The sequence below is a fragment of the Aeromicrobium alkaliterrae genome (assembly GCF_039529015.1).
Classification (GTDB): domain Bacteria; phylum Actinomycetota; class Actinomycetes; order Propionibacteriales; family Nocardioidaceae; genus Aeromicrobium; species Aeromicrobium alkaliterrae.
Genome location: NZ_BAAAME010000002.1, coordinates 264,823 through 312,091 on the forward strand (window position 1 = coordinate 264,823; position 47,269 = coordinate 312,091).

Here is a 47,269-nt window from a genome sequence, read left to right on the forward strand (position 1 = left end):
GCCACGTGTGCGGCGAGCCGGTCCTGTCGCAGGATCCCGCAGAAGCGGCCGGCCGCGTCCGTGCATGCCCAGGGTGCGTCGCGCTGCTGCGGTGGGCGCTGGCGGGCGCGCGCGAGCGCCTGTTCCGGCCTCGTGTCGATGTTGATCATGGACGGCTGACTGTTCTCCCACCGATCACCGCTGCGCGTCAGCAGCGAGACAGGTCGGCCCCGGTCGTCCACGACGACGATCAGGTCGTACCCGGTGCGCTCGGCCTCCTCGGTCGTCGGTGCGGTCTCGTGCGCGACGATCCCGCGCTGCACCAGCTCTCGCAACGTGGGGCCGGACGGTCGAGAGGTCTCGCGATCGCTCAGGGCCCGGTGCGCTGCGCGCGACACCAGGGGCCAGCGGCCGTCGGGCGCGCCGACGAACGATCCCTGGGCCAGCGGCACGCCCAGGTCGGCCAGGGCCGCCAGCTCGCCCGCCGTCTCGACGTCGTCGGCCAGCACCCAGGCGTCCAGGTCGGACGTCAGCCGGCCGGTGGCCTCGACGGCGTCGCGCCTGCCGGCGTGGAGGTCGAGGTCGCGCACCCACGCTCGCCCGAGGCGAACGATGGCGGGTCTCAGCTCGGCGATCGCCTGGAGCGCGGGTTGCCCGTCGTCGCTGCTGCCGATCGACAGCAGGGCCCCCGCCTCGCGTGCGGCCTCGAGGTGATGCAGGGCGGTCGTCGTCAGTCGCTCGTGCCGGTCGACGTGCAGCACGAGGCCGTGGCACGCCCCGGACCGCAGGAGCGCGGTGATCCACGCGGTCTCGGCGAGGTGCGCTGCGGCGACGGGGATGGTCAGGAACGTGTTGGGCGGCAGGGTCGTGCGCGTGTCGAGCGTGGCAGTGAGGAGTCGCGTCGGGTCCACGTCCTGGGCGACGCCGTCGACGACCGCCTCGAAGCCTGCGGCGGTGCGCCGCGCGACGTCGAGCACGGGTCGGAGCGCGACGAGCGTCTCCGGCCGGACGGCGACGAGGAGCCCTGCGGCCCCGACGACACCCGGCGTCACGGTCACGCGACGTCGCGGATCTGGCTCCGTACCGCCGCGACGAGCTCGGCAGGTACCTCGACCAGACCGTGATCGGCCCCAGCGTGCATCGCGACCGCGTGGAGGACGTCGTCCTCGGTGTCGCACACCCAGTGGGCGTCGCAGTCGGGGACGACGTCCCCGCAGGCGAACGACTTCATGATGTCTCTCTCCCTCGACGGCTCTCCCGTGCCGTTCCCGCACTCGGGACCGGACGACCGTCCCCTCCAGGCTAGGGCCGCAGTACCCGCTCTGCCCTGGCCCATGGGAATCAAAAAACCCATGACTTTGGTCCCGCCCGGCGGACTGCCCTGCCGGGCTGGACCATCGCCCCTAGGCTGGTCGGCATGACCACCGCACACGATTTCAGCGCCACCGGCATCGACGGTGCCGAGCGCCAGCTGGCCGACTACCGGGGCAAGGTGCTCCTCGTCGTCAACACCGCCACCGCCTGCGGGTTCACGCCGCAGCTCAAGGGGCTCGAGGAGCTGTACAAGACCTACGTCGACCGCGGCCTGGTCGTGCTCGGCTTCCCGTGCGACCAGTTCGGGCACCAGAACCCCGAGGGCGACGACGAGACCGCCGCGTTCTGCGAGAAGAACTACGGCGTGAGCTTCCCGCTGTTCTCGCAGATCGAGGTCAACGGTGACGGCGCGCACCCGCTCTACCAGTGGCTGAAGAAGGAGAAGGGCGGCGTCGGCCCGTCGAAGATCAAGTGGAACTTCACCAAGTTCCTCGTCGATCCCGAGGGCAACGTCATCAAGCGCTACGGCTCGACGACGGCCCCGGCCAAGATCGCCGGCGACATCGAGAAGCTGCTCCCCGCCTGACCCAGGGTGGGGCGGTCGTGGGGCGGGCCGAACTTGGTTTCGGCCTGGCCGAGTGGCAGAATGGACAGTCGGTCCTGGTTCACGAGAGCGATCACGCCCTCGACCCAGCGGCCTCGAGAGGACACCCCATGAAGAGCGACATCCACCCCACGTACGTCGAGACCCAGGTCACCTGCACCTGCGGCAACTCGTTCACCACGAAGAGCACCGCGACCGAGGGCGTCCTGCGCGCCGACGTCTGCTCGGCCTGCCACCCGTTCTACACGGGCAAGCAGAAGATCCTCGACACCGGCGGCCGCGTCGCGAAGTTCGAGAAGCGCTACGGCAAGAAGTAGCTGCTCCGAGGCGCCGGTCACTCCCCGCGAGGGGGTGGCCGGCGTCGTCGTCTGTCTGCACCCGTCTGACGAAGGAGCCCCATGTTCGACGCCGTCACCCCGCTGCTCGACGAGTACGCCGATCTCGAGGTGCGCCTGGCCGACCCCGCGGTCCACGCCGATCCGGCGACGGCCAAGCGCGTGGGTCAGCGGTACGCCGAGCTGGGGGGCATCGTGCGCACGTACCGGTCCTGGGTCGAGGCGAACGACGACCTGGAGGCGGCCCGTGAGCTCGAGCTGACCGACGAGGTCGCCGAGCTCGAGCAGCAGACCGCCGACCTCGAGGGACGGCTCCAGCGGCTGCTCGTCCCGCGCGACCCGGCCGACGGCAAGGACGTCATCGTCGAGATCAAGGGTGGTGAGGGCGGCGACGAGTCGGCGCTGTTCGCCGCCGACCTGCTGCGGATGTACTCGCGCTTCGCCGAGACCCGCGGCTGGAAGGTCGAGCTGCTCGACAGCACCGAGACCGCGCTCGGCGGGTACAAGTCGGTCACCGCGTCGGTCAAGTCCGGCAAGGCCACCGACCCCAGCGAGGCGCCCTTCGCGCTGCTGAAGTTCGAGGGCGGCGTGCACCGCGTGCAGCGCGTGCCCGTGACCGAGTCGCAGGGGCGCATCCACACCTCGGCGGCCGGCGTGCTGGTGCTGCCGGAGGCGGAGGACGTCGACGTGCAGATCAACGACGCCGACCTGCGGATCGACGTCTTCCGCTCGTCCGGCCCGGGTGGCCAGAGCGTCAACACGACCGACTCGGCCGTGCGCATCACCCACCTGCCGACCGGCATCGTCGTGAGCTGCCAGAACGAGAAGAGCCAGCTGCAGAACAAGGACCAGGCGATGCGCATCCTGCGCTCGCGCCTGCTCGAGGCCGCCCAGGCCGCTGCTGACGCGGAGGCCTCGCAAGCCCGGCGCTCGCAGGTCCGCACGGTCGACCGCTCCGAGCGCGTCCGCACGTACAACTTCCCGGAGAACCGCATCTCCGACCACCGCACGGGCTTCAAGGCGTACAACCTCGACGCGGTCATGGACGGCGCGCTGGGCGACGTCATCGCGTCGCTGGTCGATGCCGACCTGGCCGAGCGGCTCGACGCGCTCGCCGACGGCGGGGCGTCGTGACGGTGCGCTCGCAGGCCGAGCGCCTGCTGGAGCAGGCCGTCGCCACGCTCACGGCGGGCGGCGTCGCGTCGCCGCAGAACGACGCCGAGCTGCTGCTGTCGCACGTCACGGGCAGCCCCCGCGCCCTGGTGCGCCGCGCGTCGGTCTCGGAGATGGCGCGGCGCACCTTCCTGGAGATGATCGACGCCCGTGCGCGCCGCGTGCCGCTGCAGCACCTGACGGGCTCGACGTCCTTCCGCTACGTCGACCTCGAGGTCGGACCGGGCGTCTTCGTCCCGCGTCCGGAGACCGAGGTCATGACCGGGTGGGTCATCGACCAGGTCGCGCACCTCGAGGCTCCTGTCGTGGTCGAGCTGTGCGCCGGTTCGGGGGCGATCGCCCTCAGCGTCGTGCACGAGGTGCCCCGCGCGCGGGTGCACGCCGTCGAGCTCGACGAGGTCGCCTACGAGTGGGCCGTCCGCAACCTCGCGGGCACCGGGGTCGACCTGCGCCAGGGCGACATGGCCGACGCGTTCGGCGACCTCGACGGCACGGTCGACGCGGTCGTCGCGAACCCGCCGTACATCCCGCTCGACGCGTGGGAGAGCGTGGCGCCCGAGGTGCGCGACCACGACCCGTCGCTCGCGCTGTGGTCGGGGGAGGACGGCCTCGACGCGATGCGCGTCGTCGAGCAGGTCGCCCGTCGTCTCCTGCGCGGCGGGGGAGTCGTCGCCGCCGAGCACGCCGACGCCCAGGGCGAGTCGGCCCCGGCCGTGTTCCTCGGTCAGGAGTGGGTCGACGTGCGCGACCGGACGGACCTGGCCGGACGTCCCCGATTCGTCACGGCGCGTCGCCCCTGAGTGGTACGTTCGTCCAAATTTTGTGACGAAAGTCGCGCTCGGTCGTTGTGACGTGAGTCACTCCCGTTTACAGTGACTCACGCGCAGGGACGACGCAAAGGGGCCGCATGACGTTGCAGGAGGGCGCGCGCCGTCGGGGCATGCCCGCGCGCACGGTCGGAGCAGGCCGTGCACTGCGGGGCAAGTTCCTCGACGGGGTCGACACGTTCGGGGAGATGGTGCTCCTCGGCCTCGGCGCGCTGCGTTACCTGGCGACCGACGTCGTCGCTCGCCGCTTCTCCTGGCGGGAGTTCTTCGACCAGGCCTGGTTCATGACCCGCGTCGCCTTCCTGCCGACCGTGCTCGTGGCGATCCCCTTCGGCATCATCATCGCGATCCAGGTCGGCGCGGTCGCCCAGCAGATCGGCGCCGTCTCCTTCACGGGAGCCGTCAACGGCATCGGCATCCTGCGCCAGGCCGCACCCCTGGTCACCTCGCTGCTGATGGCCGGTGCCGTCGGCTCGGCGATCTGCGCGCAGCTCGGCGCGCAGACGGTGCGCGAGGAGGTCGACGCGATGAAGGTCATGGGCCTCAACCCGGTGCAGCGCATCGTCGCCCCGCGGGTCGCGGCCGCGATGGCGGTCGGCTTCCTGCTCAACATCGTCGTGGCGGCCACCGCGATGCTCACGGGCTACGTCATCAACGTCGGCGGCGGGCACGTGAGCTCGGGCGCCTACCTCGCGTCGTTCATCTCCTTCGCGCAGCCGACCGACCTGGTCCTGGCCGAGGGCAAGGCCGTGATCTTCGGCTTCCTCGCGACCGTCATCGCCGCGCACAAGGGCCTCCACGCCAAGGGCGGGCCCAAGGGCGTGGCCGACGCGGTGAACCAGTGCGTCGTGATCGCCGTGATCGTGCTCGCGGTCGTCAACGTCGCGATCACGCAGGGCTACTCGATGCTCGTGCCGGCGAGGATCGCATGAGCGCCATGAGCGCCGGGGTCGGCGCCGCGCGCGACCGGGGCACGGCGGGCCTGGCCACGATCGGCACGTTCACGACGTTCCTCCTGCGAGCCGTCGCCGCGATCCCGATGACGCTGCGCCACTACCGCGCCGAGACCTTCCGCATCCTGCTCGACATCAGCTGGGGCACGGGCGCGATCCTGGTCGGCGGCGGCACCGTCGGCGTCATGGTGCTGCTGGCCCTCTCGGCCGGCACCTCGCTCGGCATCGAGGGCTTCAACGGCCTCGAGACGATCGGTCTGGCGCCGCTGACGGGCTTCGTGTCGGCGGTCGTGAACACCCGTGAGCTCGCGCCGCTCGTCGCCGCGCTGGCGCTGGCCGCCCAGGTGGGCTGCCGCTTCACGGCACAGCTCGGCTCGATGCGCACCAGCGAGGAGATCGACGCGCTCGGCGTCATGGCGGTGCCCGCGATCCCGTACCTCGTGACGACCCGCATCATCGCCACGATGCTCGCGATCATGCCGCTGTACATGATCGGCCTGGCCGGCTCCTACCTCGCGTCACAGATGGCCGTGACGGTGCTGTTCGGTCAGCCGTCGGGCACGTACGAGCACTACTTCGGCACCTTCATCGCGACCTCCGACGTGATCCTGTCGGTCGTGAAGATCGTCGTGTTCGCCTTCGCGGTCGCGGTGATCCACTGCTGGTACGGCTTCATGGCGACCGGCGGTGCCGAGGGCGTCGGCGAGGCCACGGGCCGGGCGATCCGCGCCAGCATCGTCGTCGTCGTGGTCCTGAACATGCTGATGACGCTGCTCTTCTGGGGCGGCGACCCGGGCGTCAGGATCTCGGGGTGACGTCATGACTGCGGCCTACATCTCCCGCGACCTGGAGCAGCGCCAGGGGACGCTTGTGCGGCGTGGCCTGGCGACCGTGGTCGTCCTCGCGCTGCTGGTGGCGGGGTTCCTGGCGGTGCAGAGCGGGACGTTCAGCAGCCGGGTCGACGTCGCGGCGCAGGTCGACGACGTCGGCGGTGCCCTCGCGGTCGGCAACGACGTCAAGCTGCGCGGCGCGATCATCGGCCGCGTCACCTCGATCCGCGCGAACGACGGGGGCGTGCGCCTGCAGCTGCGTCTCGACCCCGACGAGGCCGGCCGCCTGCCCGCGGGCGTCACGGCCCGCATCCTGCCGGCCACGGTGTTCGGCACGTCCTTCGTCGACCTCGTCCCGCCGGAGCGGATCTCCGGGACGTTGCGCTCCGACGCCGTGATCGCGCAGGATCCCTCCAGCCGCACCCGCGAGCTGCAGGACGCGCTCGACGCCAGCTTCGAGATCCTCACCGCGGTCGAGCCGGCTCGTCTGTCCACGACCCTCGGCGCGTTCGCGCAGGCGCTCGACGGCCGCGGCGAGTCGCTCGGCGCCTCGCTCGTGACGCTCGACAGCTACCTCACCCGCCTGGAGCCCCAGCTGCCCCAGGTCGGGGAGGACCTGCGCCTGCTGGCCACGAACCTCGCCACGGTGGCCGAGATCGCGCCGGACCTGCTCGACGCGCTGGAGAGCTCGTTCGTCACGACCCAGACCGTCGTCGACCACCAGGCCGACCTGGCCTCGGTGCTGACGGGCGGCGACGACCTGGTCGACGAGGCCCACGTGCTGATCTCCGACACGCAGCCGGCGTTCGTCAAGGCCGTCACGCAGTCCGCGCCGCTCGTCGAGACGATGTTCGACCGTCGCGAGGGCTTCGCGCAGACCTTCGACTCGCTGGTCCAGCTGGCCACGATCGGCGCCACCTCCTTCACCGACCCCGACGCCGGGGCGACGTCCGGCGGGTACCTGGAGACCACGGTCGAGATCGTCGTGAACACCGACGCGCCGTACACGGCGGCCGACTGCGCGGTGTTCGGCCCGCCAGCCTACCGCGCGGCCGCCGCGAGCTGTGGGGGCGCGACCTCGTCCCCGGCGTCGTCGCCCGCCGACGACGCCGCGCTGGTCGCGGAGATCCAGGGCCTGCTGACGCAGCTGGAGTCGGTCGCCGACTCCGACCCGAACGGCATCGGCGACCTGCTGACGCGCGGCTTCGTGGACGGCGGTGGTGGCGCGTGAACTACGGCGTCCGCATCAAGTTCCTGCTCTTCGCCGCGGTGGCGCTCGCGATCATGCTCGTCATCTACAACACGATGATGAACCGGGTCGCGGGGGAGTCGACCACCTACCGCGCCGACTTCACGTCGGTCTCGGGCCTGCGGCCGGGCGACGACGTCCGTGCCGCCGGGGTGCGGGTGGGTCGCGTCGAGAGCATCGGGCTCACCGACGACAACGCGGCCCGGGTCGAGTTCACGCTCGGTGCGGGGCAGGAGATCACGGGCACCACGACGATCTCGGTGCGCTACCAGAACCTGCTCGGTCAGCGGTACCTGGCGCTCCAGCCCGGTGACGAGCCGGGGGAGGTCCTGGACGCCGCCGAGGTCATCGACGCGGCGCAGACCGATCCCGGGTTCGACCTCACGGCGCTGCTCAACGGCTTCGAGCCGCTCTTCGACACGCTGGAGCCGCAGGCGGTCAACCAGCTGGCCACGTCGCTCGTGGCCGTGCTGCAGGGCGAGGGTGGCACGGTCGAGGCGCTGCTGCAGCAGACCGCCACGCTCACGCAGGACCTGGCGGCGAAGGACGAGATCATCGGCAGCGTCCTGACCAACCTCACGCCCGTGCTGACCGACTTCACGGCCCAGCAGGCCGAGTTCACGACCACGGTCGACCGGCTCTCGGAGCTCATGACCGGCCTCGCCGCCGAGCGCGACACGCTCACCGGCTCGATCGACGGGATGTCGGAGCTGGCGCAGGCGGCTGCCTCGCTGACCCAGCAGATCCGTCCCGACCTCGACACGACGATCGCGTCGCTGCGCGGCGTCGCCGACGTGCTCGTGGGCCACCAGGCCTCGCTCGACCAGCTCTTCGCGGTCGCACCGGCCGGCTTCGACTCGTTCACGCGTCCCACCAACACCGGCACCTGGCTCAACATGTACATCTGCATGATCTCGATCGAGCTCACCCCGGGCACGGTCATCGACCTCGGAAACCCTGCGGGCCCCTACTCGGCGGTGTGCTCATGAGCGGGCGGATCAAGGAGCGGCTGTCGCAGCCCCGGACGGTCGGGCTGCTCGGGGTCGTCGGGGTCGCCCTGCTGGGGCTGGTCGTCCTGGGGCTCAGCAACGCCAGCCTCGGCAAGCACCACGCCACGGCGATCATCGAGCACACCGCGGGCCTGCGGGTCGGCGAGGAGGTGCAGGTCTCGGGCGTCGGCGTCGGCGAGGTGACGCAGATCCGGCTCACGAAGGACGCCGTCGCCGTGGAGTTCACGATCGACGCGGACATCGACCTCGGCTCGACCAGCTCGGCGGCGGTCAAGGTCGCGACACTGCTCGGCACGCACTACCTCGAGGTCACCCCGTCCGGCTCCGGGACCCTGGCCGACGACACGATCCCGCTCGAGCGCACCCGCGTGCCGTACAACCTCCAGGACGTCATCGACGGGGCGCAGGGGCAGCTCTCCGAGCTCGACGAGGAGGGCCTCGCCGAGGCGATGTCGGTCGTCGCCGACGTGCTCGGTCGCACGCCCGAGGAGGCCCAGGCGGCCTTCGCCGGGGTCGAGGCGCTGTCGGCCGTCGCGGTGCAGCGGACCGACGAGATGGCCGCCCTGCTGGACGCCTCGGCGTCGTTCACGGGGATGCTCGTCGACCAGCAGGACGAGATCCTCACGCTGCTCGACCAGTCGTCCCTCGTGCTCGAGGCACTGACCTCGCGCCAGGCCGCCATCGACGCCCTCCTGGTCGACGCGCAGGACCTGGCCGACCAGGTCTCGGGCGTGCTCGCCGACACCGCCGACGACCTGGACCCGTTGATGACCAACCTGACGGCCTCGCTCGACCACCTGTACGCCGTGCGCGACTCGATCACCTCGACCCTCACGAGCCTGTCGACCATGACGGTCTACCTCGCGAACGCCTCGGGCAACGGGCCGTGGATCGACCTGCACGTGCCGTCGGCGATCCCCGACAACCTGGCCTGCCTCAGCCCGTCCCGGGAGTGCTCATGACCAGCTCGTGGATCGCCCGCGTCGTCGGGCTCGTCGTCCTGCTGCCGCTGCTCGGCGGCTGCCTGGGCGTGGGGGAGCAGGACACGCGGCTGACGATCCAGTTCTCCGACGCGACCGGGCTGTTCCGGGGCAACGACGTCGGGATCCGCGGGGTCTCGGTCGGCCACGTCGAGTCGATCACGCCGGCCGGTGCGTACGTCGACGTCGAGGTCGTCGTCGACGCCGGCGTGGACATCCCGAGCGACGTCGGCGCCGTGATCGTGTCGAGGTCCGTCGCCACCGACCGCTACGTCGAGCTGACGCCCGCCTACACCTCGGGCCCCCGCATCGAGAGCGGAGCGGTGATCGCGGTCGACCGCACCCGCACGCCCGTCGAGTTCGAGCAGCTGCTGGGCTCGCTCGAGGACATCTCCACGGCGCTCGGGAGCGTCGACGGCACCGACGGTCCGCTGCACGCGCTGCTGTCGTCGACCGCGGCGACGCTGCAGGGACAGGGCCAGACGATCGCGAACGGGCTCGAGGACCTCGCCGTCGTGCTCTCGACCGTCTCGGGCTCGCTCCCGTCGGTCGAGGCCAACCTCACCAACCTCGACACCCTGACGCAGACGCTCGCCGCCAACGACGCCCTCGTGCGCAGCTTCGTCACGCAGGTCACCGACGCCACCGTGATGCTCGACGGGCAGACCGCACAGATCGAGTCGACCTTCGACGCGATCACCGCGATGCTGCAGGGCCTGGCCGACTTCTCGGCGAGCCACCGCGACCAGATCGGTGCGCAGATGGAGGACTTCGTGGCGCTCTCGAACGAGCTCGTCGCGCACGAGCAGGAGCTCACCCAGCTGCTGCAGAACGGGCCGCTCGTGACCCAGAACCTGCCGCGGGCGATCGACGAGCGTGGACGACTGCGGTTCCTGACCCGGCCGGGCGACCTGCTGCCAGGACGCTCCACGCTCCAGGAGGTCTGCCACTCGATCGAGATCCTGTGCGACGAGCTCGACCTCGACCAGTCCACCCTGTTCGACCTGCTCGCTCTCGTGGCAGGTGAGGCATGAACCGGCGCGCCAGCCCCCGAGCGGCACTCGCCGTCGTCGTGACGGCGGTGCTCGCGGTCCTCACCGGCTGCGGGACGACCGCCGCCGACCTCCCCCTGCCGGGCAGCTCGATGCCGGGCGACACGTATCGCGTCACCGCGACGTTCGACGACGCGCTGAACCTCGCGCAGGGCGCCCCGGTCAAGGTCGACGGCGTCGCGATCGGACGCGTCGAGTCGATCTCGGTCGCGGACCTCAAGGCCGTCGTCGTGATGGAGATCGTCGAGGACACCCGGATCGGCACGACCGCGGACTTCCGGCTGCGCAGCACGACGGCCCTGGGCGAGCTCTTCGTCGACGTCGTCGACGACCCGGCCGCCCCGGCCGACGGCGCCGTGCTGGCCGACGGCGACACGGTCGATCCCGAGCTGGCGTCGGCGGCACCGACGGTGGAGGACACGCTCTCGGCGGCGTCGTTGTTCATCAACGGCGGCGGTGTCGGACAGATCCAGACGATCGTCGACGAGACCAACCTGATGATCGGTGGTCGCGAGGACACGCTCCGCGACGTCCTCCACCGCATCACCAGCACGGCCGGCACCGTCACCGACATGAGCGGAGACATCGACGACGCCCTCACCGCGATCGCGAACGCCTCGCAGGTCCTGGCGGACCGCCAGACCACGATCGACCGGGCCCTGACCGAGATCGCCCCGGCCGCTGAGGTGCTCGAGGCCAACACGGCCTCGCTCGTGGACCTGCTGGCCTCGATCGACGGCCTCGGGGCGGTCGTCGTGCCCACGATCCAGCAGACCCGCGACGACATCGCGGCGATCGTCGCCCAGTCCGGTCCCGTGTTCGCGCAGGTCGCCTCGATCGAGCCGCGCATCGAGGACGGCGTCTCGCAGATCCTGGCCTTCGTCTCCGGGCTGCAGACGGGCGTGCCGGGGTCGTTCCTCAACACGCACCTGGTGTTCCAGGGCTCGCTCAGCATCGGTGACCTCACGCTGGTCGCTCCCAGCCCCGACGGGGCGAGCACCCCCGAGGTCGCCCCGAACGCGGTGCAGAACCTCACCCAGCTGCCGCTCATCGAGAACCTCACCGGGCTCGTGCCCACGACGCCGGGTGCGCCGGCCGCGGGTGGCACGGGGCTGCAGGACCTGCTCGGGCTGCTGACGGGAGGTGCCTCGTGAAGAAGCTCCCGCTGCGCCTCATGGCGCCCGCGTTCGGTCTGCTCGTGGTCTTCCTGCTGACCACGGTGTACGTCTACCAGACCTTCCTGGGTGGCTCGATCGCCCAGCGACCCACGACCGTGACGGTCCAGCTCGAGCAGACCGGTGGCCTGTTCGAGCGGTCCTCGGTCACCTACCGGGGCGTGAAGGTCGGGCGGGTCGTCGAGATCCGCACGACCGAGAACGGCGTGGAGGCCGAGATCGCGATCGACGCGGGTGTCGAGGTGCCGGCGTCCTCCCGGGCCGTCGTGCGCAACCTCTCGCCGGCCGGCGAGCAGTTCCTCGACCTGCAGCCCGAGGACGACCAGGGGGCCGTGCTGGCCGACGGCGACGTCATCGCGAGCGACCGCACCGAGACACCCACGACCGTGGCGGAGTCGCTGCAGGCGATCGACACGCTGATGTCGCAGGTCGACCCCGACGACCTGCGCGTGACGCTCGACGAGCTCAGCGTCGCGTTCGCCGATCCCGACGACCTCGCGACCGTGGTCGACGCGGGGCAGGACATCCTGGCCTCCCTCGAGGCCTACTGGCCCGAGACCGAGCGGATCATCCAGAACTCCGGAACCGTGCTGCAGACGGGGGTCGAGCTCGGCCCGGAGCTGCGCACGTTCGCCCCGGCGGCCAACCGCTTCACGGCCTGGCTCGCGGCCTACGACCCGAAGCTCCGCGCGATGCTGGAGCAGACCCCCGGACAGGTCACCGAGCTGCGCGAGCTCACGTCGACCGTGGCCCTGCACCTGCCGTCGGTCCTGACCGAGATGGGGGAGTTCACCGACATGACGCTCCCGTACCGGCCGCACCTCTGGCAGTTCCTGGCGGACGTGCCACAGGGGTTCTCCGACTTCGCGACGACCATCAACGGGGGCCGGCTGAACGCGGTCATGCTGGTCGACACCCGTCCGGGCGCCCCGGCGGTGTGCCGGTACGTGCCGGACGGCTCGGCCACGGACCCCGCGCCGGTCGCGGTCGACCCGACCCGGTCGTGCACGTCCGACTTCCCGCTGCAGCAGCGCGGCTCGGCGAACGCACCCGGTCCCGTCGCGGGCGGAGCGCCGTGACCCGCGCTCCCGCCTCCGTGGCCTCCGACGTCGCCCGACGCCTGCGCCAGCGCGACCGCTCGCCCTGGGTCGTCGGGCTGGCCGTGGCCCTCGTGGTGGCCCTGGTCGCCCTGGCCGTCGTGACCTGGCAGTGGCGTGCGGACGTGCGCACGCACCAGGCCGAGACCGACGCGCGCACGACCGCGGAGGAGCGCACGACGCAGCTCCTCACCTGGACCGCCTCGACCCTCGACGCCGACGCGGCCTGGGCCGACGACGGCGCGACGGCCGACTTCCGGACCGACTACGACGTGATCCTCGACGGCCTGCGTGACACCTACGGCGCGCTGGGTGCGTCCTCGACCGGCACGGTGCTGGCCTCCTCGCCTCGTGCGACGTCCGCCGACCAGGTCGAGGTGACCCTGTTCGCGCGGCAGAGCGTCGCGCGCGCGAGCGCCGAGGCGCCCACCTGCGTGCTCTCGTCGATCGTGCTGACGATGGTCCGCGACGACGGTGCCTGGCTCGTCGACCACCTCGAGGCACCGGGCGATCCCGTCCAGGTGCCGTGCTGAGCACCCGCCGACCCTGCCGATAACGTTCCGCCCATGGGAGACCTCGCGCTCGTCGCGACGGCGTTCGCCTTCGGGGTGGGCTCGTCGCTGCTGCCGATGTTCCTCAACGCGGAGGCGTACGTCATCGCGCTGGGTGCCCTGACCGAGAACCCGGTCTTCCTGTTCTGGCTCATCATGTCGCTCAGCGTGGGCACCGTGCTCGGCAAGATGTTCGTGTTCGACCTCGCCCGCAAGGGCCGCCGCAGGCTGAGCCAGCGCGACCGCGAGCGCGAGGGGCGTCGGGACGCGACGGTGCCGCGCGGCCGGTTCCGCACAGGGCTGCGACGCTTCTCGAACTGGATGCTCGGCCTGCTCGACCGTCCCTACCTCGGTGCCACGACCGTGTTCGCGTCCTCGGCGCTCATGGTGCCGCCGCTCGCGATCGTCACGATCCTCGCCGGTGCCTCCCGGCAGCCGCTGTGGCTGTTCTCGCTCATGGTGTTCATCGGCCGCACCCTGCAGTACCTGGCGATCGCGTTCCTGCTGCACCACGTCATCGGCTGAGCTGCTCGGGGCGCTTGCCTCGCGCCTCCTCCGGCCGGGTCCCGCTCAGGCGTAGGGTCCTGCTGTGGCACGCACCCCTGTGGTCTCCGACAGCATCGGACCGATCCTGACGATCCCGAACGCGATCACGGTGGTGCGCACGGTCGTCAGCCTGGGCCTGGCCGTCGTGGCCCTCGGCGCCGACGACCGGCTGCCGTGGGTCGTCGCCGCCTACCTCGTCTACTACCTGGGCGACAGTGCCGACGGCCTGGCCGCGCGCCTGCTCGGCCAGGAGACGCGAGCGGGAGCCGTCCACGACATCCTGAGCGACCGGCTGTGCACCGCGCTGTGCGCGTCGAACCTGATCCTGCTGCAGCCGGAGCTCGCGGTGCCGGTCGCGATCTTCCTGCTCAACTTCATGGTGCTCGACTGCCTGCTCTCGTTGTCGTTCCTGCTGTGGCCGATCGTCAGCCCCAACTACTTCGCCGTGGTCGACCCGCTGGTGTACCGCCTCAACTGGTCCCACCCGGCCAAGGCCCTCAACAACATCGGCATCATCGTGGCGGTCGTCGTCGGCTGGCTGCCCCTGGCGCTGGTCATCGTGCTAACGCAGCTCGCCGTGAAGGCGTGGAGCGCGCACCGGGTCGTCGGACGCATCCGTGAGCTGGAGGCGGCGCGGGGGGCCGTCGTGTGATCGGTGACGTCCTGGTCCTGACCGCGTTCGTGTACGGCATCGGGTCGGCGATCATCCCGATCCTCAACGCGGAGGCCTACGTCGCCGCGACGGCGCTCGTGCTCGGCAACGTCGACATCGTCATCATGGTCGTCGCGGTGTCGGTGGGCACCACGGTCGGCAAGGTCGTGCTGTTCCGCGGCGCGCGGGCGGGTCGCGACGTCGCCCGCAAGAAGCAGAAGTCGGCGCGGGAGCGCCCCGATCCGGGGCGCGTGCGCATCGCGCTGCGCGCGCTCGCCGACGTCCTGATCGGCTGGCTCGAGCACCCGTGGCGCGCGGTCGCCACGGTGTTCGTCTCGTCGCTGGTCGGCATCCCGCCGCTGCTCGCCGTCGCGGTCGTCGCAGGTGCCTCCACGATGCGCACCGACGTGTTCGCCGCGGCGGTCTTCGTGGGCCGGGCGGGACGCTTCGCCCTCATCGCCGGTGCGGCACACGGACTCGTCTGACGCACCTCGCCTATGGTGACTGTCGTGATCGAGCGAAGCGAGGGAACCGATGAGTCATCATGGGGTCGCCGCACTACTGTGCTCCTTCCGGGTGAGGTGACCCCATGATCTTTGACTGCGGGGACGAGGCGCAGCGCCGGGACGGCGTCGAAGCCGCGCGAGCCGCCGTGCGCGCGGGCGAGCTGGCGGTCATCCCGACCGACACCGTGTACGGCATCGCCGCCGATGCGTTCTCGCCCGCCGCGGTGCAGCGGCTGCTGGACGCGAAGGGCCGCGACCGCACGATGCCGCCGCCGGTGCTGATCGGTGCGACGTCGACGCTGGAGGCGCTGGTCGCGGAGGTCCCGGGCTGGTTGCGCGACATGACGAGCGAGCTGTGGCCGGGAGCCCTGACGGTCGTGTGCCACCAGCAGGCGTCCCTCGACTGGGACCTCGGCGAGACCCACCGCACCGTCGCGGTGCGCGTGCCGGACGACGAGGTCGCCCGCGAGCTGCTCTCGGCCACCGGCCCACTCGCGGTCAGCAGCGCGAACAAGACGGGCCAGCCTGCCGCCACCACGGCAGCGGCGGCGCAGGAGCAGCTCGGCGAGTCGGTCGCGGTGTACCTCGACGGCGGGCCGTCCGGCGGGGGAGTGCCCTCGACGATCCTGGACGTCACCGGCCCGACCCCGCGCATCCTGCGCCAGGGAGCGATCGCGCTCGACGTGCTGCACCGCTTCAACAACACGATCGAGGCCGCTGCCGGTGCGTGAGTACCTCGCGATCTTCGGCATCGCCCTCGGCGTCACGTACCTGCTGGCGTCGATCGCCCGGCTGATCGCGGTCCGGGTCGGCGCGCAGGCGCGGGTGCGCGACCGCGACGTCCACGCGGTGCCGACGCCCTACTTCGGCGGGCCCGCGATGCTCGGCGGCCTGTTCGCCGCGACGCTCGTGGCCGAGCGCATGCCGTTCCTCGGCGCCGCGGACGCGACGGTGTTCCACGACGTGCGCGCGATCCTCGCGGGCGGCGCACTGATCTGCCTCGTCGGCGTGGTCGACGACCTGATCGAGCTCGACGCCCTCACCAAGTTCGCCGGGCAGGTCCTGGCGAGCGTCGTGGTCGTGGCGCTCGGCGTGCAGTTCGTCTACCTGCCGCTGCCCGGGACGTTCATCGGGCTCGACCAGGCCCAGGCCATGCTGCTGACGGTGCTGCTGATCGTGGGCAGCGCGAACGCGGTGAACTTCGTCGACGGGCTCGACGGGCTGGCCGCCGGCATCGTCGCGATCGGAGCGATCGCCTTCTTCGTGTTCGCCTTCATCCTCGCGGTCGAGAACGGCGAGACCCGCGCCATCGCGGCGGCGATGCTGACGATCGCGCTCGCCGGGGTGTGCCTCGGGATCCTGCCGCACAACTTCTATCCGGCCCGGATGTTCATCGGCGACTCCGGCTCGATGCTGATCGGCTTCGTCATGGCGTGCTCCTCGATCAGCCTGACGGGCCAGTTCCCGCCCAGCAGCCTCGCGCAGGGCGTCGGTGACGCCGACGCGAGCTTCCTGCCGGCACTGCTCCCGCTGCTGCTGCCGTTCATGGTGCTCGCCATCCCGTTCGTCGACATGCTGCTCGCCGTCGTGCGGCGCACGCGTGAGCGGCGGTCGCCGTTCAGCCCCGACAAGATGCACCTGCACCACCGCCTGCTGCAGATGGGCCACTCGCACCCGCAGGCCGTGCTGTCGATGTACGCGGTCGCGGGACTCGTCTCGTTCGGGATCGTCGTCATGAGCCTGCTCAGCGGCTGGGAGTCGATCGTGGCGTTCCTGGTGCTGATCGTCCTGACCGCCGTCGCGATCATCCTGGCCCCCAAGCTCAGCTCCAAGGTCGGCCCCTAGCCCCACCCCCGGGCGCGGATTCCCACGAGACCGTCGGAATCCCGCGTCGAGCGCACGAAACTTCGTGTGCGTAAGGCGGATTCCTGGGTGAACCCGCGTTTCCTGCGTCGAGCGCACGAAGCTTCATGCGCTCGACGCAGGAAACGAGCGGTCTCGTGGGAACCCGGCACCGGGGGAGGGGGCGCCGGGGAGCGGCGTGGAACGATGGACCCATGCTGATCGTGCGTCGTGTGGTCCTTCCGTGCCTGGTCGTCGTCGCGGCGATCGCCGTGGTCGCGGCGTTCGTCGGGGGGCGTGAGGCGTTCCTCGGAGCCCTCGTCGGCGGCGTGCTGGTGCTCGCGTTCCTCGGCTCGAGCCCGGGTCTGCTCGACCCGCTCGCGAAGAAGAACCCGATGGCCTCGTTGCCGATCGCGCTCGGCTTCTTCGCCGTCAAGGCGGTCGTCGCGATCGTCGTCCTGGCGGTCCTGCTGGACGAGGACGGCATCGGTCGGCACCTCGAGCGCCAGGCGGTCGCGACGGCCATGGTGCTGACCGCCGGGGCCTGGATCACGCTGCACCTGATGACCCTGCGACGGTCCCGCACCCCGATCTACGACCTCGAGTAGGAGTCGCCATCGGGGCCTGATAGCCTTCCCGCAGCAGGCGGATGACTCGTTCATCACACTTGCGAATGACGCTGGCCGTACGCCCGGATCGCGACTCCAAGGTCGCGCGACCGCGCCATGATTTTAGAAGGAGTCCGAGTGTCCCTCGCCTCCACGCTGTCCGCTGCCTCGGGACCGCCGAGCCCCGGACCTGCTGACTTCAACCTGCCGGCCATCTTCGAGGTCGGCTCGCTCGAGATCACCAAGCCGATGGTGCTGCTGACGTTCTCGGTGGTGCTGATCGTGGCCCTCTTCGCCGCCGCCGCGCGCCCCGCGGCCGTCGTGCCGGGTCGCCTGCAGTTCGCCGGCGAGATGGTCTACGGCTTCGTCCGCAACGGCATCGGCCGCGACAACATCGGCAGCCACGACTTCCAGCGCTTCGTGCCGTTCCTGTTCGCGATCTTCACCTTCGTGTTCGTGAACAACTACTACGGCCTCATCCCGGTCGTGCAGTTCCCCTCGATGTCGCACATCGGCTTCCCGGCCGCGCTGGCGATCATCACGTGGCTCGTCTACAACGGCGCCGGCATCAAGCAGCACGGCTTCCTCGGCTACCTCAAGCACGAGACCGTGCCCGCCGGCATGAAGGGCCCGATCCTCCTCCTGCTCGTGCCGCTGGAGTTCCTGTCCAACATCCTGCTGCGACCCCTGACGCTGACGCTGCGTCTGTTCGCCACGATGTTCGCCGGCCACCTCCTGCTCCTGCTCTTCTCCCTGGGCGCGGAGTACCTGCTCCTGCACTCGGAGAACACGCTGGCCATCCCGGCCGGCATCGCCTCGGCCCTGCTGTTCGTCGGCATCTCCTTCCTGGAGCTGCTGGTGATGTTCCTGCAGGCCTACGTCTTCACGCTCCTGGCGTCCATGTACATCGGTGAGGCCATCGCCGACGAGCACTGATCCCTCAGCGGATCGCGCTCGTCGGTGGTCGCACCGACACAACTTCACACTCCCCTCTGAACACCGGCGCGGAGAATCCGCGTCGACAACGAAAGGAAATGCCGTGACCGGCGAAATTTTCGGCAACCTGAACATGATCGGCCTCGGCCTGGCCGCGATCGGCCCCGGCATCGCCGTCGGTCTCATCTTCGCCGCTCTGGTCTCCGGCGTCGCCCGTCAGCCCGAGGCGCAGGGCACCCTGCGTCAGCTGGCCATCCTGGGCTTCGTCCTCGCCGAGCAGTTCTTCATCATCGGCCTGGCGCTCGCGTTCGTTCTCTAGTCCGTAGCACCAGCCACCGACTCCGACAGAAGGCACACGCATGATCTCGACACGACTCGTCGCCGCGGCGGAGGGTGAGGAGCTCAACCCCCTCATCCCGCACACCGCGGAGATCGTCCTCAGCGCGGTCGTCTTCCTCCTGCTCCTCTTCCTGATCGTCAAGTTCGTCGTCCCGGGCTTCGAGAAGGCCTACAAGGAGCGCACGGCTGCCATCGAAGGTGGCATCGAGGAAGCCCAGGCGGCGCAGAAGGAGGCCCAGGCCGCGCTCGAGCAGTACAACGCTCAGCTCGCCGAGGCCCGTCACGACGCTGCTCGCATCCGCGAGGAGGCCAAGGAGCAGGGCGCGCAGATCCTCGCCGAGCTCCGCGCCGACGCGCAGGCCGAGGCGCAGCGCATCACCGCGGCCGCGCACGCGCAGGTCGAGGCCGAGCGTGCCCAGGTCGTCGCGCAGCTCAAGAGCGAGGTGGGCACCCTGGCCACCGAGCTCGCGGGCCGCATCGTCGGTGAGGCGTTGAACGACGACGAGCGCAGCCAGCGCACCGTCGAGCGCTTCATTGCCGAGCTCGAGCAGGAGTCGGCCAACTGATGTCCGCCTCCACCCCTGGTCACCTGCGCGGTGTCTCTGGCAGCTCCCTCGACGCGGTCCTGGCCGCCGTCGAGAGCAGCGGTGACGCGGGAGCCGAGCTCGGCGGGCAGCTCTTCGGAGTCGTCGCGACGCTCGACTCCTCGCCCGCGCTGCGCCGGGTCCTGACCGATCCGTCCACCGAGGACGAGGCCAAGCGCGGCCTCGCCACCTCGGTGTTCGGGCAGGCCGTCTCCGCCGCCACGCTCGAGGTCGTCCGCACCGCGGTCGGCTCGCGCTGGAGCGCGGGGCGCGACCTCACCGACGGCCTCGAGGTCGCCGGCGTCGTGGCGCTCCTCAAGGAGGCTGCCGCGTCGGGTCAGGTCGACGCGGTCGAGACCGAGCTGTTCTCGGTCGCACGCCTGGTCACCCAGACGCCGGACCTGCGCTCCGCCCTGTCCGACACCACGATCCCCGGTGTCGGCAAGTCTGACCTGATTGGTCGGGTCCTCGACGGCAAGGCCCAGCCCGTGACCGTCGCGATCGTCCGTCAGGCCGCTCGCGCCCGGACGGCGTCCTTCGAGCGCACGCTCGACCGGTTCGCCGACCTCGTCGCCGCACGCCGCGGTCGCCTCCTCGCGGAGGTCCGCACGGCCACCGAGCTCGGCCAGACCGAGCACGACCGGCTCGCCGCAGCGCTCACGGCCCGCTACGGCCGCGACGTCCACCTCAACGTCATCCTCGATCCGTCCGTCATCGGAGGCCTCGCGGTCTCGGTGGCCGACGACGTCATCGACGGCACCATGTCCAGTCGCCTCGAGACTGCCCGCCGGCAGCTCGCAGGTTGAAGTCACGCATCCCACCCAGTAAGGCAGGCACCCCATGACGGAGCTCTCGATTCGTCCGGATGAGATCCGCGACGCGTTGCAGAAGTTCGTGGCCGACTACACCCCCAGCGCCGCGAGCACCGAAGAGGTCGGCATCGTGTCCGACGCCGGTGACGGCATCGCGCACGTCGAGGGTCTGCCCTCGGCGATGGCTAACGAGCTGCTCGAGTTCGAGGACGGCACGCTCGGCCTCGCGCTGAACCTCGACGTCCGCGAGATCGGCGTCGTCATCCTCGGTGACTTCGCCGGCATCGAGGAGGGCCAGAAGGTCCGCCGCACCGGCGAGGTCCTCTCGGTCCCCGTCGGCGAGGGCTACCTCGGCCGCGTCGTCGACCCGCTCGGCACCCCGATCGACGGTCTCGGCGAGATCGCCACCGACGGTCGCCGCGCGCTCGAGCTGCAGGCGCCCACCGTGGTCGAGCGCAAGAGCGTCCACGAGCCGCTCATGACCGGCCTGAAGTCGATCGACTCCCTGACGCCCATCGGCCGCGGCCAGCGTCAGCTCATCATCGGCGACCGCCAGACCGGCAAGACCGCCATCGCGATCGACACGATCATCAACCAGAAGCAGTTCTGGGAGTCGGGCGACCCGAGCAAGCAGGTCCGCTGCATCTACGTCGGCATCGGCCAGAAGGGCTCCACGATCGCCTCGGTGCGTGGCGCGCTCGAGGACGCCGGCGCCCTGGAGTACACCACGATCGTCGCCGCCCCGGCCTCGGACTCGGCGGGCTTCAAGTACCTCGCCCCGTACACCGGCTCGGCCATCGGCCAGCACTGGATGTACCAGGGCAAGCACGTCCTGATCATCTTCGACGACCTGTCGAAGCAGGCCGAGGCCTACCGCGCCGTGTCGCTGCTGCTGCGCCGTCCGCCGGGCCGTGAGGCCTACCCGGGCGACGTCTTCTACCTGCACTCGCGTCTGCTCGAGCGCTGCGCCAAGCTCAGCGACGAGCTGGGTGCCGGCTCGATGACCGGCCTGCCGATCATCGAGACGAAGGCCAACGACGTCTCGGCGTACATCCCGACCAACGTCATCTCGATCACCGACGGCCAGATCTTCCTGCAGTCGGACCTGTTCAACGCCAACCAGCGTCCCGCGGTCGACGTCGGCATCTCGGTCTCCCGTGTGGGTGGCGCCGCGATGCAGAAGTCGATGAAGGCCGTCACCGGCTCGCTCAAGGTCGAGCTCGCGCAGTACCGCGCGATGGAGGCCTTCGCGATGTTCGCCTCCGACCTCGACGCGGCGTCCAAGGCGCAGCTGGCCCGTGGTCAGCGCATCATGGAGCTGTTCAAGCAGGGTCAGTACCAGCCCTTCGCGGTCGAGCAGCAGGTCGTGTCGCTGTGGGCGGTCCAGACCGGCAAGCTCGACGCGGTGCCGGTCGACGACGTGAGCCGCTTCGAGACGGAGTTCCAGGACTTCATCAAGCGCTCGCACGCCGGGATCCTCGACGCGATCCGTGAGACGGGCAAGTTCGAGGACGACACCGCCTCGGCGCTGGAGGACGCGTACACGTCCTTCCTCGACCAGTTCGAGACCAGCGACGGCGAGTCGATCAAGCCCGGCTCCCAGCAGGTCGACGCCCTGGACGACGAGGACGTCGAGCAGGAGCAGATCGTCAAGCAGAAGCGGGGCTGACCCATGGCAGCGTCGGTACGAGAGCTACGCGCGAAGATCAGGTCGACCCAGGCGACCAAGAAGATCACGCGTGCCATGGAGCTCATCGCCGCGTCGCGCATCATCAAGGCGCAGCAGGTCGCGGCCTCGGCCGCTCCCTACGCGCGTGAGCTGACCCGCGCGGTCTCGGCGGTCGCGACGTTCTCGAACGTCGACCACCCGCTGACGACCGAGAAGGAGAACCCGACCCGCGCCGCGGTCCTCGTCATCACGAGCGACCGTGGTCTGGCCGGCTCCTACTCCTCGAGCGTGCTCAAGGAGGTCGAGCGGCTCGCCGAGAAGCTGCGTGGCGAGGGCAAGGAGATCGACTTCTACCTCTCGGGTCGCAAGTCGGTCGCCTACTTCAAGTTCCGCGACATCGGCCACGTCACCTCGTGGACCGGGTACTCGGACAAGCCGCAGTACGACGACGCGCGCACGATCGGCGAGACCCTCGTCGGCGCGTTCGCGGCCGAGGAGGACGACGACGACCGCCTGGTCGACGGCGCCCGTCCGGTCGACGAGCTCCACATCGTGTTCACGCGGTTCAAATCGATGCTGACGCAGGAGCCGGACGTCATCCGTCTGCTCCCGCTCGAGGTCGTCGAGGGCACCGAGGCGCCCGAGGCGTCCGAGCTGCTCCCGCTCTACGAGTTCGAGCCCTCCGCCGGTGAGGTGCTCGACGCGCTGCTGCCGAAGTACGTCAACAGCCGCATCTACTACTGCCTGCTGCAGGCGGCGGCCTCCGAGCTCGCCGCCCGCCAGAAGGCCATGAAGTCCGCGACCGACAACGCGCAGGACCTCATCGAGAAGTACACCCGCACGGCCAACCAGGCCCGCCAGGCCGGCATTACCCAGGAGATCAGCGAGATCGTGGGCGGCGCGAACGCGCTCGCCGACGCCGCCGCTGGTCAGGAGTGAGTGAGAGAGACATGACTGCCACCGCAGAAGAGAAGACCACGCCCACCACGGGTGCCACGGGTCGGGTCGCGCGCGTCATCGGCCCGGTCCTCGACATCGAGTTCCCCTCGGACCAGATGCCCGAGATCTACAACGCCCTGCACGTCGACACCGAGGTCGCGGGCACCAAGGAGACGCTGACCCTCGAGGTCGCCCTCCACATCGGCGACGGCCTGGTCCGCGCGATCAGCCTGCGCCCGACCGACGGCGTCGTGCGCGGCACCCCGGTCATCGACACCGGCGGACCGATCTCGGTCCCCGTCGGCGACGTGACCCTCGGCAAGGTGTTCACCACCACCGGCCAGGTCATGAACCTGGAGGAGGGGGAGACGTTCGAGGTCGGCGAGACCTGGGGCATCCACCGCAAGGCTCCGGCGTTCGACCAGCTCGAGGCCAAGACCGAGATGTTCCAGACCGGCATCAAGGTCATCGACCTGCTGACGCCGTACGTCCTCGGCGGCAAGATCGGCCTGTTCGGTGGTGCCGGTGTCGGCAAGACCGTGCTGATCCAGGAGATGATCGCCCGCGTCGCCAAGGACCACGACGGCGTGTCGGTGTTCGCCGGCGTCGGTGAGCGCACCCGTGAGGGCAACGACCTCATCGCCGAGATGGAGGAGGCGGGCGTCCTCGACAAGGTGGCGCTGGTCTTCGGCCAGATGGACGAGCCGCCGGGAGCGCGTCTGCGCGTCGCCCTGTCGGCCCTGACGATGGCCGAGTACTTCCGCGACGTCCAGAAGCAGGACGTGCTCCTGTTCATCGACAACATCTTCCGGTTCACGCAGGCCGGCTCGGAGGTCTCGACCCTCCTCGGCCGCATGCCGTCCGCGGTGGGTTACCAGCCGACCCTGGCCGACGAGATGGGTGTGCTCCAGGAGCGCATCACCTCGACGCGTGGTCACTCGATCACCTCGCTGCAGGCGATCTACGTGCCGGCCGACGACTACACCGACCCGGCCCCGGCCACGACGTTCGCGCACCTGGACGCCACGACCGAGCTCAACCGCGAGATCGCGTCGATGGGCATCTACCCGGCCGTCGACCCGCTGACCTCGACGTCGCGCATCCTCGACCCGCGCTACATCGCCGACGACCACTACCAGACGGCGAACCGGGTCAAGAGCATCCTGCAGCGCAACAAGGAGCTCCAGGACATCATCGCGATCCTCGGTGTCGACGAGCTCAGCGAGGAGGACAAGACGATCGTCTCGCGCGCTCGTCGCATCCAGCGCTTCCTCAGCCAGAACACCTACGTCGCCAAGCAGTTCACCGGCATCGAGGGTTCGACGGTCCCGCTCGACGAGACCATCTCGGCGTTCACGAAGATCTGTGACGGCGACTACGACCACGTGGCCGAGCAGGCCTTCTTCATGTGTGGCGGTCTGGAAGACGTCGACGCGAAGTGGGCCGAGATCCAGAAGAGCTTCTGATGGCCGGCACCCTGCAGGTCGAGCTCGTCGCGGCTGACCGCGTCGTGTGGTCGGGTGAGGCCGTGCGCGTCCTCGCGCGCACGGCGTCGGGCGACCTCGGCGTGCTCGCGAACCACGCACCGCTGCTGTCGGTGCTGGTGCCGGGTGTCGTCGAGATCGAGGCGCCGGGTGGCGACCGCGTGCGGGCCGCCGTCGGTGAGGGATTCCTGTCGGTCGCCGACAACCGGGTCTCGGTCCTGAGCGAGGACACGTTCCTCGCCGAGGAGATCGACGAGTCGGCCGTCCGTGCGGATCTCGACCAGGCTCTGGCCGACGGTGACGACGCTGCGGCGTCGCGCGCCGAGGCCAAGCTCCGCGTGCTGCACCGGTCCTGACGACGAGGGAGGGAGACGACGAGCATGCCGCTCTGGCTGTGGCTGGTCGACTCCCTCCTCGTCGTCGTCGTCCTGACGATCTGCCTGCTCGCCCTCGTGGTGGTCAGGCGTCGATCGATCGAGCGACGCTCGGGTGCCTTCGAGCTCACGCTCAGTCGCCACGCGTCCGGTGCGGCCGGCTGGTCGATCGGCACCGGCGTCTACCACGACGACCACCTCGAGTGGTACCGCACGTTCTCGCTGTCGTGGCGCCCGTCGATCGTGCTGCCGCGGCGTGGTGTCGAGATCAGCGGCCGTCGCCAGCCCGACGGTCCTGAGGGTCACGTCCTGGCGCCCGGTTCCGTCGTCGTCGACCTGAGCACGGTCGACGGTCGGCTCCGCCTGGCCCTGGCGCCGCCCGCCCTCACGGGCCTGCTCGCCTGGCTCGAGTCGTCCCCGCCCGGACGGGGCATCAACACCGTTTTGTAGCCATCTCGTCCTTGACGGGTCGGAGCGCGGACCGACAGACTCAAGACTTCCAGCACGTCCAGGGAGAGAACATCATGGTCAAGAAGCTCATCGTCGCCGCCGTCGTCGCCGCGATCCCGGTCCTGGGTGTCACGGCTCCCGCCGACGCCGCTCCGAAGAAGCCGGGCCACGACGTCGTCGTCCTGGCCGCCATCGACTGGCACTGAGACCACGGTCGAGCCCCGCACCCGTGAGCAGGGTGCGGGGCCTTTTCAGCGTTCTCCGCCGGGCACCCACAGCACGTCGCCCGTGCCCGCCTCGTGGTTCGCGACCCGGCCCAGGATGAAGAGCAGGTCGCTGAGCCGGTTGAGGTACTTCGCCGTCAACGCGTTCATGGTGTCGCCGTGCTCGTCGATCGCGGCCCAGGCCGCGCGCTCGGCGCGACGCGTGACGGTCCGCGCGACGTGCAGCTGCGCCGCCGCCTTCGTCCCGCCGGGCAGGATGAACGATCGCAGCTTCTCGACCTGCTCGTTGTAGGTGTCGCACCAGCCCTCGAGACGCTCGACGTAGTCGGGCTCGACGCGCAGCTGGGGGTACTCCGGGTTCTCGACGACGGGCGCACCGAGGTCGGCGCCGACGTCAAACAGGTCGTTCTGCACGTGCGTCAGCACGGCGACGACGTCCGCGCTCAGCTCGCCCAGGGCCAGGACGACGCCGATCTGGCTGTTCGCCTCGTCGACGTCGGCGTACGCCACGAGGCGCAGGTCGTTCTTCGACGTGCGGCTCATGTCGACCAGGGCGGTCGTGCCGTCGTCGCCGGTGCGCGTGTAGATGCGGGTGAGGTTGACCATGAGGTGACCTTAGGACGTGGCCGGTCCCGGCGAAAACTCAGTGGCGGAGATCCCGGTTGAGCGCCCCCGTTGGTCCACCGAGTGGTCCGCGAGCGTGATTCACGCCTCTCCCGTCACCCTGACCGTTACCTCGCGGTAATCTGCCCCCATGGCTGACAAGACTGCGCCCGACCGCCCGTGGGTGATGCGGACCTACGCGGGCCACAGCTCCGCGGCTGAGTCGAACGCGCTGTACCGCAAGAACCTGTCGAAGGGTCAGACCGGACTCTCGGTCGCCTTCGACCTGCCGACGCAGACGGGCTACGACCCGGACCACGAGCTGAGCCGTGGCGAGGTCGGCAAGGTGGGCGTCCCGATCCCGCACCTGGGCTCGATGCGCCGCCTCTTCCAGGACATCCCCCTGGAGGAGATGAACACCTCCATGACGATCAACGCGACGGCCATGTGGCTCCTCGCGATGTACCAGGTCGCCGCCGAGGAGCAGGGCGCGCCGCCCGAGAGCCTGGCCGGCACGACCCAGAACGACATCATCAAGGAGTACCTGTCGCGCGGCACCTACGTGTTCCCGCCCGAGGCCTCCCTGCGGCTGACGACGGACATGATCGCCTACACGGTCAACAACATCCCGAAGTGGAACCCGCTCAACATCTGCAGCTACCACCTGCAGGAGGCCGGCGCGACGCCCGTGCAGGAGCTCGCGTTCGCGATGAGCACCGCGATCGCCGTGCTCGACTCGGTCAAGGACTCCGGCCAGGTCGACGAGGCCGACTTCGAGAAGGTCGTCGGCCGCATCTCGTTCTTCGTCAACGCCGGGGTCCGCTTCATCGAGGAGACCTGCAAGATGCGTGCCTTCGGGCAGCTCTGGGAGGAGGTCACGCGTGACCGCTACGGCGTGACCGATCCCAAGATGCGCCGGTTCCGCTACGGCGTGCAGGTCAACTCCCTCGGCCTGACCGAGGCGCAGCCCGAGAACAACGTGCAGCGCATCGTGCTCGAGATGCTCGGCGTCACGCTCAGCAAGAGCGCCCGGGCCCGCGCGGTGCAGCTGCCCGCCTGGAACGAGGCGCTCGGGCTGCCGCGCGCGTGGGATCAGCAGTGGTCGCTGCGCCTGCAGCAGGTCCTGGCCTTCGAGTCCGACCTGCTGGAGTACGAGGACATCTTCGACGGCAGCCACGTCATCGAGGCGAAGGTCGCCGAGCTGGTCGAGGGCGCCAAGGCCGAGATCGACCGGGTGCAGGCGATGGGCGGCGCGGTCGCGGCCGTCGAGACCGGGTACATGAAGCAGGCTCTCGTCTCGTCGCACGCCGAGCGTCGTGGCCGCATCGAGGCCGGCGAGCTCAAGGTCGTGGGCGTCAACTCCTACACCGAGACGGAGCCCTCGCCGCTGACCGCCGACCTCGACGGCGCCATCATGGTGGCCGACCCGCAGGCCGAGGCCAACGCGATCGCCGACGTCCAGCAGTGGCGCAGCGAGCAGGACCGCGCCGCGGTCGAGGAGGCTCTGGCACGGGTCGCCGCCGAGGCGAAGACCTCGACCAACCTCATGGAGGCCACGCTCGCCGCCGTGCGCGCCGGCGCCACGGTGGGGGAGTGGGCTCACGTGCTGCGCGGCGTGTTCGGCGAGTACCGGGCACCCACGGGTGTCTCCGGGGTCGTCGGCGTGGCCGAGGCCGGCGCCGAGCTCACGGCGGTGCGCGAGAAGGTCACCCGCACGGGCGAGCAGCTCGGTGGTCGCCTGCGCTTCCTGGTCGGCAAGCCGGGCCTCGACGGCCACTCCAACGGCGCCGAGCAGGTCGCCGTCCGTGCGCGTGACGCGGGCTTCGAGGTCATCTACCAGGGCATCCGGCTCACCCCGTCGCAGATCGTCGCGGCCGCCGTGGCCGAGGACGTCGACGTCGTGGGCCTGTCGATCCTGTCGGGCTCGCACATGGAGCTCGTGCCGGACGTGCAGAAGGGACTCGCCGAGGCGGGCCTGACCAACGTTCCGGTTATCGTCGGCGGGATCATCCCCGACTCCGACGGTCGCCGTCTCGAGGAGGCCGGCATCGCTGCGGTCTTCACGCCGAAGGACTTCGGCATCACCGACATCATGGATCGCGTCGTCGACGAGATCCGCAAGGCGAACGACCTCGACTGACCCTTCGAGGCTCGCTCGTTCCTCGCTCGCACCTCAGGGACCGCGGTGGTCCCTGAGGTGCGAGCGGTGTCAGTTCAGGACGCGGAAGTCTGCGGGCAGGGCGCCGCCGCCGACGATGTCCTGCGCGAGCTCCTGCAGCGCCATCAGCGCGACCGACTGGGAGAACGGGCCGTAGGACACGCGCGCCACGCCGAGCTCCTGCTGGCGGGCGAGCGGGATCGAGCCGGGGTAGCCGATCGTCGTGAGCTTCTGCGGGCCCCACGCGCCGACGAGCTTCTCGACGTCGTCCTCCGAGAGCGGGCCCGGCACGAACACGACCGGGGCGCCGACGTCGAGGAAGGCCTTGCCCCGCTCGATCGCGTCGGCGATGACCTCGTCGTGGTCGCGGTCGCCGGCCTTGGCGACGACGTCGGTGCGCGCGTTGAGGACGAACGGGATGCCGGCGGCCTCGCCGGCCTTGACGACGGCCTCGACCGCGGCGACGGCCTCGGCGAGCGGCTTGACCTGGTCCTCCAGGTTCGCGCCGACGATGCCGACGTCGATCGCCTTGCGAGCCGTCTCGCCCGCGTTGCCGTAGCCGGCCTCGAGATCGGCGGTGACGGGCAGGTCGGTCGCGGCGGCGATGCGGCCGACGGCCTCGATCATCAGGTCGACGGGGATGTTCTCGCCGTCCTCGTAGCCGTACATCGCGGCGATCGAGTGGCTGGCGGTGGCGAGGGCCTTGGTGCCCTCGACCTCGGTGACGATCTTGGCGGTGATCGCGTCCCAGACGTTGACGACGGTCAGGAGCTCGGGAGCGGTGTGCAGGTCGAGGAGGCGCTGTGCGCGTGCTGCGATGTCGGTCATGCCTCGAACCTAACGCGCGGTGCCACGTCGCGCAGCGGGAGTCCGTCAGGCAAGCCGAACCTTCGCGAGGTCAGCCATTCCTTGCTGGAATTGCAGGGTTCTGGAGAGCTAAGGTGAGGACGTCGCCGACCACGGAAGGGGTGACGGTCAGGCCGCAGCAAGCTTCTTGCCGGACTTGGCGCCCTTGGCGCTCTTGCCCTTCGGAATTTTCACGAGCTTGCGCTTCTTGACGGTGTAGCCGTCGGGGAGCGTCCCGTCCTTCAGCATCTGGATCGGGCAACGCTTGCACCGCGGCTTGCTGACGCAGCACTTCTTCTTCGGCATCTTCGCCTTCTTCGCCACTGCCTCACCGTACAGGGGAGGGGCACCACCACCGAAAGGATCACGACCATGGCAGCTCCCGCCTTCGTCGCTCGACTCAACCACCAGCTCGGCTACGAGTTCGGTGCCCACCAGCAGTACGTGGCCATCGCGGCCTACTACGACGCGCTCACGATGCCGCAGATGGCGGCGCTGTTCTACAACCAGGCCGTCGAGGAGCGCGACCACGCGATGATGATGATCCAGTACCTGCTGGACGCCGACGCGGAGATCGCGATCCCGGCTCTCGAGGCGCCCGAGATGACGTTCGCCGACGTCATCGCCCCGGTCAAGCTCGCGCTCGACCAGGAGAAGCGCGTCACGGAGCAGATCAACGAGCTGACCCGCATCGCGCGCGACGAGAACGACTTCGCCTCGGACCAGTTCATGCAGTGGTTCGTCAAGGAGCAGGTCGAGGAGGTCTCGAAGATGAGCGACCTCCTGGCCGTCGTGACCCGTTCGGCGAGCGACTACGAGCGCATCGAGGACTGGGTCGCCCGGGAGGACAAGGGCGAGGGTAGCGACCCGACCGCCCCCCGCAAGGCCGGCGCCTGACCCACCCCGCCCCCTGGGCGGTCTAGCTCACCGCCCGGGGGTCAGGTGCGGTCGAAGGTGAGGTCCATCCAGGGGACCCACGCGCCCTCGACCTGGCGCTCCCAGCGGGTGCACATCTGGTCGGTGCCGTGGTCGGTGCGGAACCAGCTGCGCACACCCACGCCGTGCAGCAGGAGCAGGCCGGGCTCCTCCAGCGTCAGCCGCATCGTGCTCGGCGCGGGACCGGTCTCGAACGCGACCATCTGCCAGCCGCCCTCGGGGTGCTCACCGCCGATGACCTCGTGCGCCAGCGCCCGGTGCCCGTCGCCCATGTCGACGTCGACCTCGTGCGCGATCCACGTGCCGCCGGGCAGCAGCGTGTACGTGTCGGAGCCGCTGATCTCGACGACGACCTGCCCGTGGTCGTCCAGCACGGTGCCGGAGGTCCGCCACGACCCGAGGATCGCGTGCAGGGGAGTCAGGTCGGCCATGCGGAGACCTAGAACAGCCGCAGGCTGGGGTCGTCGATGCCGCGGAGGGCGTCGTAGTCGACCAGGACGCACTCGATGCCGCGGTCGGTGGCCAGGGTGCGCGCTTGGGGCTTGATGTCCTGGGCCGCGAAGATGCCGCGCACGGGGCGCAGCTTCGGGTCGCGGTTCATGAGCTCGAGGTAGCGCGTGAGCTGCTCGACGCCGTCGATGCCGCCCTGGCGCTTGATCTCCACTGCCACCGCGGCGCCCGCGGCGTCACGGCAGAGCAGGTCAACCGGACCGATCGCCGTCATGTACTCGCGGCGCACCAGGCTGAGGCCGTCACCGAGCGTCGTGGTGTGCTCGGCGAGCAGCTCCTGGAGGTGCTTCTCCACGCCGTCCTTCTGCAGGCCCGGGTCGACGCCGAGGTCGTGCGCCGAGTCGTGCAGGACCTCCTCGATGCGGATGCGCAGCGTGTCGTCGGTCTTGGTGGCCGAGACGGTCCACTCGGTGACACCGTCGTCGGCCACGCCCTCGCGGAGCGTGCACGGCGGGCTCATCCAGTTCAGCGGCTTGTACGAGCCGCCGTCGGAGTGGATCAGCACCGAGCCGTCGGACTTGACCATGATGACGCGGGTGGCCAGGGGCAGGTGCGCGGTGAGCCGGCCGGCGTAGTCGACCTGGCAGCGCGCGACGACGAGCCGCATCAGCGGCGCGTGAGGGTGCCGAGGGTGAACACCAGGCCGGCGTCGGTGACGTCACCGGCCAGGTCGTTGCCGTCGAGACCGGAGAACGTCACGACGCCGTTCGCGAGCGTGTAGGTGCCCGTCAGGAAGTCGGCGTTGCCCTGGTAGTCCCACGTGAAGGTGCCGTCGGCGGCGAAGGTCGCGGTCCAGTCGGCCGCGTCGTCGCGCCAGGTGCCCACCAGGTCGGCAGCGACCTGGGGGAGTGCGGGGGCCTCGGACGTGGGCGCTGCCGTGGTGGGAGCGGGCGTGCTCTCGGTGGCCGACGGCGTCGGCGACGGATCGCTCTCGACGCCCGGATCGTCCTCGCCGCAGGCGCTCAGCGCGAGGCCTGCCACCAGGGTCAGGGCGACGGTCCAGACCCGCGTACGTCGATTCATCGGCTCCCCGTAGATCAGTGCGAAAAGTTCACGCTAGTGTGTCACGACCCGTCACGTTACTCAGGAGTAGACATGCAGGAGATCGTCGACCGACTCACCGCCGATGACCGCGGCGCCGAGATCGCGCGAACGCTCATCTTCCCGTACCTCAACCACGCCGCGACGATGCTCGAGAGCGGCTACGCGACGAGCGCCGACATCGACGCCGGCATGCGTTTCGGCTGCGGCTACCCGGTCGGGCCCATCGCCCTGACCGAGGCCCTCGGAGCCCAGACCGTGATCGACGGCCTGACCGCGCTGCACGCCACCACGGGCGACCCGCTCCACGTCCCCGCCCCGATCCTGTCCGACCTCGCGGGCGCCGCTGCCGCCGAGGACGTCACGCCGCAGCTGCGCCACGACGTCACCTCGATCGGCGTCGTCGGCACCGGCACGATGGCCTCGGGCATCGTCCAGGTCTTCGCGCAGGCCGGCTACGACGTGACCTACGTCGGCCGCTCGCAGGACAAGCTCGACGGCGTCATCGCCTACATCACCAAGAACCTCGACCGGGCCGTCGCCAAGGGCAAGCTCGACGAGGACGGCAAGGCGTCGGTGCTCGACCGCCTGACGGGCTCGACCGAGCGCGAGGCGCTCGGCGGCGTCGACGTCGTCGTCGAGGCCATCGCCGAAGACCTGGAGATCAAGCGCGAGCTCTTCCGCGACCTCGACCGCATCGCCAAGCCCGGCGCGATCCTGGCCACGACCACGTCGTCGCTCTCGATCGCCGACCTGGCGGCGCAGACGGGCCGTCCGGGCGACGTCGTGGGCATCCACTTCTTCAACCCGGCGCCGGTCATGAAGCTCGTCGAGATCGTCTCGGCCGACACGACGTCGCCCGAGGTCGCCGAGACGGCGAAGGCGCTGAGCCTGAACGTCGGCAAGCACCCCGTCTCGTGCGGCGACCGGGCCGGCTTCATCGTCAACGCCCTGCTGTTCCCGTACCTGAACGACGCGATCCGGCTGCACGAGAACGGTGGCGGATCCCTCGAGGAGATCGACACCGCGATCAAGGAGAACGCGAAGCTGCCGATGGGTCCGTTCGAGCTGCTCGACGTGGTCGGCAACGACGTCTCGCTCGCGATCCAGCAGACCCTCGTCGGTGCCTTCGGCCACGACGGCTGGGCCCCCGCCCCGACGCTCGAGAAGCTCGTCGCGGACGGCCAGCTCGGCCGCAAGACCAAGGCGGGCTTCCACACCTACTGAGCGCACGCGGCAGGAAACCCCTGCAAACTCACACGACGAGGCCGGTAACCCACGGGGTACCGGCCTCGTTGTGATGGCGGGGGAGGACGGGATCGGTGGTGCGTGGCCACGTTGCAGCAGGTCGCCCTGTGGATCAGGCGCGGCACCTGGTCGGTGCTCGCCGTCGGCGTCGTCCTGGCCCTCGCCCTGCTGATGTTCGACGCGGGACGCCACACCGGCGGTGACCGCGAGCTGACGGTCACGCCGACCGTGCGCCCCGACCTCGTCGCCCGCGCCGTGGCCGACGTCGAGGCCCAGGGCATGAGCTGCACCGCCACGCCCACGCTGACGTCCAGCATCGTCTTCGAGTGGCTCGACGGGACCGTCGGCGTCGTGACGTTCGACGAGGCCCTCAGCGGTGCTCGCGCCGGCACGGGCTGGGTGCGCTGGTACTGCGACGCCCCGGTGCGGTAGGCGCGACCTAGGATCGTGGCGTGCCCCGACGCCGACCCCCGCGCCCGTCAGGGCGCCCGCTCGTCGCGAACCAGAGTGTCGAGGTGCGGGCCGGGCGCGAGTGGCACGTCCGCCGTCTGTCCGGGGCGACCTCCGGCAAGCCGTACACGTGTCCCGGCTGCCACCGGCCGATCCCGGTCGGGACCGGCCACGTCGTGGCGTGGCCCGTCGAGGCGGCCCTGCTGAGCTCGTCCGCGCTCGACGAGCGCCGGCACTGGCACACCGCCTGCTGGCAGCGCGCCTGACGCGTCAGGACCGCTCGGCCTCCGGGCGGTCGGTCTCGGGATCGGCCGTCTCGCTGAGGTCGATGACCTGGGTGGCCTCGCCGGCGTCCTGGTCGTCGGCCGTCTCCTCGACGTCCTCCTCGGCCGGCTCGGACTCCGCCTCGGCGGCGGGCTCAGCCGGAGCGGAGGCCGGCTCGGCCGGAGCGGCGGTGGGGGCGAACGTCGCGACGATGTCGCGCAGCTGACCCATCTGCGACACGATGCCGTCGCGCTTGCGCTCGAGGTCGGCGACCTCCAGGCGCAGGGCCCGCGTGTGACGCTCGACCTCGGTCGTGGTCGTCACGCGGACGTTCTCGGCCTCGGCCGTGGCCTGGGCGACGATGTTCGCCGCCTCGGCCCGGGCGTTCTCGATGAGCTGGGCGTTCTCCGTGCTGGCGTCGTCGCGCGACTTGGCCGCGTTCGCGAGCACCTCGCGCGAGCGGTCGTCGGCGGCCTGGGCGCGCGCCTCCGCGTCCGCGACGAGCTTGGACGTCTTCGCGACGGCGTTCTCGTGGTTCTCGGACGCCTCGCGGGCGAGCCGCTCCTTCTCGACGGCCAGGACGCGGCGCGCCTCGCTGACCTCGCGGTCGGCGCCGGCGCGGGCCTGCTCGACCTCGCGGGTCGCGGTCAGGCGCATCGACTCGGCGTCCTGCTCCGCAGCGACCTTGAGCCGCTCGGCCTCGCGCTCGGCCTGGTCGCGCAGGTCGGCGGCGTACGCCTGGGCCTCCGCGTTCTTGGTCTCGGCCTCGTCCAGGAGCGCCTTGCGCTTGGCCTCGAGCTCGCTGATCGTGCGCGAGCGCAGCTCCTCGGTCTCCTGCTTGGCCGCGGCGACCATCAGGGTCGCGTCCTCGCGGGCCTTCGTGAGGGTCTCGTCGGCCTCGCGGCGCGCCTTGGCGCGGACTTCCTCGGCCTCGGTCTCGGCCAGGCCCAGGAGCTGGGCGGCGTGGTTGCCGAGACCGGTGTACGTGGGGCGCTCGACGGCCTCGACGCGGTCCTTCAGCTGCTCGACCTGCTGGGTGAGGTCGGCGTTCTTGCGGTTCGCCTCCTGCACGGCCTTGGCGGCCTTGGAGAGCTCGGCCGACTGGGAGCGGACCCACGCGTCGACCGCGTCCGGGTCGTAACCGCCGCGACGGGCCGGCGGGAAGGACGCCGACGAGGCGGACTTGCTGGCATCGAAGATCGACAATCCGGACTGATCCGACATGGAATTCCTCAGGAGCGAAGTGACGGGCGGGCGGGCACGGCCCACTGTACCGACGCCGAAGGGCGTGGCCCATGGCCACGCCCTTCGGGTCCTGCTGTGCGGGTGCTGCGTCGCTCAGATGCCTCGGAACCGGTTGATCGCGTCGAGGTGCTGCTCACGCTTCTCGGGGTTGCGGACGCCGAGTCCCTCCTCGGGCGCGAGGGCGAGGACGCCCACCTTGCCCTGGTGCAGGTTGTGGTGGACGTCCAGCGAGGCCTGGCCCACGTCCTCGAGCTTGTACGTGCGCGAGAGCGTCGGGTGGATCTTGCCCTGGTCGATCAGGCGGTTGGCCTCGAACGCCTCGCGGTAGTTCGCGAAGTGGCTCGAGACGATGCGCTTGAGGTTCATCCAGAGGTAGCGGTTGTCGTACTCGTGCATGAAGCCCGTGGTCGACGCGCAGGTCGTGATGGTGCCGCCCTTGCGGGTGACGTAGACCGAGGCGCCGAAGGTCTCGCGGCCCGGGTGCTCGAAGACGATGTCGATGTCCTCGCCGCCCGTGAGCTCACGGATCTTCTTGCCGAGGCGCTGCCACTCCTTCGGGTTCTGCTTCGTGCCGTCCTCGCCCCAGAACTTCCAGTTCTCCTCGGAGCGGTTGATGACGTGCTCGGCCCCCATGCTGCGGACGATCTTGGCCTTCTCCTCGTTGGAGACGACACAGATCGGGTTGGCGCCGCCGTTGAGGGCGTACTGCGTCGCGAAGCCGCCCAGGCCGCCCGAGGCGCCCCAGATCAGGACGTTGTCGCCCTGCTTCATGTTGCCGCCGTTCTTGGAGACGAGCTGGCGGTAGGCCGTCGCGTTGACGAGGCCCGGCGAGGCCGCCTCCTCCCACGTGAGGTGGTCGGGCTTGGGCAGCAGCTGGTTCGACTTCACCAGAGCGATGTGCGCGAGGCCGCCGAAGTTGGTCTCGAAGCCCCAGATGCGCTGCTCCGGATCCATCATCGTGTCGTCGTGGCCGTCGGGCGCCTCGAGCTCGACCGAGAGACAGTGCGCGACGACCTCGGCGCCGGGCTGCCACTTCGTGACGCCGGGGCCGGTCTTGAGCACGACGCCCGCGAGGTCGGAGCCGACCACGTGGTACGGCAGGTCGTGGCGCTTGGTCAGCGGCGAGAGGCGGCCGTAGCGCTCCAGGAAGCCGAACGTCGAGACGGGCTCGAAGATCGAGGTCCAGACGGTGTTGTAGTTGATCGCGCTGGCCATGACGGCCACGAACGCCTCACCCGGACCGAGCTCGGGCAGGGCCACGTCCTCGACGTGGATCGACTGGCGCGGGTCCTTGTCGCGGCTGGCGACACCCTCGAACATGTCGACCTCGTCCTTGTGGACGGTCGCAGCGAGGTAGTGGTCGGGGATGTCCAGGTTCGCGAAGTCCCCACCGGCGGTGTCGCCGGCCAGGATCGCGTCGAGGATGTGCTGCACGAAGAGCCTCCAAGGGTCGTCTCAGGTCGCGGCGATGTTACCCGCGGGAAACATGGCGCGCCACGGAAGAAGGTGTGACGCGGGTCTCGTACGGTCAGTGGTGACCGTTGGTGGCCGGCTCGACGAGCTCGACCAGGACGCCGCCGGCGTCCTTCGGGTGCACGAAGTTGACACGGCTGCCGCCGGTGCCCTTCTTCGGCGCGTCGTACAGCAGGCGCACGCCACGGTCGCGCAGCGTGGCGGCGACCGCCTCGACGTCGACGACGCGGTAGGCGAGCTGCTGGATGCCCTGGCCGTTCTTGTCGAGGAACTTGGCGATCGTGCTCTCGGGGCTCAGCGGCGCGAGGAGCTGGATGCAGGAGCCGGAGTCGCCGACGGCCAGCATCGCCTCGCGCACCCCCTGCTCCTCGTTGGTCTCCTCGTGCACGGACTCGAGCCCGAACGTCGAGGAGTAGAACGCGATGGCGGCGTCGAGATCGGGGACGGCGATGCCGACGTGGTCGATGGCCACCAGGAGGTGCTCGGGCACGAGGGGAGCGGAGTCAGTCGCAGACATGGGGGCAGCGTAGAGCAGGTCGTCCCCGGCGACCGGCCGGGTCAGCCGAAGATCCTGATCGCCGCGAACGCCAGCAGCACGACCACGATCGGACTGCCGATCAGGACCACCAGGCCTCCGGGCGAGAAGGGCTCGAGGTCAGCGCCGGTGCGCGGGTCGCGGACGCGGGTCGATCGGCGCCAGACACTGATGCCGCCCGGGACGCCGATCGCCAGACCGAGGGCCAGCCACAGCCAGCCCGACTGGCCCCAGTAGGACTCGCCGAGCAGCACGGCGAGACCGCCCTGGGCGACGAGCCATCCGGCCAGTCCGGATCCGACGAGGCTCACGGCGGTGAACCACTTGGGGTCCGGTCGGTGCTCGGCCGTCAGGCTCGCGGCGTACTGACGAGGCGATCCGAACGCGTCGACCGGGTCCTCACCGGTCTCGGCGACGTGGCTCTCGACCTCGGCGACGATCTCGCCGATGCGGTCGCCGGGGACGTCCTTGAGGCGCAGGGCCAGGATGAGGCGCTGCTGGTAGTCGCTGCGGGTGTCGTCGGTGGTCATGTCGTGCTCCTCTCGGTGGGGAGCAGGCCGGTCGCCCGCTCGGTGAAGGTGCGCCAGGCGGCGGTCCGGGCCGCCAGGTGCTCGCGGCCCCGGGGCGTGACGGTGAAGAACTTGCGGCCGGGCCCGCCCACGCCCTCGCGCCAGGACGAGGTCAGGAGCTCGGCGTCCTCCAGCCGGTTCAGGACCGGGTAGAGGGTGCCGCCCTTGACCGTGCCGAGGCCGGCGGCCTGGAGTCGTTGGGCCACGACGTAGCCGTACGTCTCGCCCTCGGCGACGATCGCGAGGACGATCAGCGACAGCACGGCTCGCAGCCACTCGGTCGGCGTCTCGTCGGTGTCCATGACTAGATCGTATGCGTGACTAGTCAGATACGCAAACTAGTCAGACCTGATGGCCGAACGTGATCCGGCCCACGCCCGTGCCGGCCGGACGTTACCTCTGGGTAAAGTGACGAGCACCGTCTCCCAGCACTGCTTCTCAGCACCGCACCACCGGGGGACTGCCTTCTAAGGAGCTCCTCTCATGACCCAGACCGTGATCGTCGCGGGGGCCCGCACCCCGATCGGCCGCCTCCTCGGCGGACTCAAGACCCTGTCCGGCTCCGACCTCGGTGGCGTCGCCATCAAGGGCGCCCTGGAGAAGGCCGGCATCACCGGCGACCAGGTCGACTACGTGATCATGGGCCAGGTCCTCGGAGCAGGCGCCGGCCAGGTGCCCGCCCGTCAGGCGGCCGACAAGGGCGGCATCCCGCTCGGCGTGCCCGCGCTCACCATCAACAAGGTCTGCCTCTCGGGCATCCACGCCATCACGCTCGCCGACGCGCTGATCCAGTCGGGTCAGTACGACGTCATCGTGGCGGGCGGCCAGGAGTCGATGACGCAGGCGCCGCACATCCTCACCGGCTCGCGCGAGGGCTTCAAGTACGGCAAGACCACGATGCTCGACCACATGGAGTACGACGGCCTGTGGGACGCCATCACGAACCAGGCCATGGGCTCGCTCACCGAGCAGCGCAACGTCGACGTCGAGACCTTCACGCGTGAGGAGCAGGACGCGTTCGGCGCCCGCTCGCACCAGCTCGCCGCGACCGCGCAGAAGAACGGCGTGTTCGACGACGAGATCGTCCCGGTCGAGATCCCGCAGCGCAAGGGCGACCCGGTCGTCGTCAGCGCCGACGAGGGCGTCCGTGGCGACACGACCGCCGAGTCGCTCGGCAAGCTGCGCCCGGCGTTCTCCAAGGAGGGCACCATCACGGCCGGCACCGCCAGCCAGATCTCCGACGGTGCTTGCGCCGTCGTGGTGATGAGCAAGGCGAAGGCCGAGGAGCTCGGCCTGCCGATCCTGGCCGAGATCGTCGCGCACGGAAACGTCGCCGGCCCGGACTCGAGCCTGCAGGACCAGCCCGCCAACGCGATCACCGCGGCCCTGGCGAAGACCGACCTGTCGGCGTCCGACCTCGACCTCGTCGAGCTCAACGAGGCGTTCGCGGCCGTCGGCCTGGCCTCGACCAAGAAGCTCGGCATCTCCGAGGACATCGTCAACGTCAACGGCGGCGCCATCTCGCTGGGTCACCCGATCGGCATGAGCGGCGCGCGCGTCGTGCTGCACCTCGCGCTGGAGCTCCAGCGTCGCGGCGGCGGCGTCGGTGCGGCGGCGCTGTGTGGTGGCGGCGGTCAGGGCGACGCCCTGGTCATCCGCGTCCCGCAGGCCTGACCCGGGTCCGACGGCGCGCTGACGAGGGACATCGGCATGCGCCGAGGTGACGACGTCGCCGACCTCGTCGAGACGGCACGAGGCGACGGTCCGGGCAAGGCCCGGGCCGTCGCCCGTCTCATCTCGCTGGTCGAGCGCGACTCGCCCGCCCTGCGGGAGGTCGCGCAGGCACTGGTGCCGCACGCTGGCAGCGCGCACGTCGTCGGCCTGACCGGATCGCCGGGCGTCGGCAAGTCCACCTCGACGTCGGCGCTCGTGAGCGCCCTGCGAGCTGCAGGGCGCACCGTCGGGGTCCTCGCGGTCGACCCGTCCTCTCCGTTCAGCGGCGGGGCGCTCCTGGGCGACCGCATCCGGATGTCGGACCACGCGACCGATCCGGGCGTCATGATCCGCTCGATGGCCAGCCGGGGTCACCTCGGCGGCCTGGCCGGAGCCGCACCCCAGGCGCTGCGGGTGCTGGACGCTGCCGGCTGCGAGGTCGTGCTGGTCGAGACCGTCGGCGTCGGCCAGTCCGAGGTCGAGATCGCGGGACTCGCCGACACCAGCCTCGTGCTGCTGGCGCCCGGCATGGGTGACGGCATCCAGGCCGCCAAGGCCGGGATCCTCGAGATCGGCGACGTGTTCTGCATCAACAAGGCCGACCGCGACGGTGCCACGACGACGCGGCGCGAGCTGCGCGGCATGCTCTCGCTGACCGAGCGCCCCGACGGTGCCTGGAAGCCGCCGATCGCCCTGACCGTCGCGACCGAGGGCGAGGGGATCGACGAGCTGTTGGGGCACATCGACGACCACCGGGCGCACCTGGAGTCCTCGGGCGAGGGACGACGCCGCCGCCTGGCGCGGGCACGGCGCGAGATCGAGGCGATCGCCCTGGGCCAGGTCAGCCGGCGGTTCGGCCACCTCTCGGGCGATGCCCGGCTCGACGGCCTCGCCGCCGACGTCCTCGGCGGCTCGACCGACCCGTACAGCGCGGCCGACGTCGTCCTCGACCAGATCTGACGCCGCTCGTGCGGGCATCCGGCGGTACCGGACAAGCGGGCATGGACCACCCCGCGGGGGCCGGGACCGGAGATGATGCATTCGGGCTGCCCGGGGTGCCGAAAGGCATCGTTCCCGGTCCGGCGGGTCACGGGGATGATGCGTTGCGGCTGCAGGGAGTACCCAAATGCATCATCTGCGGTCCCCGCAGGTGGCCTCGAGCCGGAACCGACCGCTTCTGGTCCATGCCGCGTGTCACCCGCCGACCACGGCGGTCAGGTGCGGCGAAGGACGAGGAGCCTCGAAGGGCATGCCGTTCGGCGCGCCTCCGCCCGTTGGTGCTGGTGATGGCCTAGAAATGATCCCGTGGTGAAGAAGGCACTGGCGCTGCTCGTGATCGGGTTTGCCGTCTACTACCTGCTGACCGCGCCGACCCAAGCGGCCGACGCGGTCGACGGTGCGTTCACGGCCGTCATCGACGCCTTCGGCAACGTCGGGGTCTTCGTGCAGGAGCTCTTCGGGTAGCGGGCCTGCCATGATCCGTGCGCTGGCCGAGCGCATCCCCGAGCAGCAGGTCGATCGCCACCTGCTGCACGACGAGGGCGAGCACGTCGTCGACCTCGTGCGCCACCACGGGATCGTCTACGCCCTCCCGAGCACCGAGCTCGTGGGCGTCGGAGCCCTGTGGCTCCTGGCGCTGTTCGGCCCCATCTCGTGGGGTTGGGTGTTCCTGCTGCTGTCGTTCGGCCTGCTCGGGCACGCGGTCTTCGTGACGGCCCGCGAGCGCCGCGACGTCTTCGTCATCACCAACATGCGCGTCTTCCGCGCCTCGGGCGTGTTCAACGTCAAGATCGCGACGATGCCGATCACCCGCATCCTCGACATCACGGTCGACAAGCCCCTGCTCGGGCGCCTGCTCGGATACGGCCACTTCATCTTCGAGTCGGCCGCCCAGGCGCAGGGCCTGCGGGACATCCGGTTCATCGGCGACCCGGACGGTCGGGACCTCACGATCCAGCGGGTCGTGCAGCGCGCGGGCCTGCGAGGACCGCGCGGGGGAGTGCCGCCACACCACCTTCCCTAGGATGGGGGCATGAGCTTTTCGCGTCCGGGAGCACTCGACCTGTCCGCCCTCGCCCGACCCGCGGCTCCGGCCGCCGCTGCCGGTGGTTCGGGGGGTGGCACCTGGGTCGTCGATGCGACCGAGGCCGACTTCCAGCAGGTCGCCCTCGAGGCGTCGCTGAAGCACCTGGTGGTGCTGAGCCTGTGGTCGCCCCGCGCTCCGCAGAGTGCCGAGTTCAACGCGCGCCTCGCCGCGGCGGCCGATGCCTACGACGGCCAGCTGCTGCTGGTCCAGGTCGACGTCGACGCCAACCCCGGCATCGGCCAGGCGCTGCAGGCCCAGTCCGTCCCGCTCGTCGTGGGCCTGGTGTCCGGCCAGCCGGTCCCGCTGTTCCAGAGCGCCGTGCCGGACGAGCAGATCCGCGGCTACTTCGACGAGCTGATCCGGCTCGGCGCCGAGCACGGGGTCACGGGACGTGCGCCCGCCCCGGGCGGCGCGGCCGACGCCGTGGAGGAGCCGGTCGACGACCCGCGCTTCGCCGAGGCGGACGCCGCGTTCGCGGCCGGAGACCTGCCGGGCGCCGTCGCCGCCTACGAGAAGCTCGCGGCCCAGAACCCGGGCGACGCCGAGGTGGCCGAGCGCCTCGCCGGTGTCCAGCTCATGGAGCGCACCCAGGGCGCCGACCTCCAGCAGGCCCGCGCCGCGGCGGCCGACGCGCCCGACGACGTCGACGCACAGCTGCTCGTCGCCGACCTGGACGTCAGCGGCGGTCACGTCGAGGACGCCTTCGACCGTCTGATCCAGCTCGTCCGCCGCACGGCCGACGACGACCGCGACCGGGTCCGGGCGCGGCTCCTCGACCTGTTCGTGGTCGTGGGCTCGGACGACCCGCGCGTCGCGACGGCGCGCCGCCTGCTGGCGACCGCGCTGTTCTGACCCGCGCGTCGCCCGCGCGAACCACCCGGCGCGGGTAGGGTCGGCGGCGCGGTGCGCGAGGGCGCCCGTCGTCAGGGAGAGGCGGGTGCAGCGTGGGGCGCACGATCGGGGCCTGGGCGCTGACCGTGCTCGGCGTCCTCGTGGCGCTCGCCGGTGCCGGCCTCATGGTCCTGCTCGGCCCGGACGGTCGGATCACGACCGGACCCCACGCGATCGAGACCGACAGCGCGGCGGTCGTGACGGCTCCGGGCGTCATCGACTGGGTCGGTCTGCAGGTCGACGTCCTGGTCGAGGTGCCGATCGGCAAACCGGTCTTCGTCGGCGTGGGCAACACCGTCGACGTCGAGAACTACCTGAGCTCCGCTGCGCGCGTCGAGATCACGTCCTACAGCGCCCCCTGGGACGTCGAGACGCGTGACGTCGGCGGAGAGCCCAACGTCCCGTCGGCCCCCACGGCCCTCGACTGGTGGATCGTCTCGCAGGCCGGCCTCGGCGGTGCCGACATCAGCCTCACCCTGCCCGACGAGCCCGTCTCGGTCGCGGTCGTCGCGGTCGGCTCGACCAACCTCTCGGGGCTGGAGGTCACGACGGCCTACGGCATCCGCGGCGGGTTCGGCCGCGGTGCCGGCCTCGCGCTGCTCGGGATCGGCTTCGCGTGGTTCGGGGTGCTGCTCCGGCGTCGTCACGTCTGGCGCAGCCGGGCGGCGGACGACGACGGGGTCGATCGCGATTTCGAAGGCGAGGTCGAGGTGGAGGAGGTCGAGGTGTTCCTCTACGTCGACGAGCACGGGGTCGAGCACGAGATCGACCCGGACGAGCTCGACGGCTTCGAGGTGGTCGAGGAGGCCGACCTGGAACCCGAGCCGGAACCCACGCCCGAGCCGGAACCCACGCCCGAGCCGGAACCCACGCCCGAGCCGGAACCGGAGCCCGCGCCGGAGACCGAACCCGTCGTCTACGTGTGGGTCGACGACGACGGTGTGGAGCACGAGGTGACCGAGGACGAGCTGCACGAGTTCGAGGTCGTCGACGACGAGGACGGGAAGGACCCGCGATGACCAGGGCCGTCCGCCTCGCGCTGGCCGTCGCGACGTGCCTCGCCCTGCTGGCGTGCGCCGTCCCCCACCAGCAGGGCGACACCGCCGTCACGAAGCTCGCGATCGAGGAGGGCGACGTCGACGCGGTCTACGCCCGGTACCGCGAGGTGTACGAGGCCGCGGTCGACATCGGGAGCGCGCAGCCGCTGTCGGTCGTGGAGAGTGGCTCCGTCCTGGCCATCGACACCGCGGCGTTCCAGGTCGAGGGCGGCGTCACGTCCACGGTCCTGCGCGCCGAGCAGGTCGCGATCCCGCGGTTCGGGTCGTACCCGCTGTGGTTCGTCGCGGTCGCGGGGTCCGGCAGCGACGAGCGCCGGGTGCAGGTCTTCGCCCGCGGCAGCGCCGTCGACCCCTGGACGCTGTCCGAGAGCCCGGCGATCGTCGCCGAGGCCTCGTTGCCCGAGCTGCGCGTCACCGACGACGCCAGCGCCGTGGCGGTGGCCCCTGACGACGACCGAGGGATGCCCTTCTCGCCCCAGGCCGCCGTCGACGCCTACGTCGCGGCCCTCGGGTCGTTGCCGGAGTCGCCGTCCGACGTCGTGGCGGCCGACGACCCCTTCCGCCAGCAGATGGTCGAGTCGTACCAGCAGAGCGCCGAGCTGCCGGACGTGCAGTTCTCGCAGTCCTGGACCGCCGAGCCCGTGCAGTACGTGCTGCGCACCGCGGACGGGGGAGCACTCGTCTTCGCGACGCTCCACCGGGCCGACGCCTTCCAGGTGACCCAGGGACGCACCGTCGCCTACGCGGCCGGGACGGTCCAGAACGCCCTCGCGCCCGAGGGGATCGTGGGCAGCGGGGTCGTCCGGTTCGACCACCAGGTGCTGCTCGTCGTGCCGCCGGGATCCGGCGAGGTGCGCGCGATCGGCCAGTTCGGCGGAGTCGTCGCGGTCGAGAGCAGCTAGTCGGGGGCGGGGGCGCTCTCGCGGTAGGTCGGGGTTCCGGCGGCGACGGCGTCGAGGACCTGGGCGGCAGCCGCGGTGGCCCGCTCGTGGACCGTCGCGGGATCGCACCAGTGGACGGCGGCGATCTCGGTCGGCTGCAGGGTCATCGTCGCGGTGATCGACGCGTCGGCGGTGCCGAGGTCGAACAGGAAGATGCACGCGTCGTCCCAGCCCCGCCAGGCCGGGAGCCAGCTGACGGTGACGAGGTCGCCGACCGTGACGTCCAGGCCGAGCTCCTCGCGCAGCTCGCGGGCCAGGCCGACCGCGGGGGACTCACCGACCTCGATGACCCCGCCGGGCAGGTCCCACTCCTGCTTGTACGTCAGCTCGCACAGCAGGACCCGGCCCGCCTCGTCGCGCCACAGCCCCTGGGCGATGACGCGCTTGGTCGGCAGACCCGCGTTGAGGATCGCGATGAACCCGTCGCGGCTGCGGGCCGGGGGATCGCTCGCGAGCCGGGCCATCAGGACGCGGTCCTGCTCGCCTGGCGCGCTGCGCAGCACGCCCTCCTTGCGCAGCCCGCAGATCGACGCGGCGCGCACGTCGGCCGTGCGATCGACCGGGATGCGGGCCTCGACACGCCCGGCCCCGAGCTCGCCCAGGACGTGGTCCGCGGCGAGGCCGACGGCGTGGATCGCCCAGCGGACGGCGTGCTCGCCCGTGCCGACGTTCCAGCGGATCGACCAGGTCGAGCGCGACTCCTGGCGCAGCGCGACCGATCCGACCCGCTCGTCGTCGACCCACACGCTGTAGCCGTCGAACCCGGACTGGGAGCGCTCGGGGCGCAGCGTGACGGTGTCGTCGGCGATCTCCGGTGCGTCCATGCCTGCCTCTCGTCCGGCCACGGGTCGGGCCCCGACCACCGTACGCGGTCGCGCAGGCGCGCCCCTATGCTCGGCGACATCGATGAGACCGGCCACCAGGGCCGCGACCCGATCGGCGGCCGGGGGCCGCGGGCGAGGAGGCAGACGTGGCAGAGTTCGTGCGGCTCGAGGTGGCGGACGGCGTGGGGACGATCCGTCTGGACCGACCCAAGATGAACGCCCTGGACGCTCAGGTGCAGCGTGAGCTGATCGAGGTCGCCCGTGAGGCCGACGAGCGCGACGACGTCGCAGCGGTCGTGGTCTACGGCGGCGAGCGGGTCTTCGCGGCCGGCGCGGACGTCAAGCAGATGGCCGACATGTCGTACCAGGAGATGGTGCGCCACGCGCACCTCCTGCAGGACTTCACGCGTGCCCTCGCGGCGATCGGCAAGCCGACCGTCGCGGCGATCACCGGCTTCGCCCTCGGTGGCGGCTGCGAGGTCGCCCTGGCGACCGATGTCCGCTTCGCCGCCGACAACGCCAAGCTCGGCCAGCCCGAGATCCTGCTGGGCATCATCCCCGGCGCCGGCGGCACGCAGAGGCTCGCCCGCCTCGTCGGCCCGAGCACCGCGAAGGACCTGATCTTCTCGGGTCGCTTCGTCGACGCCGAGGAGGCGCTGCGCATCGGCCTGGTCGATCGTGTCGTCCCCGCCGCGGACGTGCTGACCGAGGCCGTGGCGTGGGCCGCGCAGTTCGTCGGGGGTCCGGCGCTCGCGCTGCGCGCGGCGAAGTCGGCCGTCGACCGCGGGCTCGAGGTCGACCTGCAGTCGGGCCTCGAGATCGAGCGTGTGGAGTTCACCGGACTGTTCGCGAGCGAGGACGCCCGAGCCGGGATGTCCTCCTTCGTCGAGAACGGTCCCGGCCAGGCGACCTTCACCGGTCGCTGAGCCGCCCCCAGGACCTCGGACACCGGGGTCTCGAATAGCCGTGGACTCAAGGGTCACGTGAGGCATACTGATGCGGACGTGCCCTCGCGGGCCCCGCAAGGAAAGGGAGTCATGAGCGACTCAGACGAGAAGCCGACCGCCGGTAGTGCTCCGGCCGACCCCTTGCGGGTGGCCGCGGACATGATCGGCGACTCCGGTGACGACGCCTCGACTCCGTCGGCGTCGAGCTCCGGCCGACCGCTCTCGGCGCGTGAGCGTCGTGCCGCCGCCAAGGCAGCCCGCCTCGACGCTGCCAAGCGCCGCCGGGACGAGCGCACGTCGCGCAAGGGCGGCTCCGAGGAGCCGGCCGAGGTCGATGAGCCCGCCGACGAGCTGGACGACGAGCCGAAGCCGGCCGAGCCGCAGACCCTCGCGCAGAAGCTCGAGGCGGCTCGCCAGGCTGCCGCCGAGCGCAGTGCCGCCGAACCGGCCCCCGAGGACGCGACCCGCGAGCTGAGCCGCGACGAGATCGCCGAGGAGATCCAGCGCGGTCAGGAGCCCGAGGCCCGCGCCGCCGCCGAGCCCGAGGCGCCCGCCGACGAGCCCAAGGAGTCGGTCTTCGGCCGCCTCTGGAACGCCGCCACGGCCGGCGAGCTGGCCGGCGAGGAGCGCAAGCCCGCCGACGAGCCGAAGCCCGCCGACGAGCCGGTCCGCGAGCCCGAGCCGGTCGCCGAGGTCACCCCGGAGCCGACCCCGGAGTCCGAGCCGGTCGCCGAGGTCACCCCGGAGCCCGAGCCGACTCCCGAGCCGGAGCCGACTCCCGAGCCGGAGCCGGTGGCTGAGGTCACTCCCGAGCCGGAGCCGACTCCCGAGCCGGAGCCGACTCCCGAGCCGGAGCCGGTGGCTGAGGTCACTCCCGAGCCCGAGCCCACCCCCGAGCCCACGCCGGAGCCGGTGGCCGAGGTCATTCCCGAGCCCACCCCCGAGCCGGAGCCCGAGTCGTTCAGCGTGAGCTACGTCGACAGCCTGGCCGCGCGGGAGCCCGAGCCGACCCCGGAGCCCGAGCCCGTCGCCGAGGCGACGCCCGAGCCCGTCGCCGAGGCGACGCCCGAGCCGGAGCCCGTCGCGCCCGCGGCTGCACCGACCTCGACCTTCGCCGAGAAGCTGGCCGCCGCCAGCGCCGCGGCCCAGGGCCGCGTCGCCGCTGCCCGGGCCGAGGCCGCGCGTCTGATGGAGGAGGCGGCGCGCGAGCGGGCCGACCTCGAGGCTCGTCTCGAGGCCGACGAGACCCGTCAGCGCGAGGCTGCCGCCCAGAAGCTGCGTGCTGCCGAGGAGGCCGCCGAGGAGCGTGTTTCCGCGGCGCGTGCCGAGGCCGAGCGGGTCAACCGCGAGATCCAGAGCGAGCGTGCGGCCGCTGCGGCACGCATCGCCGAGCTCCAGCGCGAGTCCGACGAGCGTGTCGCCAAGGCCAAGGAGGACGCCGAGCGTGCGGCCGCTGCGCGCATCAGCGACGCCGAGGCCGAGGCGCGGCGCCTCGTGCAGGCCGCCGAGGACGAGGCCGCGCGCAACACCGAGAAGCGCATCGCCGAGGCCCAGGCCGAGGCCGCCCGCACGGCGCAGGAGCGGCTCCAGGCCGCCGAGACCGATGCCGAGCGTCGCATCTCGGCCGCCCAGGCCAAGGCCGACGAGGTCGCCGCCCAGGCCGCGCAGCAGCGTGAGACGGCGCGCGCCCAGCTCGCCACCGAGCGCGAGGAAGCCGATCGTCGCCTCGCCGAGGTGCAGGCCGAGGCCGATCGCATCGTCCGCGATGCCGAGGAGACGTCGGCCAACCACGTGGGCGCTGCTCGCGCCGAGGCCGAGAAGTACGCCCAGGAGGTCG

The 47,269-nt window shown here is 71.0% G+C and carries 56 protein-coding genes and 1 pseudogene; 43 read left to right on the forward strand and 14 right to left on the reverse strand.

All coding sequences use genetic code 11. The features are described from left to right. Both ABD127_RS02300 and ABD127_RS02305 read right to left on the reverse strand, forming a co-directional pair. A partial coding sequence (locus ABD127_RS02300; RefSeq protein ID WP_344197292.1) for an EAL domain-containing protein occupies positions 1-1,037 on the reverse strand: 1,037 nt, incomplete at its 3' end. After that, the gene (locus tag ABD127_RS02305) at positions 1,034-1,210 is read right to left on the reverse strand and encodes a DUF1059 domain-containing protein (RefSeq protein ID WP_344197294.1); all 177 of its coding nucleotides are present in this window, start codon (positions 1,208-1,210) and stop codon (positions 1,034-1,036) included. The genes ABD127_RS02305 and ABD127_RS02300, both read right to left, overlap by 4 nt. A 186-nt stretch (positions 1,211-1,396) precedes the next feature. Between ABD127_RS02305 and ABD127_RS02310 the strand changes: the two genes are divergently transcribed. From ABD127_RS02310 to ABD127_RS02450, 29 genes are all read left to right on the forward strand, one after another. Beyond that, the gene (locus tag ABD127_RS02310; RefSeq protein ID WP_344197296.1) at positions 1,397-1,879 is read left to right on the forward strand and encodes a glutathione peroxidase; all 483 of its coding nucleotides are present in this window, start codon (positions 1,397-1,399) and stop codon (positions 1,877-1,879) included. 128 nt (positions 1,880-2,007) lie between these two features. Next, positions 2,008-2,214 carry a 50S ribosomal protein L31 gene (rpmE, locus tag ABD127_RS02315; protein WP_344197298.1) on the forward strand — a complete coding sequence of 69 codons (207 nt, stop codon included), beginning with the start codon at positions 2,008-2,010 and terminating at the stop codon, positions 2,212-2,214. Positions 2,215-2,295: 81 nt separating this feature from the next. Then, positions 2,296-3,366: a peptide chain release factor 1 gene (gene prfA / locus ABD127_RS02320; RefSeq protein ID WP_344197300.1), complete on the forward strand. Its 1,071-nt coding sequence runs from the start codon at positions 2,296-2,298 to the stop codon at positions 3,364-3,366. After that, positions 3,363-4,205, forward strand: coding sequence for a peptide chain release factor N(5)-glutamine methyltransferase (prmC, locus tag ABD127_RS02325; RefSeq protein WP_344197302.1), 843 nt, complete (start codon positions 3,363-3,365; stop codon positions 4,203-4,205). The genes prfA and prmC overlap by 4 nt, the downstream gene beginning before the upstream one ends. Positions 4,206-4,312: 107 nt before the next feature. Then, a complete protein-coding gene (locus tag ABD127_RS02330) occupies positions 4,313-5,164 on the forward strand; it encodes an MlaE family ABC transporter permease (protein WP_344197304.1) in 852 nt (283 codons plus the stop codon). Further along, on the forward strand, positions 5,161-6,000 hold the full coding sequence (locus ABD127_RS02335; RefSeq protein ID WP_344197306.1) for an MlaE family ABC transporter permease: 840 nt from the start codon (positions 5,161-5,163) through the stop codon (positions 5,998-6,000). The genes ABD127_RS02330 and ABD127_RS02335 overlap by 4 nt, the downstream gene beginning before the upstream one ends. Before the next feature lie 4 nt (positions 6,001-6,004). Continuing rightward, entirely contained in the window at positions 6,005-7,246 is a 1,242-nt protein-coding gene (locus tag ABD127_RS02340) for an MCE family protein (RefSeq protein WP_344197308.1), read from the forward strand. After that, positions 7,243-8,253: an MCE family protein gene (locus tag ABD127_RS02345; RefSeq protein ID WP_344197310.1), complete on the forward strand. Its 1,011-nt coding sequence runs from the start codon at positions 7,243-7,245 to the stop codon at positions 8,251-8,253. The genes ABD127_RS02340 and ABD127_RS02345 overlap by 4 nt, the downstream gene beginning before the upstream one ends. Next, complete coding sequence (locus tag ABD127_RS02350) at positions 8,250-9,236, forward strand: MCE family protein (RefSeq protein ID WP_344197312.1); 987 nt, start codon at positions 8,250-8,252, stop codon at positions 9,234-9,236. Before ABD127_RS02345 ends, ABD127_RS02350 begins: the two co-directional genes overlap by 4 nt. Next, positions 9,233-10,288, forward strand: coding sequence for an MCE family protein (locus ABD127_RS02355; RefSeq protein ID WP_344197314.1), 1,056 nt, complete (start codon positions 9,233-9,235; stop codon positions 10,286-10,288). The genes ABD127_RS02350 and ABD127_RS02355 overlap by 4 nt, the downstream gene beginning before the upstream one ends. Next, positions 10,285-11,460 carry an MCE family protein gene (locus ABD127_RS02360; RefSeq protein ID WP_344197317.1) on the forward strand — a complete coding sequence of 392 codons (1,176 nt, stop codon included), beginning with the start codon at positions 10,285-10,287 and terminating at the stop codon, positions 11,458-11,460. Before ABD127_RS02355 ends, ABD127_RS02360 begins: the two co-directional genes overlap by 4 nt. Then, positions 11,457-12,560, forward strand: coding sequence for an MCE family protein (locus ABD127_RS02365; protein WP_344197319.1), 1,104 nt, complete (start codon positions 11,457-11,459; stop codon positions 12,558-12,560). The genes ABD127_RS02360 and ABD127_RS02365 overlap by 4 nt, the downstream gene beginning before the upstream one ends. Continuing rightward, positions 12,557-13,111, forward strand: coding sequence for a hypothetical protein (locus ABD127_RS02370; protein WP_344197321.1), 555 nt, complete (start codon positions 12,557-12,559; stop codon positions 13,109-13,111). The genes ABD127_RS02365 and ABD127_RS02370 overlap by 4 nt, the downstream gene beginning before the upstream one ends. 33 nt (positions 13,112-13,144) lie before the next feature. Then, a complete protein-coding gene (locus tag ABD127_RS02375) occupies positions 13,145-13,654 on the forward strand; it encodes a VTT domain-containing protein (RefSeq protein WP_344197323.1) in 510 nt (169 codons plus the stop codon). Positions 13,655-13,718: 64 nt separating this feature from the next. Continuing rightward, complete coding sequence (locus ABD127_RS02380) at positions 13,719-14,327, forward strand: CDP-alcohol phosphatidyltransferase family protein (protein WP_344197325.1); 609 nt, start codon at positions 13,719-13,721, stop codon at positions 14,325-14,327. Next, positions 14,324-14,812 (forward strand): hypothetical protein, encoded by a 489-nt coding sequence (locus ABD127_RS02385; RefSeq protein ID WP_344197327.1) that lies wholly within the window; start codon positions 14,324-14,326, stop codon positions 14,810-14,812. The genes ABD127_RS02380 and ABD127_RS02385 overlap by 4 nt, the downstream gene beginning before the upstream one ends. Positions 14,813-14,916: 104 nt before the next feature. Next, entirely contained in the window at positions 14,917-15,564 is a 648-nt protein-coding gene (locus ABD127_RS02390; protein WP_344197329.1) for an L-threonylcarbamoyladenylate synthase, read from the forward strand. Next, the gene (locus ABD127_RS02395; RefSeq protein ID WP_344197331.1) at positions 15,557-16,678 is read left to right on the forward strand and encodes an MraY family glycosyltransferase; all 1,122 of its coding nucleotides are present in this window, start codon (positions 15,557-15,559) and stop codon (positions 16,676-16,678) included. The genes ABD127_RS02390 and ABD127_RS02395 overlap by 8 nt, the downstream gene beginning before the upstream one ends. Positions 16,679-16,890: 212 nt before the next feature. Beyond that, positions 16,891-17,283, forward strand: a complete 393-nt coding sequence (locus ABD127_RS02400) for a Cg1360 family ATP-synthase-associated protein (protein ID WP_344197334.1) — start codon at positions 16,891-16,893, stop codon at positions 17,281-17,283. Positions 17,284-17,421: 138 nt separating this feature from the next. Further along, entirely contained in the window at positions 17,422-18,219 is a 798-nt protein-coding gene (atpB, locus tag ABD127_RS02405) for a F0F1 ATP synthase subunit A (RefSeq protein WP_344197336.1), read from the forward strand. Positions 18,220-18,352: 133 nt separating this feature from the next. Further along, entirely contained in the window at positions 18,353-18,538 is a 186-nt protein-coding gene (locus ABD127_RS02410) for a F0F1 ATP synthase subunit C (RefSeq protein ID WP_425545791.1), read from the forward strand. 40 nt (positions 18,539-18,578) lie between these two features. Continuing rightward, positions 18,579-19,124: a F0F1 ATP synthase subunit B gene (locus tag ABD127_RS02415; protein ID WP_344197338.1), complete on the forward strand. Its 546-nt coding sequence runs from the start codon at positions 18,579-18,581 to the stop codon at positions 19,122-19,124. Next, positions 19,124-19,948, forward strand: coding sequence for a F0F1 ATP synthase subunit delta (locus tag ABD127_RS02420; protein ID WP_344197340.1), 825 nt, complete (start codon positions 19,124-19,126; stop codon positions 19,946-19,948). The genes ABD127_RS02415 and ABD127_RS02420 overlap by 1 nt, the downstream gene beginning before the upstream one ends. 34 nt (positions 19,949-19,982) lie before the next feature. After that, on the forward strand, positions 19,983-21,623 hold the full coding sequence (gene atpA, locus ABD127_RS02425; RefSeq protein ID WP_344197341.1) for a F0F1 ATP synthase subunit alpha: 1,641 nt from the start codon (positions 19,983-19,985) through the stop codon (positions 21,621-21,623). Positions 21,624-21,626: 3 nt separating this feature from the next. Then, the gene (locus tag ABD127_RS02430; protein WP_344197342.1) at positions 21,627-22,562 is read left to right on the forward strand and encodes a F0F1 ATP synthase subunit gamma; all 936 of its coding nucleotides are present in this window, start codon (positions 21,627-21,629) and stop codon (positions 22,560-22,562) included. An 11-nt stretch (positions 22,563-22,573) separates the two neighbouring features. Then, positions 22,574-24,028: a F0F1 ATP synthase subunit beta gene (atpD, locus tag ABD127_RS02435; RefSeq protein WP_344197344.1), complete on the forward strand. Its 1,455-nt coding sequence runs from the start codon at positions 22,574-22,576 to the stop codon at positions 24,026-24,028. Next, positions 24,028-24,402, forward strand: a complete 375-nt coding sequence (locus ABD127_RS02440; RefSeq protein WP_344197346.1) for a F0F1 ATP synthase subunit epsilon — start codon at positions 24,028-24,030, stop codon at positions 24,400-24,402. Before atpD ends, ABD127_RS02440 begins: the two co-directional genes overlap by 1 nt. A gap of 24 nt (positions 24,403-24,426) precedes the next feature. Beyond that, the gene (locus ABD127_RS02445; RefSeq protein WP_344197348.1) at positions 24,427-24,870 is read left to right on the forward strand and encodes a DUF2550 domain-containing protein; all 444 of its coding nucleotides are present in this window, start codon (positions 24,427-24,429) and stop codon (positions 24,868-24,870) included. Positions 24,871-24,944: 74 nt separating this feature from the next. Continuing rightward, on the forward strand, positions 24,945-25,076 hold the full coding sequence (locus tag ABD127_RS02450) for a hypothetical protein (protein WP_344197350.1): 132 nt from the start codon (positions 24,945-24,947) through the stop codon (positions 25,074-25,076). Positions 25,077-25,121: 45 nt separating this feature from the next. Here the strand turns inward: ABD127_RS02450 and ABD127_RS02455 are convergent, their stop codons facing one another. Beyond that, positions 25,122-25,700 carry a cob(I)yrinic acid a,c-diamide adenosyltransferase gene (locus ABD127_RS02455; protein ID WP_344197352.1) on the reverse strand — a complete coding sequence of 193 codons (579 nt, stop codon included), beginning with the start codon at positions 25,698-25,700 and terminating at the stop codon, positions 25,122-25,124. Positions 25,701-25,848: 148 nt separating this feature from the next. Between ABD127_RS02455 and ABD127_RS02460 the strand changes: the two genes are divergently transcribed. After that, positions 25,849-27,837 carry a protein meaA gene (locus ABD127_RS02460; RefSeq protein WP_344197354.1) on the forward strand — a complete coding sequence of 663 codons (1,989 nt, stop codon included), beginning with the start codon at positions 25,849-25,851 and terminating at the stop codon, positions 27,835-27,837. A gap of 69 nt (positions 27,838-27,906) precedes the next feature. Here ABD127_RS02460 and ABD127_RS02465 read toward each other — a convergent pair whose 3' ends face one another. Then, positions 27,907-28,683 (reverse strand): isocitrate lyase/PEP mutase family protein, encoded by a 777-nt coding sequence (locus ABD127_RS02465; protein WP_344197356.1) that lies wholly within the window; start codon positions 28,681-28,683, stop codon positions 27,907-27,909. 147 nt (positions 28,684-28,830) lie between these two features. Then, positions 28,831-29,007, reverse strand: a complete 177-nt coding sequence (locus tag ABD127_RS02470; RefSeq protein ID WP_344197358.1) for a hypothetical protein — start codon at positions 29,005-29,007, stop codon at positions 28,831-28,833. A 66-nt stretch (positions 29,008-29,073) separates the two neighbouring features. Between ABD127_RS02470 and ABD127_RS02475 the strand changes: the two genes are divergently transcribed. Then, a complete protein-coding gene (locus tag ABD127_RS02475; RefSeq protein WP_344197360.1) occupies positions 29,074-29,598 on the forward strand; it encodes a ferritin in 525 nt (174 codons plus the stop codon). A gap of 41 nt (positions 29,599-29,639) precedes the next feature. On the opposite strand, the gene ABD127_RS02480 is transcribed toward ABD127_RS02475, so the two are convergent. The 3 genes from ABD127_RS02480 to ABD127_RS02490 are packed head-to-tail and all read right to left on the reverse strand — an operon-like array spanning position 29,640 to position 31,170. After that, on the reverse strand, positions 29,640-30,068 hold the full coding sequence (locus ABD127_RS02480; protein WP_344197362.1) for a hypothetical protein: 429 nt from the start codon (positions 30,066-30,068) through the stop codon (positions 29,640-29,642). A gap of 8 nt (positions 30,069-30,076) precedes the next feature. Beyond that, positions 30,077-30,754, reverse strand: coding sequence for an endonuclease NucS (gene nucS / locus ABD127_RS02485; protein ID WP_344197364.1), 678 nt, complete (start codon positions 30,752-30,754; stop codon positions 30,077-30,079). Then, positions 30,754-31,170, reverse strand: coding sequence for a hypothetical protein (locus tag ABD127_RS02490; protein WP_344197366.1), 417 nt, complete (start codon positions 31,168-31,170; stop codon positions 30,754-30,756). Before ABD127_RS02490 ends, nucS begins: the two co-directional genes overlap by 1 nt. Before the next feature lie 72 nt (positions 31,171-31,242). Between ABD127_RS02490 and ABD127_RS02495 the strand changes: the two genes are divergently transcribed. From ABD127_RS02495 to ABD127_RS02505, 3 genes are all read left to right on the forward strand, one after another. Next, on the forward strand, positions 31,243-32,415 hold the full coding sequence (locus ABD127_RS02495; RefSeq protein WP_344197368.1) for a 3-hydroxyacyl-CoA dehydrogenase family protein: 1,173 nt from the start codon (positions 31,243-31,245) through the stop codon (positions 32,413-32,415). 102 nt (positions 32,416-32,517) lie between these two features. Further along, entirely contained in the window at positions 32,518-32,868 is a 351-nt protein-coding gene (locus ABD127_RS02500) for a hypothetical protein (protein ID WP_344197370.1), read from the forward strand. A 20-nt stretch (positions 32,869-32,888) separates the two neighbouring features. Then, a complete protein-coding gene (locus tag ABD127_RS02505) occupies positions 32,889-33,152 on the forward strand; it encodes a hypothetical protein (RefSeq protein ID WP_344197372.1) in 264 nt (87 codons plus the stop codon). Between the two features lie 4 nt (positions 33,153-33,156). On the opposite strand, the gene ABD127_RS02510 is transcribed toward ABD127_RS02505, so the two are convergent. The 5 genes from ABD127_RS02510 to ABD127_RS02530 all read right to left on the reverse strand — a co-directional run bounded on the left by ABD127_RS02510 (position 33,157) and on the right by ABD127_RS02530 (position 37,274). After that, the gene (locus ABD127_RS02510) at positions 33,157-34,374 is read right to left on the reverse strand and encodes a DivIVA domain-containing protein (protein WP_344197374.1); all 1,218 of its coding nucleotides are present in this window, start codon (positions 34,372-34,374) and stop codon (positions 33,157-33,159) included. Between the two features lie 114 nt (positions 34,375-34,488). Continuing rightward, the gene (ccrA, locus tag ABD127_RS02515) at positions 34,489-35,829 is read right to left on the reverse strand and encodes a crotonyl-CoA carboxylase/reductase (protein ID WP_344197376.1); all 1,341 of its coding nucleotides are present in this window, start codon (positions 35,827-35,829) and stop codon (positions 34,489-34,491) included. 94 nt (positions 35,830-35,923) lie between these two features. Continuing rightward, positions 35,924-36,385: a methylmalonyl-CoA epimerase gene (mce, locus tag ABD127_RS02520; protein WP_344197378.1), complete on the reverse strand. Its 462-nt coding sequence runs from the start codon at positions 36,383-36,385 to the stop codon at positions 35,924-35,926. Between the two features lie 41 nt (positions 36,386-36,426). After that, entirely contained in the window at positions 36,427-36,933 is a 507-nt protein-coding gene (locus ABD127_RS02525) for an HAAS signaling domain-containing protein (protein WP_344197380.1), read from the reverse strand. Further along, on the reverse strand, positions 36,930-37,274 hold the full coding sequence (locus ABD127_RS02530) for a PadR family transcriptional regulator (RefSeq protein ID WP_344197382.1): 345 nt from the start codon (positions 37,272-37,274) through the stop codon (positions 36,930-36,932). The genes ABD127_RS02525 and ABD127_RS02530 overlap by 4 nt, the downstream gene beginning before the upstream one ends. 181 nt (positions 37,275-37,455) lie before the next feature. On the opposite strand from ABD127_RS02530, the gene ABD127_RS02535 reads away from it, so the two are divergent. The 7 genes from ABD127_RS02535 (at position 37,456) to ABD127_RS02565 (ending at position 43,622) form a co-directional block, all read left to right on the forward strand. Then, positions 37,456-38,646 carry an acetyl-CoA C-acetyltransferase gene (locus ABD127_RS02535; protein ID WP_344197384.1) on the forward strand — a complete coding sequence of 397 codons (1,191 nt, stop codon included), beginning with the start codon at positions 37,456-37,458 and terminating at the stop codon, positions 38,644-38,646. A gap of 36 nt (positions 38,647-38,682) precedes the next feature. Then, the gene (gene meaB / locus ABD127_RS02540) at positions 38,683-39,645 is read left to right on the forward strand and encodes a methylmalonyl Co-A mutase-associated GTPase MeaB (protein ID WP_344197386.1); all 963 of its coding nucleotides are present in this window, start codon (positions 38,683-38,685) and stop codon (positions 39,643-39,645) included. A 345-nt stretch (positions 39,646-39,990) separates the two neighbouring features. Beyond that, positions 39,991-40,149 carry a hypothetical protein gene (locus ABD127_RS02545; protein WP_344197388.1) on the forward strand — a complete coding sequence of 53 codons (159 nt, stop codon included), beginning with the start codon at positions 39,991-39,993 and terminating at the stop codon, positions 40,147-40,149. A 10-nt stretch (positions 40,150-40,159) separates the two neighbouring features. After that, positions 40,160-40,708 carry a PH domain-containing protein gene (locus ABD127_RS02550; protein WP_344197390.1) on the forward strand — a complete coding sequence of 183 codons (549 nt, stop codon included), beginning with the start codon at positions 40,160-40,162 and terminating at the stop codon, positions 40,706-40,708. Positions 40,709-40,717: 9 nt separating this feature from the next. Then, complete coding sequence (locus ABD127_RS02555; RefSeq protein WP_344197393.1) at positions 40,718-41,623, forward strand: tetratricopeptide repeat protein; 906 nt, start codon at positions 40,718-40,720, stop codon at positions 41,621-41,623. A gap of 92 nt (positions 41,624-41,715) precedes the next feature. Then, positions 41,716-42,681 (forward strand): hypothetical protein, encoded by a 966-nt coding sequence (locus ABD127_RS02560; protein ID WP_344197394.1) that lies wholly within the window; start codon positions 41,716-41,718, stop codon positions 42,679-42,681. Beyond that, complete coding sequence (locus tag ABD127_RS02565; protein WP_344197396.1) at positions 42,678-43,622, forward strand: DUF8094 domain-containing protein; 945 nt, start codon at positions 42,678-42,680, stop codon at positions 43,620-43,622. The genes ABD127_RS02560 and ABD127_RS02565 overlap by 4 nt, the downstream gene beginning before the upstream one ends. On the opposite strand, the gene ABD127_RS02570 is transcribed toward ABD127_RS02565, so the two are convergent. After that, entirely contained in the window at positions 43,619-44,485 is an 867-nt protein-coding gene (locus tag ABD127_RS02570; RefSeq protein WP_344197398.1) for an NUDIX domain-containing protein, read from the reverse strand. The two genes, ABD127_RS02565 and ABD127_RS02570, sit on opposite strands and share 4 nt — an antisense overlap. Before the next feature lie 146 nt (positions 44,486-44,631). Between ABD127_RS02570 and ABD127_RS02575 the strand changes: the two genes are divergently transcribed. Both ABD127_RS02575 and ABD127_RS02580 read left to right on the forward strand, forming a co-directional pair. Then, complete coding sequence (locus tag ABD127_RS02575) at positions 44,632-45,411, forward strand: enoyl-CoA hydratase/isomerase family protein (protein ID WP_344197400.1); 780 nt, start codon at positions 44,632-44,634, stop codon at positions 45,409-45,411. A gap of 111 nt (positions 45,412-45,522) precedes the next feature. After that, positions 45,523-47,269: pseudogene (locus ABD127_RS02580) on the forward strand (hypothetical protein); the annotation flags it as partial.

Bases quoted from the DNA above. Each gene is read 5' to 3' on its own strand.
- ABD127_RS02355 (WP_344197314.1), top strand. From the start codon at position 9,233: ATGACCAGCTCGTGGATCGCCCGCGTCGTCGGGCTCGTCGTCCTGCTG.
- ABD127_RS02440 (WP_344197346.1), top strand. From the start codon at position 24,028: ATGGCCGGCACCCTGCAGGTCGAGCTCGTCGCGGCTGACCGCGTCGTG.
- ABD127_RS02375 (WP_344197323.1), top strand. From the start codon at position 13,145: ATGGGAGACCTCGCGCTCGTCGCGACGGCGTTCGCCTTCGGGGTGGGC.
- ABD127_RS02495 (WP_344197368.1), top strand. From the start codon at position 31,243: ATGCAGGAGATCGTCGACCGACTCACCGCCGATGACCGCGGCGCCGAG.
- ABD127_RS02525 (WP_344197380.1), bottom strand. From the start codon at position 36,933: ATGACCACCGACGACACCCGCAGCGACTACCAGCAGCGCCTCATCCTG.
- ABD127_RS02460 (WP_344197354.1), top strand. From the start codon at position 25,849: ATGGCTGACAAGACTGCGCCCGACCGCCCGTGGGTGATGCGGACCTAC.
- ABD127_RS02565 (WP_344197396.1), top strand. From the start codon at position 42,678: ATGACCAGGGCCGTCCGCCTCGCGCTGGCCGTCGCGACGTGCCTCGCC.
- ABD127_RS02470 (WP_344197358.1), bottom strand. From the start codon at position 29,007: ATGCCGAAGAAGAAGTGCTGCGTCAGCAAGCCGCGGTGCAAGCGTTGC.
- ABD127_RS02350 (WP_344197312.1), top strand. From the start codon at position 8,250: ATGAGCGGGCGGATCAAGGAGCGGCTGTCGCAGCCCCGGACGGTCGGG.
- ABD127_RS02335 (WP_344197306.1), top strand. From the start codon at position 5,161: ATGAGCGCCATGAGCGCCGGGGTCGGCGCCGCGCGCGACCGGGGCACG.
- ABD127_RS02535 (WP_344197384.1), top strand. From the start codon at position 37,456: ATGACCCAGACCGTGATCGTCGCGGGGGCCCGCACCCCGATCGGCCGC.
- ABD127_RS02510 (WP_344197374.1), bottom strand. From the start codon at position 34,374: ATGTCGGATCAGTCCGGATTGTCGATCTTCGATGCCAGCAAGTCCGCC.
- nucS (WP_344197364.1), bottom strand. From the start codon at position 30,754: ATGCGGCTCGTCGTCGCGCGCTGCCAGGTCGACTACGCCGGCCGGCTC.
- prfA (WP_344197300.1), top strand. From the start codon at position 2,296: ATGTTCGACGCCGTCACCCCGCTGCTCGACGAGTACGCCGATCTCGAG.
- ABD127_RS02550 (WP_344197390.1), top strand. From the start codon at position 40,160: ATGATCCGTGCGCTGGCCGAGCGCATCCCCGAGCAGCAGGTCGATCGC.
- ABD127_RS02310 (WP_344197296.1), top strand. From the start codon at position 1,397: ATGACCACCGCACACGATTTCAGCGCCACCGGCATCGACGGTGCCGAG.
- ABD127_RS02555 (WP_344197393.1), top strand. From the start codon at position 40,718: ATGAGCTTTTCGCGTCCGGGAGCACTCGACCTGTCCGCCCTCGCCCGA.
- ABD127_RS02480 (WP_344197362.1), bottom strand. From the start codon at position 30,068: ATGGCCGACCTGACTCCCCTGCACGCGATCCTCGGGTCGTGGCGGACC.
- mce (WP_344197378.1), bottom strand. From the start codon at position 36,385: ATGTCTGCGACTGACTCCGCTCCCCTCGTGCCCGAGCACCTCCTGGTG.
- atpD (WP_344197344.1), top strand. From the start codon at position 22,574: ATGACTGCCACCGCAGAAGAGAAGACCACGCCCACCACGGGTGCCACG.
- ABD127_RS02490 (WP_344197366.1), bottom strand. From the start codon at position 31,170: ATGAATCGACGTACGCGGGTCTGGACCGTCGCCCTGACCCTGGTGGCA.
- ABD127_RS02410 (WP_425545791.1), top strand. From the start codon at position 18,353: ATGATCGGCCTCGGCCTGGCCGCGATCGGCCCCGGCATCGCCGTCGGT.
- ABD127_RS02530 (WP_344197382.1), bottom strand. From the start codon at position 37,274: ATGGACACCGACGAGACGCCGACCGAGTGGCTGCGAGCCGTGCTGTCG.
- ABD127_RS02455 (WP_344197352.1), bottom strand. From the start codon at position 25,700: ATGGTCAACCTCACCCGCATCTACACGCGCACCGGCGACGACGGCACG.
- ABD127_RS02570 (WP_344197398.1), bottom strand. From the start codon at position 44,485: ATGGACGCACCGGAGATCGCCGACGACACCGTCACGCTGCGCCCCGAG.
- ABD127_RS02415 (WP_344197338.1), top strand. From the start codon at position 18,579: ATGATCTCGACACGACTCGTCGCCGCGGCGGAGGGTGAGGAGCTCAAC.
- atpA (WP_344197341.1), top strand. From the start codon at position 19,983: ATGACGGAGCTCTCGATTCGTCCGGATGAGATCCGCGACGCGTTGCAG.
- ABD127_RS02430 (WP_344197342.1), top strand. From the start codon at position 21,627: ATGGCAGCGTCGGTACGAGAGCTACGCGCGAAGATCAGGTCGACCCAG.
- ABD127_RS02330 (WP_344197304.1), top strand. From the start codon at position 4,313: ATGACGTTGCAGGAGGGCGCGCGCCGTCGGGGCATGCCCGCGCGCACG.
- ABD127_RS02390 (WP_344197329.1), top strand. From the start codon at position 14,917: ATGATCTTTGACTGCGGGGACGAGGCGCAGCGCCGGGACGGCGTCGAA.
- meaB (WP_344197386.1), top strand. From the start codon at position 38,683: ATGCGCCGAGGTGACGACGTCGCCGACCTCGTCGAGACGGCACGAGGC.
- ABD127_RS02450 (WP_344197350.1), top strand. From the start codon at position 24,945: ATGGTCAAGAAGCTCATCGTCGCCGCCGTCGTCGCCGCGATCCCGGTC.
- ABD127_RS02360 (WP_344197317.1), top strand. From the start codon at position 10,285: ATGAACCGGCGCGCCAGCCCCCGAGCGGCACTCGCCGTCGTCGTGACG.
- ABD127_RS02400 (WP_344197334.1), top strand. From the start codon at position 16,891: ATGCTGATCGTGCGTCGTGTGGTCCTTCCGTGCCTGGTCGTCGTCGCG.
- ABD127_RS02445 (WP_344197348.1), top strand. From the start codon at position 24,427: ATGCCGCTCTGGCTGTGGCTGGTCGACTCCCTCCTCGTCGTCGTCGTC.
- ABD127_RS02465 (WP_344197356.1), bottom strand. From the start codon at position 28,683: ATGACCGACATCGCAGCACGCGCACAGCGCCTCCTCGACCTGCACACC.
- ABD127_RS02420 (WP_344197340.1), top strand. From the start codon at position 19,124: ATGTCCGCCTCCACCCCTGGTCACCTGCGCGGTGTCTCTGGCAGCTCC.
- rpmE (WP_344197298.1), top strand. From the start codon at position 2,008: ATGAAGAGCGACATCCACCCCACGTACGTCGAGACCCAGGTCACCTGC.
- ABD127_RS02340 (WP_344197308.1), top strand. From the start codon at position 6,005: ATGACTGCGGCCTACATCTCCCGCGACCTGGAGCAGCGCCAGGGGACG.
- ABD127_RS02305 (WP_344197294.1), bottom strand. From the start codon at position 1,210: ATGAAGTCGTTCGCCTGCGGGGACGTCGTCCCCGACTGCGACGCCCAC.
- ABD127_RS02475 (WP_344197360.1), top strand. From the start codon at position 29,074: ATGGCAGCTCCCGCCTTCGTCGCTCGACTCAACCACCAGCTCGGCTAC.